Source organism: Desulfovibrio desulfuricans, assembly GCF_024460775.1.
In the GTDB taxonomy this organism is placed as follows: domain Bacteria; phylum Desulfobacterota; class Desulfovibrionia; order Desulfovibrionales; family Desulfovibrionaceae; genus Desulfovibrio; species Desulfovibrio desulfuricans_E.
In genome coordinates, this window is sequence record NZ_JANFYZ010000017.1 from 1 (window position 1) to 52,153 (window position 52,153).

A 52,153-nucleotide genomic window follows, 5' to 3' on the forward strand; every position below is an offset into this window, starting at 1 on the left:
AGGGGGCCTGTTAGGGGCTGCGCCCCTCCTCGGCCCCCTCTGCACTCCCCCCGGAGCACCCCCTGAGGTTATCAGCTTCCACAAAAATGCGAGGGCAACGCGGCCATAGCTGCGGGAGCTTCCTTCACTCGCTGCACTCGTTCAGGTGATCTCCCTCCGCGCCGCGTAAATGCCATAGCCCGCTTTTGCTTTGGATGATTTTCCGTTTCAGCCGGATACCATTAATACAGTTACTGGTTCAGATGCTGGCTTTGTATCATTTTTATTAACTTGTGGGCGTTCGGTGATCACGGAACTGTTAGGTCTATAACTTTTTGTCCACTGTTTTTTGAAATACGTAGACGAAAAAAAGCTCTTTGGATGACCATGCATAGTCCAGATAACAAAAGAAGCGCTTTCTTCACTTTTACTTTACTTTCGGTAAATCTGTGCCCCATTTAACCATAATCAGACGAACACCTCGCGAGTTGTAAAGATATTCCTCGTCATCAGAAGCTGGTCGTGAAGTCGCCTTCCTTAGACTCGCCGGAGCGTAGCGGAGGCGATGGTTAGTGTTGGGCGAATTTGCAAAATACGGTTTTTGCGGCCTGACAAGGAAAAATCCAGTTTCTAAGCGCAGCGTACTTGTGTACGTGAGCATTAAAAACTGGATTTTGACGCAGTCAGGTCAGAAAAGTCGGGTTTGCGTAAATCAGCCTGACAGGCTCCCCTATATCCCTAGGGTGCGGTTTTATATTCCTACGCCATCTCTTCAACCACTCCCGCAGCCAGCACGCGGCCTTCTTCGTCATAAACCGCTGCCACTTGTCCGGGAGCCGTAGGAAACTGCGGTTCAGCCAGCATAATGCGCAGACACGCATCCTCTACCTGCACACTCGCGGGGCAGGGGCGCTGCCGATGCCGCAGCCGTACAAGCAACCTGTCAGGCCAAAGATGCGGCGGCAATGCGATATTGGCTGGCCCTGTCACGCAGGTGCGTATGCCCAGCAAAGCACGCGGCCCAACCACAAGGCTGTTGGTCGCGCTATCCTTGGTCAGCACAAAAAGCGGCTCAGTATGGGCAATGCCAAGGCCCTTGCGCTGCCCCTCCGTATAGCGCCACAGCCCTTTGTGTCGGGCTATTTCGCGCCTGTTGCCCGCAGCGTCCTGCAATAGCACTGGCCCCGGCCCCGGTGCGATGGTGCCCGCCGCCTGCCAGTGCCGCTCCAGAAATGGACGGTAGGCCTCGGCGGCAGACACGCCAGCCTGCGCTACGGGCGGGGCAAAACAGATGTCCTGGCTCTCGGACGGCAGGGGAACTGCCAGCCCGGCTGCCGCCACAATGGCGCGGGTTTGCTCCTTGTTCTGCCCGTAAAGCGGAAACAGGGCGTGGCTCAGCCGTTGACGCGGCACAAGGCTGAGAAAATAGCTCTGATCCTTGGCGGCATCCGCAGCGGCGGCAAGCAGGGGATAGGTTTCGGAAGTTTCATCTTCGCCCGCAGTTGCTGGCGAACCCGGGCCGGGAACAAGGCGGGCATAATGTCCTGTGGCAAGTTTGTCCGCACCGAGAGCCAGGGCGGTGTCGAGCAGCACGCCAAACTTTATGGCTCGGTTGCAGTATGAGCAGGGGTTGGGTGTGCGCCCCTGCGCATAGGCTGCGGCAAAGGGGGTCAGCACTTCGCGTTGAAAGGCCTCGCGCAGGTCGGCCACATGCAGGGGAACCCCAAGAGTGGCGCAGGCTTCGGCCAGCCCTGCGGGGGCAACGGTTGGGCCGTCCGGCAAAAAAAGACCGTGCAGGGCCAAAACGCGAAAGCCCGCGTTGTGCAGCATAACCACTGCGCACAGGCTGTCCACGCCGCCGCTCACGGCAACGGCTACAGTAGGGCTATATATATGAGGGGCGTTCATGGGCTTGGTCACTCCCTTGTTGTTGTCGCCGTGGAGGGCGTAGCTGTTGACGCAGCACATAAGGGATGGCGGGAAAGAGGGAGTGGGGGAGGCATGACAGGAGGGAACCCTTGCGGGCAAAGGCCCCTCCTGCCCAAAAGCGTACTACAGAATCTGATTCAGGAACTGCCGCAGGCGCGGATGGCGGGGGGCAGTGAAAAGCATTTCAGGCTTGCCCATTTCCACAATCTGGCCCTGATCCATAAAGATGAGGCGGTCGGCGACCGTGCGCGCAAAGCCCATTTCGTGGGTTACGCAAACCATTGTCATGCCTTCTTCTGCCAGCTTCACCATAACGTCCAGCACTTCGCCCACCATTTCGGGGTCAAGAGCTGATGTGGGTTCATCAAAGAGCATGATGGAGGGCTGCATGGCCAGGGCGCGCGCAATGGCAACACGCTGCTGCTGCCCACCCGAAAGCATGGCAGGGTACACATTGGCCTTGTCGCTGATGCCGACCTTTTTGAGAAGACCCAGGGCGCGGGCGTCAGCCTCCTCGCGCGAGAGCTTGCGCAGGTGGCGCGGGGCAAGAGTGAGGTTTTCCAGTACCGTCTTGTGCGGGAAAAGATTGAACTGCTGAAAAACCATGCCCAGATTCTGGCGCATCTCGTTGATGTTGTTCTCATCGCTCTGGATATCCTGCCCCTGAACAATGATGCTGCCCTGGTCGATCTGTTCCAGCCTGTTGATGGAACGCAACAGGGTAGACTTGCCGGAGCCGGAAGGGCCGATAATAACCACACGTTCGCCGGGTGCGATATCCAGGCTCACATCCTGCAAGGCAGGCAGCGAACCAAAGTACTTCCAGACGTGATTGATGGAGATAATGGGGGCGGCGCTATTTTCCGTCATAGTAGTTCAGCCTGGATTCCATGATGCTCACAGCCTTGGAGAGCACAAGGGTGATAATGAGATAAATGATTGCCACCATGGTGTAGGTCTCAAAATACAGGTAGGTGGTGCCCACAAAGCTGCGCGCGCGTTGCATGATGTCCGGCACTGCCATGATGGATACAAGCGAGGTATCCTTGAGCATGGCGATGCATTCGTTGCCCACGGGGGGCAGAATGGTGCGCATGGCCTGGGGCAGCACCACAAGGCGCATGGTCTGATAGCGGTTGAAGCCCAGTGAACGCGCGGCTTCTGTCTGGCCCTTGTTGATGGCCGTGATGCCCGCACGGAACACTTCGCCCATGTAGGCGCCGTAGCAAAAACTGATGGCAACCACCGCAGAGGTGACGCCGCTCACCTGCACAAAGCGCGAGAGGGCGTAGTAGATGTAAAAAATCTGCACCAGCAGGGGGATGCCGCGTATCACTTCCACATAGGTGGAAGCGATGAGATTTATGAGGCGGTTGTCTGAAATGCGACCAAGACCTGTGAGCAAGCCAAGCGGCACTGCACAGCAGATGGAAAGCATGGTGATCTTGAATGTGATCAGTATGCCGTCCGGCAGGTAAAGCAGAATGCGCAGGTATGGCTCGGGCCAGAGCGTGCAGAGCGTGAACAGGGTGCCGAGCGCGCCCACAAGGGCGATAGACCATGCGTTTATCAGGCGCCATTCACGCGGGTCGGGGATGGACGCGCCATCCGTGACCATAATGATGTTGCCTTTGCTTCCATCTTTTTTATCGTGCATCGCAGTCCTTCATGACAAGGCGTTTGAGGCTGGCGGCAGGCAACGGCTGGGCCGTGCCGGGATGCCGCGGGTTATAACGGGCTGGCCCTGTGGTGTAAGGCATTGCCCTGGTTTATGCAATGGCTTCCGGACAAAAGTCCGGAAGCCACCAAAATATCACGAAAAAAGGCAAATTACTTGGAAGCGCCCATCCACTTCTGGAGCAACTGGGCTTCCACGCCGGAGGCTTTCACGTCCTTGATGCCCTTGTTCAGCTTTTCCACCAGGTCCTTGCGGCCCTTGCGCACGGTAAAGCCGTAGTATTCCTTTTCTTCTGTCTTGAAGGAAATGTTCAGCTTGCCGGCGGTGTCGGCCTTTTTGTTGACGTAGTAGAGCGCAACCGGATCATCGCAGATAACGGCGTCAAGGCGGCCGCCCAGCATGTCCTGAATGGCAAGGCCCACATCGTCGTATTCCTTGAGGTCAACAGTCACGCCAGCCTTGCGGATAACAAACACGCCGGTGGTGCCGATCTGGCCGCCGACCTTCTTGCCCTTGAGGTCAGCCAGGCTCTTGATGCTCTTGCCAGCGGGCAGCACTACGGCCTGGGCAACTTCATAATAAGGATCAGAGAAGTCAAACTGCTTCTGGCGTTCTTCGGTGATAGTGGTGGCGGCAGCCACGATGTCGTACTGTCCGGTGGCTACGCCGCCGAAAATGCCGTCCCAGGCGATGTTGCGCACATCAACCTCAAAACCGGCGGCCTTGCCAACGGCAGTGATGAAGTCCACATCAAAGCCAATGGGCTGCTTGTTGGCGTCCAGCATTTCCATGGGGGGCCAGGTGCAGTCGGTGGCCACAATGAATTTTTCAGCAGCCATGGCCTGGCCGCACAAAAGGGAAACGGCAACCAGGGCCAGCAACAGACGACGGATCATGTCCACTCCTTAAAATACGGCGGGGCGCCCAGGACAAGCCCGAACGCCCCGCGAAAACGGAACGTTAGTTGGATTTACCAAGCCACTTTTCAGCAATTTTGCGGTCTTCGCCAGAAGCCTTCACAGCGGCAATGCCCTTGTTCAGCTTTTCCACCAGGTCTTTGCGGCCCTTGCGGACGGTGAAGCCATAGTATTCCTTTTCGTCGGCCTTGAACGAAATGTTCAGCTTGCCGGCGGTGTCAGGCTTTTTGTTCACATAGTACATGGCAACCGGATCATCGCAGATAACGGCGTCAAGACGGCCGCCCACGAGATCCTGAATGGCCAGGCCCACATCGTCATATTCCTTGATATCCGCGTTGACATTGGCCTTGCGCATAACAAAGATGCCGGTGGTGCCGATCTGGCCGCCGACCTTCTTGCCCTTGAGGTCGGCCAGGGTCTTGATGCTCTTGCCAGCGGGCAGCACCACGGCCTGAACTACTTCATAGTAAGGAGCGGAGAAGTCAAACTGCTTTTCACGCTCGGGGGTAATGGTCACCGAGGAAGCCACGATGTCGTACTGTCCGGTGGCCACACCGCCAAAAATGCCGTCCCACGCGATGTTGCGCACTTCAACCTCAAAGCCTGCGGCTTTGCCCATGGCGCGGAGGTAGTCAGTGGAGAAGCCTTCAGGCTGCTTGTTGGCGTCCAGCATTTCCATGGGGGGCCATGTGCAGTCGCTGGCCACAATGAATTTTTCGGCGGCAGCCGCCGGCCCGCAGAGCAGGGCAAGGGTAATCAGGGCAAGAATAACACGGCGAAACATAGGACCTCCTAACCAGGTTTCATGATTCAGGCCCGCCGCTGTATGCGTCATGGGGGACGCCTGCGCCGTAATCATGTGGCCGTAATCACTGAAAACGGCTACAGGCTGCGGCGGTCCGTGGTTCGCCGGTAAGCGCGGGGTGCACCAGTAGAGCGGGCTACCAACCAGAAAAGAGCGTCTCACTTTTTAGCGTTGGCGGCTCCCGGCGTCAAGCGCTTCGGGCCGTTGGGGCGACAGTTTGCGGGTATTTACCACGCATTTCCGGGGGCTGGGCCTTCGTCTTCGTCGTCAGGGTTTTTTTCGGGGGCGGAAGGCGCTGCGTGCGCGGTGCGGGCAATGGGGGGTGTGGGCACTACAGCAATGGGCTGGTCGTCCACTTCATCGGCGCGCTCGTCGCGCAGGGCCTGCTGCAAAAACCAGTCTTCGCGGATGCGCCAGGATGCCGCAGCCGTGTACGCGGGTGAAGAATAGCCCACAGAAAGCACCAAGGTGCGGCGGGCATGTTCCTGCAAGCGGATGAGCAGGGGGGTAAAGTCCGCATCGCCGGAAAGAATGATGAATTCGTCAAAGTGGGTGGAGTGGGAGAGGTCGTCCATGCAGTCCATCACCAGATGGATATCGGTGCTGGTCTTGCCGCGGGTGGTCAGCGGCGGGCAGTCCACCACCTGAAATGCGCTGCGGATGAAGGGGTTACGGTATTCCTGATAGCGTTGGGGGTTCAGGTAGCACATGCGCTTGAGGATGCGGCGGCGCACGCCTTCGCCGTAAAGAATGCGCAGCGCATGGTTTTCAATCCAGCGCACCCACCGGTATGGAACAGAGCCAAAGGCCCTGGCCGCCTCGGGGTCAATTTCAAGAAAGCGGGTGTAAATATTGTCGAAGTCAACGTAAAGTGCACTGAATACTTCGTCAAAACCGGTAAATCTGGCCATATTATACCTCAATGGTGAAATAATTTATCGCAAAAGTATATTTTGCCTGTTTCCCTAATGCAAGGACTTTACTGCTACTTGAATTTATGCCCGCCAACGGATACATCTTGCGCCATAATCTGTATCCAAACAAAGGGCGCATGAGCTGTGCTGAATATATTTAATGAAGCAAAAAAACGGGGTTTGCACGTACGGGAGCGCCTGCTTTGCGCACTGCGCAATCCGTCTGATGTGCAGTGGAGCCGTTGCCTTTTCTGGTCGTTCTGGATTTCGCTGGCCTCCTTTCCCATAGGGTACGGCGCGCGTGAGGTCTTGCCAGTCATCTGCTTTATTTTTCTGTTGCTCTTTTATCGCTACAACTGGACAGAAAGCGTTTTGCACAGGCTTGATGCGCGCCCGCTTTTTTATTGCCTGTGGGGCATGATCGGCATTGGCGTGTTTTTTTCAGAGAACATATGGACTTCGCTTCTTCACGCGGGCACAGGCATTAACAAGGGTTTTATTCTGCCGTTCATCGGCATGGAATGCGTGCGGAGCGAAAAAGACCTGCGCCGCCTTGTGTGGGCCTGCGTGCTGGCCTGCTTCTGGGAAGGGCTGGATGGCCTGCATCAGGCGCTGACCGGCACGGATTTCATCATGGGCTACGCCCTTAATGCGGGCAGGCTCACGGGGAGCCTCGGCGATTATACTGTGGGCAACTACATAGCCCTGGCGCTCATTCCTGCCTTTTCCCTCTGGTTTATCCTGCGCCGTGCCCTCTCGCCTGCGGCTTCGGCCCTGCTGTGGTTTGCAACGCTCTGGCCCGCGTTTTTTTTGCTGATTGGCGCAAGCAGCCGTAGCGGCGCGCTGGCCGTGGCTGTTTCCTTTGGTTTGTGGGTTCTGCTGCGCGGAGGCCGTGGACGCTTCAAACTGGCCGTGGGCTCGCTGGGCATTCTGCTGGCTGTGCTCGTGCTACAGGGGCGGGCCGGGCTGGGTGCGGTGGAGAGCGATGGCCGCTGGAGCCTGTGGCATCTGGCATGGCAGGTGTTTTGCGAGCATCCCTGGCTGGGAGCCGGTGCGGGCCGTTATAATGAGGCCTTCCGCGCGCTCGGCCTTACGCCTGAAAAAGACGTTATCACCATCAGCCATCCGCACAACCTTTATCTGGATATGCTGTACGCGCATGGTATTGTTGGCTTTGTGCTGGGCATGATTTTTCTGCTGGGCTTCATATGGTGGGGCTACAAGCGTATACGCCCGCGCCTGCTGGCAGAGCTTGAAAGCAAAAGCCCCAGCAACTACTGGCGTATGACCGCCTGGTTCTGGATCGGTTTTGGCGGCTGGCTGGTCAACGGCATCTTTGGGCATGATTTTTACCGCATCTGGTGGCTGGGGCTTGCCATGAGCCACCTTGGGGTCATGATCGGGGCTGTGGTCAACGGGCAGGATGCCGCACCCGAAGACCTGGCCGAGCAGGCGCGTCAGGATGAAGCCGCAGCGGTGAGCAAAACATTTTTTTAAACAACCGCATACGAGCAAAAGATAATGCGGTTACGCGCACAGGATGCGCGTAACCGCAAAACTTTTTTACAATCCTTGTGGGGAAGCCTTACTGATCGGTAAAGTCTTCCGCGCTGGTCTGCTGCCCGCCATGAGAGCGCAGCATTTCGAGCGCCTGCTCCTTGGTGAGCACGCGGCCCACGCACCGGGCGTGCTGGCGCTTGTTTTCAGGACAATAGCCCATCTGCACGCAGCTTGGGCCTGCACCGGCAAAGAGGTCGGGCGCGGCCTTGCGGCAAAGGCGCAGCATCTGCCACGCCAGATGCCGTATTTCGTGCTGGGCATTGCGGCAGCAGCGGATGGCAAACCAGTCGAGCAGGGCGTGGGCATTCATGCCGATGATGGCCTTGAATTCCGTGGCCTGAGGCTTCAGGTAGCGCAAATCTTCTTCTGGCAGGCCCGCGTCAAGGCCAGCATCATACCACTGCCGTGAAATGTCAGCCAGATCGTGCCCGCTGAGGGTTGCCGTGTGCCCGTCGGGCAGGGTCACCTGCGCGGAAAATTCGGCCACGCTGCGCGGATACACCACGGAATAACGGCGTTTGCCGCCCAGTTCCGCCCGTCCGGATTTTATGAGGTACGAGGCCAGCCGCTTGCGCACAAGCTGGGTTTCGGTAACGCGCGAATAACCCTCAACGCCAAAGAGAAAAAAGTCGAATTCAAGCGCGGCCCGGTGGCCGGAATCGAGAATATTCTGCACGATCTGGCGCGAGTAGGGCGAGGCCACAATTTCTTCCAGATCGCGCTCGCTGCGCACAAATCGGGCGGCGATATCCGTGTAGATTTTTCCGCCGCCTGCCAGCAGCACAACCTTGCCGTTGCCAGTGTATTTTTCGTCAAGCATGGATCTCCGCCTCACATCTAGAGCATTTGACACTTGAAATGCCCGCTTACGGCAGGCAAAGCCTGCCTGCGTTCATTTCGTGGCAAGGATTTTCAGGAAAATCCTTGCAGAGCAGTTAACGCATTTCATGGGTTAGCTGCTCTCAGGTCTGTAAACAGAGGCAGACTATAGGGCAAAGCACCTCTGCGGGCAAGGTTGCGGGCCGCGCCGCGCAAAGCGCGGATAAACCGAAAAAGGCCCGCCCTGAGCGGGTATTTGGGGCGGCATCTTGACATGGCGCGGGCAACACGCCAGAGTGACGGAGTTTTTTGAGATGCCGCCGCCGGATGCCCTTTCATAGGCTGAAACCAGCGCAGGCCGCAGATATTTGCAGAAACCCAGCATGAAGAAGGAGATCGCATGAGCCAGCATTCCGCCCCTTACGGCATTCCTGACAGCAAGGGCTTTTTTGGGGCCTATGGCGGGCAGTTCGTACCCGAGCCTCTCAAGGCACGTCTGGACGAAGTGGCTGAAGCCATGAAGGCCGCCGAGGCGGATCGGTCCTTCCAGAAAGAGCTGGATTATCTTTGCTCCCACTACACGGGGCGGCCCAATCCGGTATTCCACTGCGCCAACCTGAGCCGTCACCTTGGCGGCGCGCAGATATGGCTCAAGCGCGAAGACCTCAACCATCTGGGCGCGCACAAGATCAACAATACTCTTGGGCAGTGCCTGCTGGCAAAGCGCATGGGCAAAAAGCGCGTTATTGCGGAAACCGGCGCAGGCCAGCACGGTGTCGCCACAGCGGCCACAGCGGCCCTGATGGGGCTGGAATGCACCATCTGCATGGGTGAAGTGGATATTGAACGCCAGCACCTCAATGTCATCCGCATGGAGATGCTCGGCTCGCGCGTGGTGGCTGCCAAGAGTGGTCAGCGCACCCTCAAGGAAGCCGTGGACGAAGCTCTGGGCATGTGGATTGAAGATCCGGAAATGTTCTATGTGCTCGGCTCTGCCGTTGGCCCCCATCCATACCCCTATATGGTGCGCGTTTTTCAGTCCGTGGTGGGGCGCGAGGCCCGAGCCCAGATGCTGGCCGAAACTGGCCGCCTGCCCGATGCCTGCCTTGGTTGCGTGGGCGGCGGTTCCAACGCCATTGGCCTGTTCGCGGGCTTTCTTGACGATGCGGACGTGCGCCTTTTGGGCGTGGAACCTGGCGGTCGCGGCAACAGCTACGGCGAACATGCCGCATCCCTCTGCCTGGGCGAACCCGGCGTCATGCACGGTTTCAACTCCTACATGATTAAGGATCCTGCGGGCGAGGCGGGCGAAGTGTATTCCATCTCTGCCGGGCTTGATTATCCCTCTGTGGGGCCGGAGCATGCCCTGCTCAAGGATATGGGCCGCGCCGAATACGTCAGCGTGACGGACAGGGAAGCCCTGGACGCATTTTTTGCCCTTTCGCGGCATGAAGGCATCATCCCGGCGCTGGAATCTTCCCACGCGCTGGCCCATGCCATGAAGATGGCCCCCGCCATGCCTGTGGACGGTATCTTGCTGGTGAACCTCTCTGGCCGTGGCGACAAGGACGTGGCCCAGGTGGCCGAAATGATGCAGAAGGGTCTGATTTAGGGCAATTCTTTAAATTGCTCTGGCGGCTGCGCGAGCAAGCGCCCGCCAGTTTTTCAGGAGGAGCGCGGGGGATGGAAGCCTTTTGGCTTTTTCCCCCGCACTTGCTTTTTTTCTTTAACTCACCATTCTTTTGTCATGCAGAAGCCCGAATCATCCAGCATTCCCCTTACTCCCGGCGTTTACCTATACAAGGACGCCAAGGGCCGCATTATCTATGTGGGCAAGGCGCGCGTGCTGCGCCGCCGGGTGCTCTCCTATTTTCGGCCAGAAGGCCTGCCCGCCAAAACGCGGGCCATGCTTTCGCATGCCGAGAGCATCGAGTACCTGACCACGACCACGGAAAAAGAGGCCCTGCTGCTGGAAGCCAGTTGCATCAAAAAGCACAGGCCGCACTACAACATCGTGCTGCGCGACGACAAGCAGTACGTGCTTTTTCGCATCAATCCCAAGCATCCCTTTCCCCGGCTGGAAATCGTGCGGCAGGCGCGGCGGGACGGCGCGCGCTATTTCGGCCCGTTCACGTCTGCTCTGGCGGCGCGCGAAACGTGGAAGCTCATCCACCGCGCCTTTGCCCTGCGGCGCTGCACCGACAAGGCCATGAAAAACCGTGTGCGCCCCTGCCTGTATCATTTTATGGGGCAATGCCCGGCGCCCTGCATGGGCATGGTGACATCGCAGGAATACAACGAAAACGTGCGCAAGGTGACGGATCTGCTCCAGGGGCGCTCTGCCGAGCTGCTTGGCGGGCTGCGCGCCGCCATGGAACAGGCCGCCGAAGAACTGGAATTTGAAAGGGCCGCCAGCCTGCGCGACCAGATCCGCGCTGTGGAAAGCACGGTTGAACGGCAGGCCGCCGTGCTGCCCGGCGGCGGCGACATGGACGTGGTGGGCCTGTTTTCTGCGGACAAGGGGCTGGCGCTGGGGCTTATCTTTGTGCGCAACGGGGCCGTGACGGACGGACGGGCTTTTTACTGGTCGGGCCTGACTTTTGAAGACGCGCCGGAGCTTTTGTGGTCGTTCATGGGGCAGTATTACAGCCAGGCCACGCCGCCCCCGCGCATCCTGCTGCCATGGATCCCCGCCGATCAGGAAGAGGAGCAGGGGGAAGAGGGCGAGAAGGCGGCAGCCGAAACCGGGCAGGCAGCCGAAAGCGGCGCATCAACCCGCGAGACTCTGGAGCAGACTCTTGCCGATCGCCGGGGCGGAGCCGTGCGCATTGTGCCGCCGCAAAATGCGGGCGACAACCAGCTCATAGACCTTGCGCAGTCCAACGCGCGGGAGGAAGCCCGCCGTCAGGAACAGAAAACTGATCAGAATATTCTGGAGCGTCTGGCAAAAGCTTTGCACCTGCCCGGCCCGCCCATGCGCATTGAATGCGTGGACGTGTCCCACACCGGCGGGCAACAGACCCGCGTGGGCATGGTTGTTTTTGAGGACGGCAAGCCCGAACGTTCGCAGTACCGGGCCTATGCCATGCCCGACAGCGGGGATGACTACGCCACCCTGTATGCCTGGGTGGCGCGCAGGCTTGAGAGCGGCCCGCCGTGGCCGGATTTGCTGCTCATAGACGGCGGGCGCGGGCAGCTCGGCTCCGTGCAGCGCGCCCTGCGCGAGGCAGGGCAGGAAGACCTTTTCGCCCTTGCGGCCATTGCCAAGGCCAGGGATGAAGAGGGGCATGCCGACCGTCGCGCTGGCAATGTGGCTGACAGAATTTTTGTGCCCAACCGCGCAAATCCGCTGCCCCTGCGCGAGGGCGGCCCGGAACTGCTGTTTTTGCAGAACGTGCGCGACAACACCCACCGTTTTGCCATTGGCCGACACCGCAGGGCGCGGCAGGGAGCAGCACTGTCTGGCGAGCTGATGCGCTTGCCGGGTATAGGCCCTGCCACGGCGCGTTTGTTGTGGGACAACTTTGGCAGCGTTGAGGCCATGCGGGCCGCAGGGGTGGAGGATTTGTGCAAGATTCCCGGCATCGGCCCCGCCAAGGCCGCTCTGCTGCGCGAAAAGCTGCGCGGTCTGGACTGATTGCCGCCGTGCGTCACTGACGACTGCTCACAAAAAAAGCCCCGAAAGGGGCTTTTTGCATATATGAGCGCGCTGCGGCGAGGGGCCTTATTTGCCCCAGAGCAGCATCAGGGGGTGCGCAGGCTGGAGTTCTTCAATGGGGATTTCCACCTTCTGCGCGCCAGCCATGCCGGGGGCCACCTGATAGGGCTGAAAGTTTATGCGTATGCCCGAGGGCGTCAGGGTCAGGCTGGCGAAGTTTTCCGGCACGGGATTAAGGCCTGTGCGCAGGTACTGCTCCTGACGCATGCCGCCGAGGCGCTGGAAAAGTTCCCTGCGCGACCATGCGGACATGATGGCAAGGGCCGCGTCCGGATCTTCAAAAATATCCACCAGCCCAAGGCGCTGGCCTGTCAGCAGGCTGTAGTTCAGGGTCATGATGTCCAGATTGCCCTGTGCGCCGCCCGTGTAGGTCCAGACTTCAAAGGTGATGCTCAGCGCCTTGTCTGAAGGATGGCTTAGAGAGTAGGAACACCACAGTTCGGGAACCGGGCGGTTTTCATCCGGGTACAGACCGGGCGAATTGAAGGTTTCTTCAAAGGCGTTGGCAATGCCCGTGGCCCATTCGCGGATATTGGCGTCCACTGCGCGAATACCCAGCGAGGGATAGCTGAGATTGATATCCGGCTTGTCTTCCCGGTTGGTGCGCACGATCTGGTGTTCAATGATGCCAGGGCGGCGAGAACCGGAAATAATGGCTGCCGCAGTCTTTTCGTCGGCTTTTTCCACGGCTTCCGGCGCTGGCGCGACATCTGCCGAGGCAGGGGGGGCTTTGTCCGCATTGGTCTGGTGCTGAGGGGGCTGGCCTGCGCCCGCATTGGGGTCGGCAGCGGCCAGCGAAGTGGGAGGCGCGCCCGCGGAATCCTTGCGGGCCGGTATTACTTTCATGCCCTGAGCTGGAGTTTCAGCTTTAAGTGATCCCGCTGCCTGCACTTCGGGCAGACGGGCGGCAAGGGCGGCTTGCGCGCATGCCAGCAGCGGCAAAAGCAGAAGCAGAAAAAAGACTAAGCGGGGCATATTCATCCATTGTAGCGGCCAGAAAAGTCTGGCCGACGGGGTTTTGCGGCAAAGCCCGCATGTGCTGGCAGAGGAACACATGCGGGCGGTAAATACAATAGCTTTAAACCTTGAATCCTTCACGCAGGCGCAGAAGGCCGCGCCAGTTTCTGAGCAGCAGCACTGCCGCCAGCACCAGATACACCTGCGCAAAGAAATAGTGCAGGCGTAAAGGATCGTGCGCAAGCCCCAGCAGGGCTTCAACCTGGGTGTCATAGAGCGGCGAGAGCAACTGGGCTGCAAACAGGATGAAAAGCCACAGGGCCTCGCGTACATGCAGGCGCAGATCCACCAGCAGGGCCACGGCAAAAAGGGACTGCCCGGCGGTCAGTAGTATTTCCTGAAACTGGTGAGTGTCAAGGTTTATGGAAGGCGAAAGCGAGCCGGATGACGCGGCGTAGACGCCGGGGATCATGCCCACAAGCAGGGTCCACTGGTTGAGCTTGGACGAAAGCAGGCTGCCCAGGGCCAGCGAAGCATTGCCCCGTGCGGCAAACATGAGGGCAATGATGAATTCGGGCGACTCCGAGGCAAGAGGCGCAAGCCACTGCACCAGCAAAAATTCGTTGATGCCCAGCAGTTTTCCGCTGGCAACCAGGCTTTCGCTGAAGGGTTCGGCATTGCACAGAATGACCAGCGCCGAAAAAAGGAAAATAAGAATAACGCTGCGCAGGCGTACCTTTTTGGCAAAGTGGGCCAGCAGGGCTGCGGGGCCTTCGGGTTCTTCCTCTTCCACGGGTCTGCGGGCGATAATGCAGATGTACCAGATGTAGATGCCCAGCAGCACTACGCCGTCAACCCAGGTCAGCGAACCCTTGAGCGGAATAAACAGGGCGTAAATGGTTGCCAGCCCGAGAAAGAGCACGTCTGTGCGTTTGTCGTCCGGCAGGGAAACTCCCGTATGAAACCGTCTGGCAAAAACAAGCACAATGGACGACCAGCCCACGCCGATGAGCAGCCTGTTGGCCCCGGTCATGTTGGCAATGGCGTAGTGGGAGTAGGCGCTCTCGGGGTGCTGGCCCGCCATCCAGGTAAAGTACATGTCCACGGCGTATTCGGGCAGCACGGCGATAAAAGCCACAACAGCCACGGCTACAGCCTGAGGAATGTCCATCTGGGCGACTTCGCACGCCCAGGTGAGCAGAAAGGATGCGCCCAGAATGGCCATGCCCGAGAGCAGGGCCACCAGAAGCGGCGAAACGTCAGGGTGCAGAAAACGCAGCCCAATGCCTGGCAGGGTCATACCCACGGCAATGATGTAGGGGCGCAGTGCGCGAATGGTCATGCTGTTCTCCTTAAAAATAAAAAAGACCTTGGCGATGTAACGCCAAGGTCTCACTAATCGGCTATACCGACGGCGACACCAGGCCATGAGGCCATGCTGTTGATGTCGCCAGGGTTTCAAGAACCCAGTTACTCCCCTTGAGCCGCCAAAGTAGACGTTGTTCATTGTGCTGTCAACAACATCGCCAGGCGCTCAGTGGCTCGCAGCGCTGCAAAATCAGGGGTACAGGCTTTGCGGCCCGAACCCTGCGCCGCAATGTTGCAAGAAGGCAGGCGGCACTTGCCAGTATGGGTGCCTGCGGCTAAAGTGACGGTGAATTATGTGCCGGTGTTACCGGTCAGCCTAGGAGCTTTTTGTGAATATTACTTGCCCGCGTTGCGGTTTCAGCCGTGAATTGCCCGCCGATCGCCTGCCTTCCAAGGCAGTTATAGCCACATGCCCGCACTGCGCCTGCCGGTTCCGTCTGGTTCCCGGCGTCGGGGTCATGGATGTTTTGTCCGAGCCGGAACACCCCGTTGAAAATCCTGCGCACAGCGGTGATTCCGAAGCCGCCGATGCGCGGCCCGAAAATTTGGGTGCGGAACAGCATGGGCGGGGAGCCTGGCAGTCGGGCGATGATGATCCATTGCCCCCTGGGGCCATCGTTCCCGGTCATTCCGTGCAGAAACCCTCATGTGCCGACGACGAGCGGGGCGAGAGCCGTGAACCCGCGCAAAAGCCGCAATCTGGCAGAAAATTTCCTCAGGCGGATACTGGGGAAGAAAGGCATATAGGTAATCTGTGGGGGCTGCTGGGCGGCAAAAATATTTTTGGTCAGCGTGACGATAAGGGCAGTGAAAAACGCGCTGGCGACCGGGATGACGACAATCAGCAGAAACGCAACTCGCAGCGCGGGCTTTTTGGCTCGGCTGACGATGATGCTGATGACAGCCGTAATGCCAGCGCCGCCTATGCGCGTGAATCCTCGCGTTTTGAAAACGACCGCGAAGACAATCAGGACGATGGGCAGCACGGCCCAGCAAATCCCTGGGATGCCGCGCCTGAGCCGGATGGCTGGATATCCGCCTTTTATCACACCTGCATGCGGGTCATGTTTGGCGCGCACAATTTCTTTGCCCATATGCGGGCGGAATCCTCGCAGGTGCGGCCGTTGGTGTTCTATCTGATCATCAGCGTCATTCAGGTTATTATTGAAAGGGTGTGGTCGGGCATCTTTCTTTCGCTCATGGCCCCCAGCGCCGCTTCTGACCCCGAGCTGGAAAAAATGCTCATCCTGCTTTCGCCCCAGCTCAGCCTGCCCATGACCATCCTGATCAAAACCGGCGTTTCTGTGGTGCAGCTCTACGTGCTGTCGGCGCTGATGCATTTTACCTATGGCTTCATAACGGGCAAAAGGCCCGAATTCTCGCTGGTGTTTCAGGTGGCGGCCTATGCGGCAGCACCCTCGCTTTTGTGCGTGGTGCCCCTGCTGGGCTCCATTGTGGGCTTTATCTGGATGATCGCCTGCGTCCTTGTTGGGTGCCGCACGGTTCTTAATCTTACGTGGCCGCAGACCTTCATGGGCTTTGCCCCTGTAGTGCTGCTGCTCGCGCCGCTGTTGCTGCAGGTGATGAAGGCTGCCCAATTCTGAGGATTGCCATGGCCCGCTTTTGGCGAAGAATTGCGCTATTCTGGCATGAATTTCGCAATTGTCGTAAATATGGCGCAAGCATCAGGCCAGACACCATTCGCGCCAAGGCCGAAGACCTTGGGCATCTGGCGGAACTGGCCGGAAGAAGCATTGCGCTGACGGAAGCGGAATCGCTCCATCTGGCGCAGCTGGAGCGGGAAATGCGCAGCCTTGTGCAGATGACCCGCCAGACCTCGTTTTGCACCATCCCGGCAGAAAAACGCCGCGATCTGCACGACAGCCTGGCGCAGGCCAGGGAAAAGCTGCTCGATTCCATGCAAAATGCATGTCTGGCCTCGGAGAAAACGCAATGAACCATCTGTATACCCGGTTTTGCGGCTTGGGCGGCGCGGTGTCGCGCCAGCGCGGGCCTCTTGCGCTGGTGCTGGTCACAGCTACGATTCTGGCAACGCTTTTGTTCACGCTCCTCGGCGGCTGTTCTTCGCCGCCAGACGACAGCCGCAGGTCGGTGAGCGTCACTGGCGACTTCGGTACGCCTTTTCAGTTTCAGATAAACAACTTTGTGCGCCGTCAGCCTCCTGCCATTTACGTGGCGCCGCAGATGGTTCTGGGGAGGCGACCCCGCGCCCTGTTCGTGCCCTTGCGTGCCACGCAGCAGATAGCCAATGCCGTGAGCTTCAGCGAGATGCTTTCGCGGCAGGTCTGGCAGGTCTGGCTTTCGCTCAATGCCTTTCAGGCTCTTGAGTATGCGCCGCAGGGCGCGCCGTACGAACCCTCCCGTGCCATAGCCCTGGCCCGCCAGCGCGGCGCGGAAATGGTGGTCGGGGGGTACATCAATCACTACATGGACGGCGGCAGCACTGGCTCCAGTTCGCTTTCGCTGGCTATGGAAGTCTATGACGCGCGCTCCGGCACCTTGCTCTGGTCCATGGCGCAGGGCGGGCTGATGGAAGCCCGGCAGGTGCATGATTTTTATCTTTTCTCCATCAGGGAGCGCAACCCCGGCGACCCATCGGGCTTTATCGCCCGCTCGCTGGCGTGGGATATGGGTCGCGAAGTTCTGGCCTGGGTTGATCCTTCGTCCAAGGAAAAGTCGTTCTGGGATACGGTATTTGGCTCCAAGGCCTTTTAGGCGTATACCAATCCGTTGCCGTCCCTCATATGACGCAGTGATTGTACTTTTTTGAACTTTCTGCGGAGTGGGCAACTGTAGCGTCAGGTTAGCTTTGTGGGTGTGTTTGCCGTGTAAAAAAGAATACTGCCAGCAATATCTGACAGATAAAGTTTGTGGTGCGGCTTTGCCATTCTGTCTTTTGATTTTTTCGGTAAGGCAGTTTTGCCGCCGCCGATATGTTACAGCCCGCCATGCGGGTTTTGCCGTCAAGCTGGAGCGGGGCAGTGATGCCCCGCTCCTAACTTTTTGAGTGGTAAGGAAAAAGCTCTGTTTGACGAAGCTATTGTCACAGGGTAAGTAATAAGAAATACTAGGGCTGTTCACTCCGTCACAAGCAGTTTGCGCGCTGCGTCACCGCGGCCGCATCCGTCTTGGCTCCGGCCTTTTGCCAGCAAAAGGCCGCATAGGTAGGCGGGAACAGTTCCTTGCCGATCATTCCCCCAATGGATTTGGCTGAATGGGAAGCGGCAGAAAGGAGATCCGCCGTGTGCGCGAAGATGCAAGGTATTTATTTTGACAAGCAGGACAGGGACATCCTGGCTCTGGTCAACCGTATTCTGGAATCCGATGGCAAACAGTCGGACACATTTCTTTTTGATCCCAGCCTGCACCCGCACGGCATCAAGGAACTGGTGGCATCGCCTGTTTCGCGCATGGCTTATGCCGTTATAAACCTGCTGCGGAACCTTCAGGCAGGCCGTACACAGGCTCGCGACCGCCTGCTTGCCCTCAAGACCCTGTATGATGAAGTGCTCAACAGCGCCCATTCGGCCCTGCGTCGCAACACCGCGCGCGCCCTCATGCAGATCATGAAGAGCATGGTGCGCGCCCACGGCAACCAGCTTGAGCAGCTCAAGCTGGCGCACGATTTTCGTCGCACCGTGCAGGGAACGCCGCGCGTGGTGCGCCGCATGCTTGCGCGCTATCATCTGCCTGAAATGCCCGAAAGCTGGAATCAGCTCGCTTTTGACGACCATGTGTATGACGCCAATACCAAGGGCCGCAAAACACCCACCCACCTGATCATGGACGCATGGATCAAGGGTATGCGTTCCCTTACTGTTGCCTATGAATACTGGGTGCAGCCCGAGGCAGCGCGCGAAATTCTGCGCGCAGCGGAAATCACCGGCATCGGCGTGCGTATTGGTCTGGAATTTCATCTGCCTTTTTACGGGCGCTTCATCAGTCTGTTCTGGATTCCTCGTGGTTTCAGCTCCAACGAGGATTTTCTGGAGTTTTTGCACAGCCCCAAGGTTGCCGAACTCATGAAGCGGGGCCGCGAGGTGCTGCGCTGGCGTCGTGAACGCGTGCTCGAAAGCCTTGCGCTCTGGAACGAGATCCAGCGCCCGCAGCTTGAAGCCCAGTGGGGAGTGCCTGTGCCGGAACTGACCGGCGAGGGTTTTTCGCGGCATGTGGGCCGGGGGCAGGCCTCTGGACTGCATCTTGCCGAGGCGCTGCATGCGCATGTGCAGCCCTCGCTGCGTGAACGCGCAGCCCTGTTGCTTGAGAGCGATAGTGAAGAGGCCAGGGCCGAACTGGTTTTTCTGGACAACCTGAGCGCTGAATACATCGCCGACCACTGGCTTTCGCCCCAGGAACACCCGGAAATGCCCGACCTCAACAAACCCTGCGCGCACGGCGACCTGCCGCCGCTCATGCAACTCTCTGTGGGCGACATTACCCGCGAGCTTTCGGAACTGAACCCCGGCTACCGCCTTGTGCTGACCACCAAGGGGCTGAGCGTGGAAGACGTGGCGGAACTTTTGTGGGACAGCCGGGGCAGCATCAGCCATCTGGAAATTTTCAACATGCGCGGCTGGATGGAAGGCAAGCACTCCTGCCTCAAGGCCATCAGCGAGTTGCAGCAGGCCCTCAATGAAGGGCTTGGCCCGCGTGTGAAACAGATGATCCGCACGATGGTGCGCCGTATGAGCACCCAGGATGAGGAGCGCGCGGCAAAGTTCCGCCATATTCTGCACAACGTGCCGAAATTGTGGGAGCACTATCGCAACAAGCCCCTTGGTTCACGCCTTGGTACAAGCTCGGTGAGCCGCGATTCCTATGGTATGGGGTTTGTGCTGCGCGAAACCCTGCCTGCCCGCAGCCGCAAATTTTATGCAAGGGATCAAAAACAGCCGGATATTCCCGTGTGCTCGCCGGTTGAAGAATGCGTGCGTTACAGCAAACCCCGCAATCCTTCGCCCTGGCAAAAGGCCTTGCGGCTGTTGCGTCATCTGCCGGGCTGCCGCCATCTGGGTATGGAACGCCAGTCTGTCTGGAAGACCGCCAGCGTGGACTTTCGCATCTGCACCAAGGGCAACGTGCTCAATCTTGGCGGTTTGAGCCTTGCCTGCGGCAACGGCCTTTTGGGCAAAGCCTGCGAAAAGGGCAGCAGCGAACCTCTGGGGCCAGCCTACTTTAACAGTTCTGTAAGCAATTGCCTCAAGGTGCTCATGGGCTTCTGCCCTGCGTTTTTTTCCTTTATGTATACGCAGAACTGGTGGTTCCTCGCCTGGTGCGGCACCTTTATCTGGTTTGGCATTACGGGATTCCGCAACGTGGTGCAGATGGTCATGGCTGCCAAGGGGGCAACGCGTTCCACGCTCATTCACTGGAAAGATCAGGTCAACGTGAGCCGCTTGTGCGATTCGCTCATGTTCACGGGTTTTTCAGTGCTGCTGCTTGAAATGCTGGTGCGTGTGCTGCTGCTCGACAAAACACTCGGCATTACAGCAGCCCAGAACCCCTGGATGGTCTTTGGCGTGCTCAGCCTTGTTAACGGCATCTATTTGTGCGCGCACAATGTGTTTCGCGGCTTTCCCAAAGAGGCATCCATCGGCAATCTGTTTCGCAGCCTTCTGGCCATCCCGGTGTCGTCGCTGTACAACTGGGTGCTGTATCAGGTGGCCTTTCTGCTGGGAGTGGATAATCCGGCCATGTATCTTGTGCCGAGCGCCGCGGTTATTTCCAAGATGGCCTCGGATTCGGTTGCCGCTCTCATTGAGGGTTATGCCGACAGCCAGGTGAACCTGCGCATGCGCAGATGGGATTATCGCAGCAAGCTTGCCAATGTTTTTGACTGCTACACGCGCCTGGAATTGCTGTTTCCTGACGAAGACGCTCTTATCAAACTGGCAAAATCCGGCGGCTTGCAGGGCAGCGGCGGGGTGATGGGCAAGGAGCTTGAACGGGCTTTCATCATTAACGCCCTTGACCTCATGTATATATGGTTCTATCAGCCCCGCGCGCAGGATGCCTTCCGGCAGATTGCCAGGGCCATGCCCGAGGCTGACCGCAACGTGCTTGCGCGGGCGCAGCTTGTGCTGACGCGTGAGCGCGAGGTCAGCCAGATGCTGGTGGACGGATTGCTTGGGCGTAATTTCTCCCGGCCACTGGCTTTTTATCTCGATAAGCGTAAAGAATATCTGAGGCGGCTAAGCCGTCTGTGTCGCCCCGGAAAAATGCGGGAACCGGGAACGTTCTAAGCCATTGCGGTTGCAGTTGGCGCCAGGAAGCCAGATATAGGCCAAACGGCAGCAAGAGAACAGATGATGCCTGCTGCGCAGGCATCATCTGAATAAATCATACAGCGGGCGCGGGCAGTTGCCTTTGCGCCGGGCACAAGGCGCTCCTGCCTGACAGGCAGCGCCAGCACACACCGGAAGTATGGGAACGACGCGGTTCCCGTCTTCAAACCACCGTTGCAGGTTCACCTGCTCCGGTGGTTTTTTTGTTGTTGCGGCAAAAGTACAATGCAAAACGGTTAGTCATCTGTTTTTTCACGGTTTTATTTTAAGCGGGTGCATTGTGTGGTCAATCAATCAAAGGTGTGCTTGTGCAAAAAATAATTTTACACTCTAGTTGCTTGTGCAAAAAAGAACTTTTGAATGTGAAACTAAAAGGAAAAAAAGAACTAACTAAATGCTTTGTTATGCTTGCATTGGCTTTTTATATGGTATATTTTTCCCCACAGGAGTCTTTCATACTTACGACAGAGCATTTCACACTGATATCGTTCTGTATAACAAAAGGAGTTACGAATGAGTACGGATCTTAAGAGCATGCATATGGGTCAGATCACCTCGTTCTTTATCCCCAACGTCACCCTGGTGGGCGAGGGATGTTCCAAAGAGATTCCTGCTCGATTGAAGAGCATCAATGGTGCGAAGCCGCTGGTTGTAACTGACCAGGGTATCGTTAATGCCGGTATCCTTAAAGTGATCACCGACATCCTTGATGCCGCCAAGATGAAGTATGCCATATACGATAAGACCATCCCGAACCCCACGGACAAAAACGTTGCAGAAGCTTTTGACCTGTACAAAAAGGAAAAGTGCGACAGCATCGTTACCCTTGGTGGCGGCAGCTCGCATGACTGCGGCAAGGGCGTAGGCTTTTTGGCTGGCAACGGTGGCAAAATTCATGACTATGAGGGCGTGGACAAGTCCAAAAAGCCCTTCCCTCCGTATGTTGCTGTTAATACCACCGCTGGCACCGCCTCTGAAATGACGCGTTTCTGCATCATCACCGATACCTCCCGCAAGGTGAAAATGGCCATTGTTGACTGGCGCTGTACCCCCAGCGTGGCCATTGACGATCCCGTTCTGATGATGGGCATGCCCCCGGCCCTGACCGCGGCCACCGGCATGGACGCCCTGACCCACGCTGTGGAAGCCTATGTTTCCACCGCTGCCACGCCCATGACCGATGCCTGCGCTGAAAAGGCCATGGAATACATCAACCGTTACCTGCGCCGCGCCGTTGCCAACGGCCGGGACAAGGAAGCCCGCGAAGGCATGTGCTATGCCCAGTATCTGGCTGGTATGGCTTTCAACAACGCCAGCCTCGGCCACGTGCACGCCATGGCTCACCAGCTTGGCGGTTTCTATGACCTGCCCCACGGCGAATGCAACGCCATCCTGTTGCCCCATGTGTGCGAATACAACCGTATCTCCAGCCGCCGCCGCTTTGGCCGCATTGCCCAGCTCCTGGGCGAACTCACCCAGGGCATCAGCGCTGACGAAGCCTCGCGCAAAGCCATCACCGCCATCAACATCCTGTCCAAGGACGTGGGTATCCCTGATGGCCTGATCGCCCTTGGCAAGAAGTACGGCAAGGAAGTACGCGAAGCCGATATCCCCACCATGACCGCCAACGCCCAGAAGGACGCCTGCGGCCTTACCAACCCCCGCTCCATGACGGATGCGGCTGTGGCGGCTATCTACAAGGCGGCCCTGTAATACAGTGTCCTCCAGAATGTAGGCCGTTTGCCTGATGCCCCCGGTGGGGCAGGCCATTGGCAGACATCGTGGTATGAAAAACGGCGCGGGCTTTCCGCGCCGTTTTTCTTGCTTTGCGTTGTGGTTTACGCCCCTCAGCACCCAGTGCCTGACAGCAGTATGAAATGAAAAAACGATGTGGCTTTGCTCCACGCAAAAAGCGGCATGGAAACCATGCCGCTTTTTGCGTGGTAAGGCAGCCCATGCCCGAGGGGCGGTGGCTCAGGGGCGGATGACTTTGTCCGCCAGATCAAGGCTGGTGACAATATCGAGCATATTTGAGGTATCGCCCACTTGCTTGGCTTCCAGCAGGCCAAAGTGCGCAAGGCAGGTGCCGCACACAAGCACAGAAACGCCATCGGCTGCCATCTTTTCCAGGGCATCCAGCGCAGGGCCAGGCTGGGATGCCAGCTTGACACCGCCGTTGATCAGCACAATGCGCCACAGGCGAGGGCCAAGTTCCGGCAGGGTTGCCACAAAATTGCCCATAAGTTTTGCGCCCAGCCCATCGTCGCCACGGCCAATGGTCTCAGTGGTGATGAGCACCAGCGTCTTGTTGGTTTCGCCCAGAGGGCGGGATGCTTCCGCAGCCTGCTGAGGGGCGGATGCCGCAGATTCACCAGCACTTGCCGTGATGCGCCAGCAGTCGGGGCCTTCCTGGCTGGCGGCAACAGTAAAGCCGCGACCCTCCAGAAAACGTCGCACGTTTTCCCGCGCGGGCTCATTATCTACCAGTACTTCAAGGGCATTTGTTCCTGCTGCCAGGGCATCGCGGGTGCGCATGACGGGCTGGGGGCAGGCCAGCCCTCTGCAATCTAATTGTTCCATGAATATTCTCCTGTTCATGATATACGAGATTTACAACTATTAGGGGTAAGGGTAGTTAGAAAAAAGCCGATAAGCAAGATAAACTAAGGTAGGCATATATGGGCATTGCGCTTCAGGTAGTAATCATTGCCGCTTTGGGCGGTTTGGCCGTTTTTGGCGGTATACAGGGTATGAGCTGGCTGGTAGTCGGCATTATTTTTGTCTGCGCCGGTGCAAACATCTGGCTCTGGCTGAGTGGGCGTTCCCGCGCTGCCCGTCTGGCGCAGTATCTCGACGCTCAGGCTTCAGCGCCTGCGGCTGATGGCGATGTGGAACAGCGGGCCATGCAGTGCATTGAAAGCCTGCGCGAAACGCTGAAGACCAAGGCGGACGCTCAGGTTGTGGAATCCTTGCAGGCGCAGAACAGCGAACTTGCCAAGCAGCTCAAGGAGTCTGAGGAACTTGTCGTAACTTTGCGCAAACGGCGTGAAAAGGGCATTATTGCCCTGCACAAGGCCCATTCGGTGTGCACCAGACTTTCTGGCGACATGCGCAAGCTTGCCAGCCTCATTACGGACGTAAATGGCGGCGTTGCCGTGCAGCGCGACAGACTTGTGGAAACAGGCGCGGCTATGGAGCGCGTGGCCGATTCTGCCAGTCAGGCCTCCCTGCGTGTGCGTGAACTCTCGGAAAACGCCCAGAATTCAAGCGCCAGCGCCGCCACGGGCGAACAGGAAGTGGAAGGCGCAGTTGGCTCCATTGACAGTGTGCGCGACACCATCGTGCAACTCAAGGAAGCCATGGCCGGGCTGGGCGAAAAAGCCAGCAATATCGGTCAGGTCATGAGCGTCATCAACGAAGTGGCAGATCAGACCAATCTGCTGGCCCTCAACGCCGCCATTGAAGCGGCGCGCGCTGGCGAGGCCGGGCGCGGATTTGCCGTGGTGGCCGACGAGGTGCGCAAGCTGGCTGAAAAAACCATGGGCGCCACCAAGGAAGTCGAGGAGGCCGTAAAGGCCATTCAGGATGAAACCCGGCGCAATGTGCTGACTGTGGACAAGGCCGCGCAACTGAGCGTGGACGCGGCAGACAAGGCCACCAATGCCGGTGATGTGATGCGTGCTATTCTGCAGAGCATGGCGGATACCGCCGGGCACCTCGCCAGCATCGCTGCCGGTGCCGCTGAGCAGTCCGAGCAGAGCACTGGAACCAGCGGCGCGCTGGAAGAAGTCCGAGAGGTGGCAGAAAGCACCTCCAAAAACATGGAGATGTTTACGGCCTCGCTGCTGACCTTCCAGAGCGGCATGGAAGAGCTGGATATGATCGTCAACGCGCTTGTTGCAGGCGATTTTGACCAGGCCCTCTCCGACAAGTTTGTGGAGTGGACGCCCAAGCTTGAGCTGCACGTCCCCCTGGTGGACAGAGAACACAAACTGCTGGTGGAGTATATCAACGAACTGCATCAGGCCATGACGCATAACAAGCCCGTGTCTGAAATGATCGGTGTGCTCAAAAAACTGCGCGATTACACGGCCACCCATTTTGGCGATGAAGAAAAACTGTTCAATGTCCCCGCCTACAAGGCCGCAGCGGAACACATGAAGATCCATAAAAAGTTTGTTGCCAAGCTGGATGAAGTGGAAGAGCAGTTGCGTATGGGCACCGCCACCGTGAGCATGGATTTGCTGACCTTTCTCAAGGATTGGCTGGTACAGCACATCATGGGCACTGACCCCACCTATCTGCCCTACCTCAAGCCCGAGGACAAGGAACCAGCGTAAAACCGTCAGTCATGAAAATCGAAGATGTTTTGTGCAAGCAAAGAAGCCCCTTTCGGGGCTTCTTTGCTTGTGTGCAGGGCTTGCAGAAAAAGGGGCCGTCACGCCCGGGCTTGCGTGATGGCCCCTGTGCGCAGATGGCGCGTCAGACTACTATCTGTTGTTGCCCAGTTTCACTGGGGCTTACTGCCATCGTTTGATGCTGGGATAAAATTTCAGGGCAGGACTGCGAAAGGGCCTTCCCTCATGAATATCCAGATGCTCGTCTGTCCTATGCGGGCCAGCTGCCCTCGCGCAGCCTGCGCATGCCTTCCTCTCCCACATAGCGGCGCAACTGTTTGTCGGGCGCGTTGAGCAGATCCACCACCAGCAGGGCATCAAGGGTGCCAAAGGTTCTGTCTTCGTGAAAGGCGGCAATGCGCCCGCCCAGTTGCAGGTAGTGTTTAAAAAGTATGGGCAGGGTGCGCCCCCCCTCCATCTGCCGCACCAGCGCGTTGACGGACTTGTAATCAAGGTGCTGGGCAAAGGGCAGTTCTTCGCGCAGTTTGCGGGGCTGTTTGCCACGTACCATGCTTGCCAGGGGGGTATCCCAATGGCGCAGGCGCAGGTGCCGCCAGAGCAGGTCTACCGATTGCGGGCGATAGTTGAGGCCAATGCTGGCAGGGCCAAAAAGAGTACGCACGCCATTGCGCAGGGCCATCTGCCCAATGCCCTTCCACAGCAGAAGCAGGGGCGTGTAATCGCGCTGGTATTCGGGGCAGACAAAGGCGCGCCCCAGTTCCAGTGCATTTCCGCACTGGCGGAAAAATTCCGGCTCGTATTCAAAGAGCGAGGCAGTATAGAGGCGCTTTTTGTCATACTGCCAGGTTCCTTCTGGTCGCACCACGCGTGCCCGGTATGAACCGGCAATGTTTTTGCCTTCTTCGTCCATGAGCAGAAGGTGTGAATACAGGGGGTCGTAGCGGTCGGTATCCCGCGCCTGTCCCGATCCTTCACCCAGCGCGCGGAAGGCTTCTTCGCGCCTTCTGGTCAGTTCGTCCAGCAGCAGGGGCGATTCGTCGCCCTCAAGCAGATAGACGCAGTAGCGGCCTTCGCGGGCCAGCATGCGGTTTTCCGGCAGGGCGGCAAGGCTGACCATTATATCCATCTTGGCCGCGGCAGGGGCCAGGGGCTGGCAGTTGGCTGCGTGCCCGGCTGCGCCGTGTTCAGAGCCTAGGGCAGAACGGCAAAGCCCCAGACAGTGGGTGCGCTGCTCATGGTTCAGCCCCGTCAGAATTTCTGCGGGGATGGCCTCGCCCACGATCATGCGGGCAGTGCTTCCCCGTTGTTTGAACAAGGTATTGGGCAACAGGGCCTCGCCCACGTTCTCCTTGAGCGCTGTTGCGGCGATAAAGAGGGGATTCTGCCGTACGGACATATGCAGGGGGACAAAATTCAGGCCGGGGATATCGGCATTGCGACCGCCAAGCCTGCTGAGCAGGCGTGACCATGGCTGTTCCGCAATGCCGCGTCCAAATTGCCAGCGGGCCACGCTCCCGGAAGGGAAAATACCCAGTGCTCCGCCCGATCGCAGGTGGGTCATGGCAGTGCGCAGCACCGCGGCGTTGGCGGCTGCGCCGCCAGAAAGATTCAGGGGCAGCAGCATGGGGGCAAGCTGCGCCAGTTGGGGAATGCGCAGCAAGGCATCGCTGGCAAGAATTTTGAGATCGGGACGTGCCTTGCCGCAGAGGGCTGCAAGCATCAACCCTTCAAGCGCGCCGGAGGGATGGTTGGCAAAAAGCACCACCGGCCCTCGGGCAGGGATGCGCTCCAGATCGCCGCGCAGGCATTCCGTATGCACATCCAGCGCGGTGAGGCAGGCGGTGGCAAAGGTTTGAGGATCGCCGCACTGGGGCAGTGTGTCGGCCATCTTTTCCAACCGGGCAAAACCCGAAAGCTGACGGGCCAGGGCGCGGGCCAGCCGCCCGACGCTTCTGACCAGCGGGCGGCCAGGTGCAAGGGGTAAAATATCAGCATTGCCGGGCATGGGGATTCTCCTGTGCTTGGGCTGGGCATGCGCGTGGGCGCATGCTCGGCTGGTTCCGTTTTCTGCGTCTTGTGGTGCGCCGGTCCGGGCGATGGTAAAATTCGGGAGCCTAGCAGTATTCGGCGCACACTTCCTGAGGAAGCGGCGTTGCCTTCATCTGGATCATGTTTGTGCGCAGGTCGTTTTCAATGTTCTGCTGGCATTCGCAGCAACGTGTCGCCCCTGGGGCGGCCATAAGGCGGGCAATGGGGATCTCCTCGCCGCATTCTTCGCAGCGGCGGGGGCCGCCGTGCCGCAGGAGCGCCACAAGGCTCTGGAGTTCACGGATGCGTTGGGAACTGCGGCGGGCGCTGCAATGGGCTATGTGGGCCGCCTCAAGATGGCTGGCCGCGTCCAGTTCGTCCGCGCAGTGCTGGGCCTGAAAAACATCGCGCAGCAGGGTGAGACGGTGCATTTCTTCGTTCAGTTCGCCCTGAAGACGCTGCAAAGTGTGCAAATTGTCCATGTCTGCCTCCTTCGGAGAATTTCCGATGGTTGAACTGTTGCTCTTTGGGCATCATGAGTGTGCTGGTTTGCGTTATGGTGACGCCCATGTGAATTTGTGCGTCATGTTAGCGGCAAAGTGGTGGAGGCGGAGTCTGTGCTTTCTGAACAGGCTTCACTCAGGGGAAGATTTGTTGACAGGGGGGTGTTTGTGCAATAATTTTCTCATGCGTATAATTTATCATCATGATGTAGCCAGGGAGGAAGTTGTGTCCGAATATAGAAAGCCCTCAACGTTAGAGCGGTTTATCCCTATTGTGGACTTTCTGGGCGCTTTTTTGGGTGCTGACTGTGAAGTCGTGCTGCACGATGCCACCAGGCCGGACAGCTCTGTACTTGCGATAGCCAACAGCCATATAAGCGGACGCCGCGTGGGATCGCCCATTACGGATATGGCGTTACGCCTTATCAAGGACGGCACCTGGATGACCGCGCCTTTTATTACGGGCTATAAAACGCAGAGCAAGGACGGTCGTCAGCTTCATTCGGCAACGTATTTTATCCGTGAAGACGATGGTTCATTGGCTGGGATGTTATGCCTCAACATGGATGCGGTCCCGCTGATTGAGGCGCGCGATCTGCTTGATCGCTTCATATCGCGGGCGCGAATGGAAAAGCCCAGGTCGGACGCTGAAAATGGACATCCTCTTGAAACATTTGCTGAATCGCTGGAAGACCTGACCAGCAGCATTATCCAGCAGGCGGTGAATGGCGCGGATATCCCGCCGGATCGCATGACGGCAGATGAAAAAATAGCTATTGTACGCACCCTTAACGAAAAGGGCGTGTTTTTGCTTAAAGGCGCTGTGGCGGTTGTGGCGCGCCATCTGGCAGCGTCAGAGGCCACCGTTTACAGGTATTTGCAGCGGGTTTCTTCCTGAGGGTGTTTTCTGCGGTATGATTTTTTTCTATCACATTGACAAAAAATTATTATCAAGATAATTTTATTTCACTGCGATAGCTGTGCTTGCAGGGCGTATGGTCTCCTTAACGGGGCAGCGCAAAACATCTTGTTTTAACAACTTGTTAAGGAGAATCCGTCAAATGTCTCAGCGTATTGCAACGGAAAAGGCCCCAGCAGCCATTGGCCCGTACTCTCAGGGGATGGTCTGCGGCACCCTTCTTTTTACATCCGGCCAGATACCCGTTGAGCCTTCCACCAAGGCTGTGCCCGATGATGTGGCTGCCCAGGCCCGTCAGTCGCTGGAAAACGTCAAGGCTGTTGTAGAAGCTGGCGGCAGCAGCATGGACCGCGTGGTAAAAACTACGGTGTTTCTGGCTGACATGGGTGATTTCGCCGCTGTAAACCAGGTGTACTCCACCTATTTTGCAGAGCCTTTTCCTGCCCGGAGTTGCGTACAGGTAGCGGCCTTGCCTCTTGGAGTAAAGGTCGAGATTGAAGCAGTCGCCGTCCTGTAGACGTAAGTGGGCTTAGCTGTCTGAGCATCGGCGGCATGGGGCCGCTGAACGGTACTTCATCGTCAGGAGACACCACATGTCCAAGAGCAAGAACGAATTCGGCCTTATCCTCAAGCTGCTGGCAGGCATTGTCATTGGCGCACTGATCGGTTTTGCGGCCAATGAAAATGTCATGCAGGTTGTAATGTCTCTCAAGTATGTTCTGGGCCAGATAATCTTTTACACCGTGCCGCTCGTTATCATTGCGTTTATTGCGCCTGCCATTACCCGGCTTGGACAGAACGCCAGCCGCATGTTGATTGCGGCGCTGGTCATTGCTTACATTTCTTCAGTAGGCGCGGCCACCATGTCTTGCCTCGCCGGATACGCCATCATCCCCCATCTGTCCGTTCCCACGGCGGTGGCTGCCCTGCATCCTCTGCCTGATGTGCTCTTCAAGCTGGATATCCCCCCGGTCATGCCGGTCATGACAGCCTTGGTAACGGCTGTTCTTATTGGCATAGCGTCGCTGTGGACGCGAGCTGAAATCATGGTGCGCCTGCTGGACGAGCTGGAAGCTATCATGCTCAAGATCGTGAGCAACGTGGTTATTCCCCTGTTGCCGCTCTTTATTGCCGCCACCTTTGCCGGGCTTGCCTACGAAGGCAGCCTCACGCGGCAGCTTCCCGTATTCTTGAAAGTTATCATTCTCGTGTTGCTCGGGCACTACATCTGGCTTGCCGTGCTGTACTCCATTGCCGGTATTGTGTCTGGTCGCAATCCCCTTGAGGTGCTGCGCCACTATGGCCCTGCCTACCTTACTGCTGTTGGCACCATGTCCAGCGCGGCCACGCTGCCGGTTTCCCTTTCCTGCGCATCGCGATCTTCCGTGCTTTCCAAAGAAATGGTGGAGTTCGCCGTGCCCCTTGGGGCGACAATCCATCTCTGCGGCTCTGTGTTGACGGAAACTTTTTTTGCCATGACCATTTCCATGTTGCTGTATGGCTATTTGCCCAGCCCGGCGACAATGGCGGTATTCATTGCCCTGTTTGGGGTGTTTGCCATCGGCGCTCCGGGCGTGCCTGGCGGTACAGTAATGGCTTCTCTTGGCATTGTGGTGAGCGTGCTTGGTTTTGATCCTGCCGGGGTGGCCTTGCTGCTGGCCATATTTGCCCTGCAGGACAGCTTTGGCACAGCCTGCAACGTTACCGGCGATGGCGCAATGGCCCTGATGCTGGAAGGTCTTTTCAACCGGTCAAAAGGCAAGGTCAGCCAAGCCTGAAAATTATGAATATAACAACCCCCTGCAATAAATGCGAGGAAGTATACATGCCCAATTCCCAGTGGCCCAGTTTTATTGAACTGCTGCATAAGGAAGTAGTGCCCGCTCTAGGCTGCACTGAGCCAGTAGCTGTGGCGCTGGCGGCTGCCCATGCCGTTGAGGCTCTGGGTTGCCAGCCCGAGAACATAAAGGTGCTCGTTAGCGGTAATTTGCTGAAAAACGGCATGGGCGTTGGCGTGCCGGGCACAGGCTCTACGGGCATGAATATTGCCGCTGCTGTTGGGGCGATTGGCGGAAAGGCAGCGCGCGGGCTTGAAGTGCTGGCGGAGCTTACGCCCGAACAGGCCGAAGCTGGCCGCAATATGGTCGAAGCCGGCCGCGTCCATGTGGGCATTGCCGAAGGCTCGCCCCTGCTGTACGCGGAAGTTCTCGTGGAAGGCGGGGGGCATACAGGCCGGGCTGTGCTTGAGCATGAGCACACCAACATTGTGCGTATTGAGCGCGATGGAAAGGTGCTGTTCAGCCGCGAGCAGCCAGATGACGCAACCACTGCAAAAAGTGAAGAATGGCCGCTGTCCATTGCCGCCATTCATGAGTTTGCCACGCAGGCGCCTTTTGAAGACATCAGCTTTATTCTTGAAGCCGCGAGGCTCAACGAAGCGGTGGCTCTGGAAGGCCTGGCCCGGGAATACGGCCTGCAGGTAGGACGCACCATTGATGGCAATATCCGCAAACGTCTTATGTCCGACGATGTGACCACCCTGGCGGTCAAACTGACGGCTGCCGCTTCCGATGCGCGCATGGACGGCGTGATGATGCCTGTGATGAGCAATTCCGGCAGCGGGAATCAGGGCATAACCTGCACCATGCCGGTGGTGGCCTTTGCCATGCGGCTGGAAGCAGGGGACGAGGCCCTGGCAAGGGCACTGATCATGAGCCACCTTACCTCAATTCACGTCAAGCATCGTCTGGGGCGGCTATCGGCTTTATGCGGCGCTACGGTTGCCAGCATGGCCTCCGCCTGCGGTATTGTAATGCTGCTTGGCGGCGGGATAGAGCAGATTGACCGTACCATCCGCAATATGGTGGGCAACGTGGCGGGCATGATCTGCGATGGCGCCAAGACCGGTTGCGCCATGAAGGTCGCTTCGGCGGTGGGCGCGGGCGTGCAATCTGCCATGCTGGCTATGGATGGCATGGGCGTAACCCGCAATGAAGGCATTGTTGAAGACGATATTGAACAATGCATTGCCAATCTGGCCCGGCTGGGCTGCGACGGTATGGCTCAGGCCGACCGCGTGGTGCTGGACATCATGGTGGCGAAAAGCTGAGTTTGCTGTAGCGGCATTCCCTCAGTAGCAAAAGGCCAGAACTGAGCTGCAAGGGTCCCTTCCTGTCGTTGCCTTTACCAGTAATGGATAGGGTGCGTGGAAGGGGCCTTTTTTGTGATGCGGCAAATCCGCAATCTGTTCAATGAGTTCTGTCTGCGTTGCCTACTTCAGTACGCAAAAGCCCGCCCCGCAATGCGGGACGGGCTTTATATCAGGCTTTATCGGCGGATTGCCGCAGCGGCCTACTTGCCGCAGAAGGACAGAAAGTAGCTGTGCATGCGCGTGTCTGGCGTAAGCTCGGGGTGGAAGGACGTGGCCAGAATATTGTTCTGGCGCACGGCTACCGCCTGACCGTTAACCTCCGCCAGCACCTTTACGCCCGCGCCCACGCCGGTAATGACAGGAGCGCGAATGAAAACCGCCGGGAGGGGGTCTGCCCCGATCTCGGGTATGCTCAGATTGGTTTCAAAGCTGTCCACCTGCCTGCCAAAGGCGTTGCGGCGCACGGTGGCGTCAAGCACGCCGAGGCGTGGCTGGTCTGAGTTTTCAATGTCGCGGCACAGCAGTATAAGCCCGGCGCAACTGCCGTAAACGGGCATGCCGTCGAGTATGCGCTGGCGCAGGGGCTCAAGCATGTTCCATTCGTTAAGCAGTTTGCCGATGGTGGTGCTTTCGCCGCCGGGAATGATCAGGGCATCAATGCCCTCGATATCCTTGAGCTGGCGCACCTCGCGGGCCGTCGCGCCAAGGCTGGCAACAGCGGCCACATGCTCGCGAAAGGCTCCCTGAAGAGCCAGAACGCCTACGCAAAGCTGCGACATTACCAACCCCGTTCCTGCATGCGTTCGGCAGAAGGAATGGTGGAAATTTCAATGCCCACCATGGGTTCGCCCAGATCGCGGGAGATTTCGGCCAGCATGGCGAAATCGTTGTAGTTGGTCACGGCCTGCACAATGGCCTTGGCGCGCTTGGCCGGGTCGCCGGATTTGAAGATGCCGGAGCCAACGAACACGCCGTCGCAGCCGAGGTGCATCATCATGGCGGCGTCAGCGGGGGTGGCGATGCCGCCAGCGGCAAAGTTCACCACGGGCAGGCGGCCTTCCTTGCGAACGGCGTAGCACACTTCAAGAGGAGCGCCGATTTCTTTGGCGTAGTTGGCAACTTCGGCTTCGGGCAGGCTGCACAGCTTGCGCACGTCGTCCATAACCTGACGGCAGTGGCGCACGGCTTCAACCACGTTGCCGGTGCCGGGTTCGCCCTTGGTGCGGATCATGGCTGCACCTTCGGCGATGCGGCGCAGGGCTTCGCCCAGATTGCGGCAGCCGCACACGAAAGGCACGGTAAAATCGCGCTTGTCGATATGGTACTTGTCGTCAGCGGGGGTGAGCACTTCACTTTCGTCAATGTAGTCGGCGCCCATGGCCTCAAGGATGCGGGCTTCAACAAAATGGCCGATGCGGGCCTTGGCCATGACGGGAATGCTCACCACTTCCATGATGCGCTTGACGATGGTGGGATCGGCCATACGGGCCACGCCGCCTGCGGCGCGAATATCGGCAGGTACGCGTTCCAGGGCCATGACTGCGCAGGCTCCCGCTGCTTCGGCGATTTTAGCCTGTTCGGGAGTGGTGACGTCCATGATCACGCCGCCTTTGAGCATTTCAGCAAGGCCTGTCTTCAGGCGGATGGTGCCCTGTTCCATATCTTTCTACTCCTTCTGAGCCGGAGGCCGGCTGGTGATGATGTCTGCATGCCGCACATGCGGCGGCTTTGCTGGCGTGTATATATGTCAATAAGCCGCACCTGACAATATGATACCTGACATGCTCCGCAGCAGGACATCCCGCCGCAAAAAACTTCCGTCATCGGCCCATGCGGCTTGCGCTTCGGGCGTCCTCTGGCTATGCTTAAGGACTCAAAAGGAAGTATGATGACAGAAAGTTTCCCCATTCTTTTGCCATTGCTTCGCGGCCCACTGCCTTTGCACGCTTTTGAAGCGTCCGCTCAGTCCGGCCAGGCCTCTGCCGCCGGAAAAGGATCAGACCCACACTGGGCTGGCGCTTTGCGCCTGTGGCCCGGTCTGCCTGATGCGCCTGCCGAAGGTTTTTTTTGCCCGGATACCTATCCCTTTTCACCCCGCGAGGCCGTGGCCTGCCTTGGCGATCTGCAACAGATGGGCGATGCGGCCCTTTCTGGCCTGCCAGTAGGCGCTGCCGCCGCTGGCAATGTGCGCGCCGCGCGCCGCAGTTCAGAAATGGCCATGCTCTCCGGCCTTGAAAAATCTGATGGCGATGCCGCAGCCGCTCTGGCGGCAGAGGCGGCCCGCAAGTATCTGATTGCGCGCACTCAGGCGCAGAAGACCCTGCTCTGGGTCTGGCAGCAGGAGGAAAGCCTGGCTGATCTGGCGGATCTGACCGCGAGTTTTGCCCAAAATGCAGGCAGCCTGACAGCTTCTCTGGGTGTTGACCCAGATGACGACTTGGCCGGGCTGACGCCGGATGCGCTTACGGGCGATCTGGTGCGCCTTGGTTCGCCCATTGCTCTTGATACTGGTCTTGTGCCGCCGTGGCGGCTGGTAACGGCCAACGCGCTCTATTTTGTGCCGCCTCATGCGCCTATTATTATTGAAGGGGCCATGCGCGAGGACATGTTGGATATGCTGGATTTTGCCCCGGCTCCAGAGCATCAGGGCCTGCTGGGCGCGCCGGAATCGGCCCCCGCAGGCGTACCGCTGCCCGTGGTGGTAGAAGCCCGCGCCCCGGGCTGGAAACTGCTTGGGCATACCCGCCCCACAGGGCAGCCGCCGCTTGATGCCGAGCGGGTGTGGATCACCTGGAGGGCCGGATCATGAGCGGTCAGCAGGCGCAGCAGCTCACCGCGCAAGGTTTGTTCCCGCACGGCATTGCTGGCGTGATCTTTGACTGCGACGGCGTGATGATTGATTCGCGCACGGCAAACAACATCTATTACAACCGGGTGCTGGCCTGGTTTGGGCTGCCGCCCATGACGCCAGAACAGGAACACTACAGTTTTATGGCCACATCAGAGCAGGCGCTGCTGCATATTGTGCCGCCGCACCTGCACCACGAGATCGATTACGTCATAAGAAACGAGGTTGTTTACCGACGCGATATTACGCCCTTGCTGCGCTTACAGCCCGGTTTTATGAACTTTATCGGCAATCTGCGGAGCAGGGGGGTGCGCATGGCCGTGCACACCAACCGAAAGCTCGATGGAATACAAACGGTTCTGGACATTTTTTCCCTGCCCTCCTATTTTAATCCTGTGGTCGCGGCGGATACAGCCGCACCCAAGCCTTCGCCCGAGGGTACGCGGCACATATGCGCCGCGTGGCAATGCCCTCCGCAGCAGGTGCTTTTTGTTGGCGACAGCGAGCACGACAAGGAGGCAGCCCGGGGGGCGGGCGTGATATTTGCCGCATTTAATGGCGGCCCGTTACGGGGAGAGATTACGGCGGCGGATTATCCCGGTCTGCACACTGCGCTGGCCGCAGTGCTGCCGCCTGTTTCCGGCCTGTAAGGCTTGACCCCGTTGCGAATACAAAAGAAAGCCACGCTGGAGGGCGCATGATTGTTGTTGCCAATACCATGAGCGCTATTGCCCTGGTGCTCGGGTCTCTGCTTAGTCTTTATTTCTGGATTGTCATTATCGCGGCTGTGCTCACCTGGGTGCGCCCCGATCCGTATAATCCCATTGTGCGCACCCTGCGCGCACTTACCGAGCCGGTGTTTTACCGTGTGCGCAAGTGGTTGCCGTTTACCTATTCAAGCGGCATGGATTTTTCGCCCGTGGTGGTGCTGCTGGCCATTGAGCTGTTTAACCGGATTGTCATCACCTCGCTGGCCCAGTACGCGATGACGCTCCATTAAAAGAACTGGTGCCGCCGGAGGACTGATTTTTTACGCTGCTCCATGCGGATATCTGAGAATCCGCGCCAGGAGAATAAGCCCATACGACTTGCAGCCGCACTGCACAAAGCCACATCGGCGCAGCGGCACAGGCGGGCCGATCCCCTTGAGCAAAAGCCTCAGTTGATGCGCAGGCAACAGCCTATGAACATCTAACAATGGAGATTTCTTATGGATCAGCAAGAACTGGAACTGCTGGAAAAGTACGCTACCACTGATCCGGAGCTGAAATCCCTTTGGGAAGATCACGTGCTCTACGAAAAACAGGTGGAAAAGCTCGAAGGCAAGGCCTTCCGTTCGCCCACTGAAGAGCAGACGCTCAAGCAATTGAAAAAGCAGAAGCTCGAAGGAAAAACCCAGCTCATGGCCGTTCTTGATCGTCTGAAGAAACAAGGATAGCCGGGCTTTTTTTAAGGAGTCGGACATGGAATGTACTGGTGCGCAGATTCTCCTTGAGTCCATGAAGCGAGAGGGCGTGGATGTGCTGTTCGGTTATCCGGGCGGTGCGGTCATTGATATTTATGATGAACTACCGCGACATCCCGAGCTACGCCATGTGCTGGTACGGCACGAGCAAGGAGCTGTGCACGCGGCTGACGGCTATGCCCGTGCCTCGGGCAAGACCGGCGTATGCCTGGTCACCTCGGGGCCAGGAGCTACCAATACGGTCACGGGCATAGCCACAGCCTACTCCGATTCCATTCCTCTGGTGGTGTTTACCGGGCAGGTGCCCACCCAGCTGATCGGCAACGATGCCTTTCAGGAAGTGGACATCGTGGGTATTACCCGGCCCTGCACCAAACATAATTTTTTGGTCAAGGACATCACAAAACTGGCGTTGACCATCCGTCAGGCCTTTTACCTTGCACGTTCGGGCCGTCCCGGCCCGGTGCTGGTGGATCTGCCCAAGGACGTCATGCAGAAGCGGGCGGAATTTGTCTGGCCTGAAGACGTCTACATGCGCAGCTACAACCCCACCTACAAGCCCAACCTGAACCAGTTGCGCCGCTCGGTGGAAGAACTGGCAAAGGCAGAGCGCCCGGTGATTCTTGCGGGCGGCGGGGTTATTCTGTCTGATGGGGCAGAGGCCCTCACCGGCCTTGCGCGCAAGCTGAACATTCCCGTTACCTGCACCCTCATGGGGCTTGGGGCTTTTCCGGCCACCGACCCCCTGTGGCTGGGCATGGTGGGCATGCACGGCACCTATGCGGCCAACCTTGCCATCAACAACTGCGATGTGCTGATGTGCGTGGGCGCGCGCTTTGACGACCGCGTTACAGGCAGGCTGGCGGCCTTTGCGCCCAAGGCCCGCATTGTGCACATCGACATTGACCCCACGTCCATTCGCAAGAATGTGGAAGTGCATGTTCCTGTGGTTGGCGATTGCCGCCTGGCGCTGGAGGGTATTGCAGAAATCTGCGAGGCCAAGCTGGAAAACAAGGACTGGGCTGGCGAACATGCCGCCTGGATTGCCGCCGTGGCCGAATGGAAGGCGAGCAAACCCCTGTGTTACCAGTGCAACGGCAATATCAAGCCGCAGTCGGTCATTGAGGCCCTTTACGACATCACCGGCGGCGATGCCATCATCGCCACCGAGGTGGGCCAGCACCAGATGTGGGTGGCCCAGTTCTATTCGTTCACCAAGCCGCGCACCCTGCTGACCAGCGGGGGCCTCGGCACCATGGGCTACGGCTTTCCCGCTTCGGTGGGGGCGCAGTTTGCCTTTCCGGATAAAAAGGTCATTGCCGTGGCAGGCGACGCCTCGCTGCAGATGAATATTCAGGAGCTGGCAACCGTGGTGGCCAACAGGCTGCCCATCAAGGTCGTCATTCTGAACAACCGCTATCTGGGCATGGTGCGGCAGTGGCAGGAGCTCTTTTACAACAACAACTACAGTTCCACCAACATGGAAGCCCAGCCCGACTTTGTGAAGCTGGCCGAGGCCTACGGGGCCGAAGGCTATCGCATTGAAAAGGCTGAAGACATGCGGGCCGTGCTTGAAAAGGCCCTTGCTTCGCCCAACCCTGCCTTCATTGACGTGGTGGTAGAGCGCGAAGAAAACGTGTACCCCATCGTGCCCGCCGGTGCGGCGCTTGATGAAATGTTGCTGGTGTAAGGGAGATGGCTATGCAACGACATGTGCTTTCCGTGCTGGTGGAAAACGAACCCGGCGTGCTTTCCCGCGTGGCTGGCCTGTTCAGCGGGCGCGGCTTCAATATTCATTCGCTCAATGTGGCCCCGGCCCTGGAAGAGGGCGTTTCGCACATGACCATCACCACCGATGGCGACAGTCTTATTCTGGAGCAGATCATGAAGCAGCTCCACAAGATTGTTTCGGTCATCAAGGTGGTGGATTTTGCGGATATTCCCGCTGTGGCGCGTGAAATGATCTTTGTCAAAGTGCAGGCAGAAGGCCCCATGCGGGGCGAAATTCTGCGGACTGTTGAAATATTCCGCTGCAAGGTGGTTGATGTAAGCCCCAATGAGATGACCATTGAGGCCACTGGCGATCAGAACAAGCTGGACGCCATCATCAGCCTGCTGCAACGGTTTGGAATCAAGGAACTGGCGCGCACAGGCGCAGTTGCCATGCGTCGTTCCAAGAAAACGGATTAGGGTTCCGGGACGCGAAGTGCGGCCTTTTGCCGGGGTGTTTGGCACAAAGCACCCCGCAAGGCATGGCTGCCACACGCGTGAAGAATCCGGTCGCGCGGCATTGCGCCGCGAGATTACAGGAGCGTTAGCCCGTGAGCGTGTCAATGGCCCACAAGGTCTCCTTGACAACGCGCATGAGGTCGGGGTGGTGAGTATATCCATACAAACCAGCCCGGGTCATTGGCAAAGCGTCCCACAGGCGGCCTTGCCCGCCGTATCCAGTCGGCCCCCCTCTGTCCTTGCCGCAAGGGCGGCAAGGGATGTATTTTTTTGTCTAACCGTGAGTGATCTCAGAGGATGTTCAGATGAAAGTTTATTACGATCAGGATGCAGACCTTAATTGTTTGAAAAACAAGACCGTGGCCATCATCGGTTATGGCAGTCAGGGCCATGCCCATGCCCAGAATCTGCGTGATTCCGGCGTCAAGGTTGTGGTGGGTCAGCGCCCCGGCGGCGCCAACTACGAGTTGGCCAAGGAGCACGGCTTTACCCCCGTGTCTGCTGCCGAGGCCGCCGCTCAGGCCGACCTGATCATGATTCTGCTGCCTGACGAAGTGCAGGCCGCCGTGTACGAAAATGACGTGAAGCCCCACCTGACCAAGGGCAAGGCCCTGTTGTTCGCCCACGGCTTCAACATCCACTTCAGCCAGATCCAGCCGCCCAAGGATGTGGACGTGTTCCTCATCGCTCCCAAGGGCCCCGGCCATCTGGTGCGCCGCACCTTCACCGAAGGCGGCGGCGTGCCCTGCCTCGTGGCCATTCATCAGGACGCCACCGGCGAAGCCCTCAAGATTGCTCTGGCCTATGCCAAGGGCATCGGCGGCGCCCGCTCCGGCGTTATTGAAACCTCCTTCCGTGAAGAAACCGAAACCGACCTCTTCGGCGAACAGGCCGTTCTTTGCGGCGGCGTTTCCGCCCTCATCAAGGCCGGGTTTGAAACCCTGGTGGAAGCCGGTTATCAGCCCGAAATGGCTTACTTTGAATGCATGCACGAAATGAAGCTCATCGTTGACCTTATGTACGAGGGCGGCCTTTCCCGCATGCGTTACTCCATCAGCAATACCGCTGAATACGGCGATTACGTCACCGGCCCCCGCCTGATCACCGAAACGGTGAAAAAGGAAATGAAGGGCGTGCTCAAGGACATCCAGAGCGGCGTGTTTGCGCGTAACTTCATTCTTGAAGCCCGCGCCAAGTACCCCATGTTCCTCACCACCCGCCGCAACGAATCTGAACATCAGATCGAAAAGGTGGGCAAGGAACTGCGCGGCATGATGTCCTGGCTCAAGAAGGACAAGAAAGACTAGTTCCGCTGTTTCAAGCGCTGGCTGAAAGCGCTTTGTTGGGGCTTTTCGCGGTATTTCCGTGAGAGGCCCCAATTTTTATACCTGCTGAAAATCATAAAGCCGATTCCTTTCAAAGGGCCAGCCCGTAGAGGATTGGGACGCAGCCGACATTATTTCAGACAGGCAGGGGATGTTGTCATACTAAATTGATCAATTTTATCGACTTCTGCATGTTGCAAAAATAATTACTGTTTGCCACAATCAGGCCATACAGCTTGTATATAAAGTTGTTGTCTTCCATGCGCCGGAGCATCCTGCGGGCTGCATCGGTGTGCCGTATTTTACGGGCATGGCCTTTCCGCTTTTGGTTTTATCATGTGTGCATTGCTTCCCGCCTTTGCCTTGCGACCGCCCATTTATGCAGCCAGTTACGCTGGTATGACTTGCCCTGGCAATGTGCCCGCGCGGTACTTTTTTGCGCCCCGCGCCCGCTGCAACAGCGCGCGCCTGCGCAGGAGAGTTGACGCGGCTTTTCGGCGTGTCGGTTTGCACCTTGATTTTTCAGGAGATTAAGACGTGCTCAGAAATTTCAGCATCAGTCAGCGGATTATCTTTTTTGTCATCATCATGATCGCCCTGATTATTTCCATCGCGGGCCTGTCCGTGCGCATGACGGAAGGCGTCATTGCTGACGGCACGGCACTTGCCAAGGAAATGCTGCTCGACTCCCAAAGGGCGCGCATCAAGGATATCACTCATTCCCAGGCGCTTGGTCTGGCGGGCATGACGCAAGGCCAGCCCGAGGCCGAGCAGTTGCGCACCATCGCGCAGTATGTGGACAGCGCCCGGTTTGAGGATGACAGCTCCGGGTATTTTTATGTGTACAAGGGCACGGTCAGTGCTGCCCACCCCTTGCAGAAGCAACTGATCGGCAAGGATCTGGCTTCAACCGCCGACAGCAGGGGCGTTCACTATGTCAGTGAACTGTACAGGGCCGCGCAGCGCGGCGGCGGTTTTGTGGATTTTGTGTTTCCCAAGCCCGGCTCTGGCGACGTGTTCAAGCTGGGTTATGCGGAAGCTATCGCGGGCACGCCCTTCTGGATTGGCACGGGCGTGTATATCGACAATGTGGACAAGGCCGAAAGCCACCTCATCACCACCATGCGCTCCATCCTGCACAGCCAGCTGGCGATCTATGGCGGTGGTTTTCTGGCTATACTGCTTCTGGTGGTCTGCCCGCTTTCCTATGTCATGGTCGTGTCCATAACCCGACCGCTGGCGGGTATAACCCGGCATGCCCGCGCCGTGGCGCAGGGCAACCTTGATGAAGAATTTGAAACAACCGGGCGTGATGAAGTGGCGACCCTGCAACAGGCCTTGAGCGCAATGGTTGTGAAGCTCAAGGAATTTATCGGTCAGGCCGAGGAACAGAGCCGTCTTGCCGGCAAGGCCGCCAGTGAAGCCCAACAGGCGCAGGCGGAAGCTCTTGAAGCCGAACTCAAGGCAAAGGACAAAACCGCTGCCATGCTTCAGGCTGCGGAAAGGCTGGAGCAGGTTGCCCAGGCTGTAAGCACTGCCTCTACCCAGCTTTCGGCCCAGATAGAGCAGTCGGACAAAGGGGCCGTGCATTCTGCCCAGATGCTTGCAGAGGCCGCAACAGCCATGAACCAGATGAACGCCAGCGTACAGGAGGTGGCGCTCAGCGCCGCAACGGCATCCGATGCGGCCGGTCAGACGCGTGAGCGCGCCCTGAGCGGAGCGGGCATTGTGGAAAAGGCCGTGCAGAGCATTGGTCATGTTCACGAAGTCTCGTTGCGGCTCAGGGATGGCATGGCCGAACTTAACGACCATTCACAGGCCATTACGCGCATCATGGGTGTTATTTCCGATATCGCGGACCAAACCAACCTGCTTGCGCTCAATGCCGCCATTGAAGCTGCCCGCGCGGGCGACGCCGGGCGCGGTTTTGCCGTGGTGGCTGATGAAGTGCGCAAACTGGCGGAAAAAACCCTTGCCTCAACCCAGGATGTGGGCAACGCCATCAAGGCCATTCAGGAAAGTACGGCCAAGAACGTTTCGGATATGGACAGTGCTGTGGGACAGGTGGAGCAGGCCACGGATTTTGCCAATCAGTCGGGCAAGGCTCTGGAAGAAATTGTGGCTACCGTTGAGGCAACCGCCAGCCAGGTGAACGCCATTGCCGAGGCCAGCGGGCAGCAGTCTGCCGCCAGCGAAGAAATCAATCATTCAATTGACGACGCCACCCAGGTTGCCCACCAGACGGCTGAAGCCATGGACGAAGCCCAAAAGGCCGTGGCTGATCTGGCAGTTCAGGCCAGGGGGCTGGCCGAGTTGATTGTGGACATGAAAAATTAGGGGCGGTCTTTTTGCAACACTGCGGGGCCTCTGTGCGGTGCAAAGCCGTGCAGAGGCCCTTTTGCATTCAGGATGCAGAAGTATTCAGAATGGTTGTCCTCTCTGGTCACTCGGCGCTGGCGGCTATCTGCCCCTCTCAATGCAGCCATTCCGCCCAGGCGACCTTAAGCCGCGTCACGCAACCTGGTATGTCTTCAAGGCGAATTTTGCCAAATCCCAGAAACAGCGTGTCCGGCGGGCATTCGGCCTTGTCCTGCCAGAACTGCATGGTGGGGTAGACACGCACCCCCTGCTCCAGGGCTTTTTTTATAAGCAGATTCTGGTCTGTTCCGGCAGAAAAGCGCAAAAGAAAATACTGGCCGGTACCGTTGCCTGTAATGCGCAGGCCAGATCCCAGGCGGGAAAATTCCTGGATGAACAGCTCAAGGCGGTTTTTGAACACATGGCTCAGACGGCGGATGTGTCTGTCGTACTGGCCGGTTTCGAGCAGGCGGCCAATGATGTACTGGTTCAGTACGGGGACGGTGCTGTTGTATTCGTCAAACATTTCGTGGAAGGCGGCGGCAAGCTGCGGCGGCAAAATCATGTAACCCATACGGATGGAAGGGGATATGCCCTTGGAAAAAGTGCCAAGGTAGATGACCCGTGCTTCCGTATCTATGGATTGCAGCGAAGGAATGGGCTTGGAATAGTAGCGCATCTCGCTGTCAAAGTCGTCTTCAAGCACGTAGACGTTGTTGCTCTGCGCCCATCGCAGCAGGGCATGCCTGCGCCCGATGGGGAGCGTGACCCCTGTGGGGAACTGGTGGGACGGCGTGGTATAGATGGCAAAGGCCTGCGGCCTGTGGGGCAGGTCGGCCACTTTCAGGCCGCTATCGTCCACGGGTACGGTCTCAATGGGCAGGTGATTGTTGCGGAACACGGCGGCTGCCTTGTTGAAGCCGGGTTCTTCCATCAGGATTTTCTGCCCGCGCTGGGCTGCTATTTTGCACAGATATTCCAGAGACTGCTGCAAACCGCAGGTTATGACGATCTGGCCTTCCGTGCAGTTCACGCCGCGAATGCGCTTGAGGTAGGCCAGCAGGTTTCTGCGCAGGTAGGGTTCGCCCTGCATGACCTGCAAGGCAGAGATTTTTTCTTCTCTCTCCAGCATATCAAGGCATTCAAAGGTGTATTTTTTCCAGAGGCTTTTAGGAAAAAGATCAACCGTGTGGCTGCTGTTTGTCAGGTCGTAAATCAGAGGCTGCCCGTGCGCCAGCGTCTGTCTTTGCGCACATGTTTCAGGCTGCACGGGGTGCCCGGGTACTGCGGCTGTCACGCCAATGCTGGGAACATGCTGCACCACAAAGCCCACACCCCTTCGGGCGGCTATGTACCCCTCAGCCACCAGTTGACTATAGGCATTGTCCACAGTATTGCGGCTGACCCCCAGCATGGATGCCAGCATCCTGCTGCCGGTCAGAACCGTGCCTTCTGCAAGCGCGCCGCAGGCAATATCCTGCTTTAACTGGCTGTATATCTGCAAATACAGCGGCCCGGAGCCTTCCTTGCCCGTGCTGATCATGTCTGCCTCCAGGTGGCACCATAAAATATGTGTCATGTGGCACTTTTGATGGTGCCATGTCCACTGTATCAAAGGGGGCAGCAAACACAACAAAAGGATGGGAGGCTCCATGTCCACGCAAGGCGATACTGCGCCGCAGGGCGGAATGCGGCGGGGGAACGGCACAAGATACGTTCTGCTGGCGGTGCTGGCCGTGGCCTTTTTGGCCACCGGAGGCATATTTGTGCGGCAGAGCGGCCTGTCGCCCATAAATACGGGGATGTACCGCATGCTGTTTTCCATCCCGCTGCTCTGGCCCCTGGCCTACGGCAGACTTGGGCGGCTCAGCGGCAGGGATGTTGTCCTGCTGCTGTTATCCGGCCTGTTTCTGGCGGGCGACGTGGCCTTGTGGAACTCGGCATTCAGCTACACAACAGTTGCCAATGCCAACCTGCTCACCAACCTGACGCCGTTCACGGTCATTCCGGTTTCGTACTTCCTGTTTCACGAGCGGCTGCCAAGGCTGTTCATTCCCGGCGCGGCTGTTACCCTTGCCGGGGTGGTGCTATTGGTGGGGGGCAAGGCCAGCCCTGTGCCGGGCAACTATTTTGGCGATTTTCTGGCACTGGCTGCGGCCTTTTTTTACGCGGGATTTCTGCTCATTGCCTACCGCCTGCGCGACAGGATGGAGAGTAGCGTCATAATGCTTGGCAGTGCCGTTGGCGGACTCGTGGGCCTGTTTTTTGCCTCGTGGGCTGTGGAGGGTTTGCAGATTCCGCGAAGCTGGGACGATTTGTGGCCCATACTGGCTCTTACGCTCTGTGTACAGGTGATAGGGCACAACATGCTCACGCATTGTCAGGGCAAGCTCAGCGTCAACCTTTCTGCGGTGATCTGTCTTTGCCAGCCTGCCATTGCGGCTGTGTATTCGTGGACCATATTTTCAGAGAAATTGTCGGGTCTGGAAGTTCTGGGCATAGCGGTGGTGCTGGCGGGCGTCTATATTGTCAAAAGGCAGTACACGCCAAGCAGGGATAAAGCTGCCGGGGCAGGGCAAAAGGGCGCTGGCTGGCTGCCCCCTGTGATCGCCCGCTGGCTGGGCAGACGGTGCAAGCCTGCCGTGGCGGAAGAGCCGTAGACAAAAAATATTTCGGGCCGATGGGGCTGTTCCGGCAGAGATGCGCATTGCGCTGCTGGAACAGCCCCTTTCTTTGTGCTACTGCTGCATGCTGGACATAAGCTCCATGAGGTTTTGAGTTTGCCCCGCCAGTTCGGCCACGGCATCCGCAGCTTCGCGCATGGCGGCTGAGGTCTGGCGCGACATTTCGCTTATCTGCGTTATGGCTCGGCTTACTTCATCGCTGGCGGCAGACTGCTGCTCGCTGGCGGCGGCAATGGCATTGACCTGATCCGCCGTGCCCTCGACCGTGGCCACAATATCGCTCAGGGCCGCACCAGACTGGCTGGCATAGGTGTTGGCTTCTTCAATCTGCCGTGCGGCCTTGTCCACAGAATCCATGCTCTGGGTGGCGCTGGACTGGATGGCCTTGATGGCGTTGGCAACGTCATGGGTGGAGGCCATGGTTTTTTCCGCCAGTTTGCGCACTTCATCCGCCACCACGGCAAAGCCCCGCCCGGCATCGCCCGCGCGGGCAGCCTCAATGGCGGCATTAAGCGCCAGCAGGTTGGTCTGGTCGGCTATGTCTGAAATAACGCCCATGATGCGGTTGATGTTTTGCGTATGCTCGTGCAGTTGGGCCATGTCGCCCTTGAGCGTCATGGATGCCTGATGCACCTGATCAATGCTGCGCAGCGATCGCTTGACGATTTCTGAGCCGTTTTCCGCCTTGGCGCGGGTTTCTGTGGAGGCCTGAGAGGCAACGGACGCGTTGCGCGCCACTTCCTGCACTGTGGCATTCATCTGCTGCATGGCAGAAGCCGCCTCTCCCAGTCTGCCCGAGGTCTCTCGCGCGCCTTTATCTGACTGTTCGATCTGCGCGGCCAGGCGCGCTGTGGCCGCGCTCACTACCCGGGCCACCTCCTGAAGTCTGGCGGCGGCCATCCGCAGGGCTTCGCTTTTGTTTTGGGCTTCTATATTGGCGGCTTCCGTCTGGCGTAGGGCTTCTGTTGCCTTGGCTGACTGCTCTTGTGCCGCCAGCGATTCGCGCTGGGCTCTTTCAATGTGGGTTTTCAGCGCCTGCACCATGGAGACTATGGAAGCGTACACGCCAACACTGTCGCTATTCGCGTCGTGAATGTCGTAGTCTCCGGCAGCAACACGGCTGGCCACAGCCTGGAGTTCGCCGGGGTCTTTGCCAAGTTGATGCTTTATGGAACGCGAAAGTACAAGAGAAACGATGATGCTGAAAAATACGGCGGCAGCACTGAGCGCATATGCGCCTTTAACTGCGTTTTCGCCTGTGGCGACGGCCTCGGCAGACACCTGTTTACTGTCTGACTTGGTAAGTTCCATCAGCTCTTCATAGAGTGGCTCAAGGCTGTTAAATAGCGGTGTGTATTTTTTTTCAAATATACTTATTGCCTCGCCACGTTCTTCGCATTGCACAAATGCAAGAATTTCTTTGCGCACTGTGTTGAGCTTGCGTGAAATTGCATCAATTTTTTCTATCAGTTCCTTTGCCGCAACATGGTGCTGGTCTTCTGATTCACCCACAATGGTAAAATATCTGTCATGGTTTTCCCTGATTGAATCCATCGTGCTGGTGATGTTGGAGGAATAGCGTTCGATCTCTGTGGGCGATGTTTGTGAAATAAGCGCCAATACGTCAGAGCGGATAATCCAGAATTTCAGATGCATTTCCTGAAGTTCTATGAGAGATGGGAGCAAAGATGTATCTATTTCAATGAATCTTTTATTCATTGCAGAAATGTTTTTAATCGACATGCCACTCATCGCAAGCAGAACAAGTGTAATGAAAAAGAATGATAGTCCAAGTTTTACAATCAGTCGCATAGGTTTTCACCTCCTGGGTTTGTGCTACAGGCACTTGCGATGAATGTATAACTTATGCAAAGAACGTGCTAAATTTTTTCAGTAATATGAAGGACAAAATATACAACAAAGCGGTGGTTTTTCTGAACCACCGCTTTGTACGTGCCATGCAGTATATGGGGGACGCCGTAGCGGGTCGGGATCAATCGTGATTCATGGCTTCTGCCAATTGCATGAGGTTGCTGGCCTGGGCGGAAAGGTTGGTTATGGCCTCTGCCGCCTCGCTCATGGCTTTGGACGTTTGGCGCGCCATCTCGCTGATTTGCGTGATGGCGCCGCTAACTTCATCACTGGCGGCAGACTGCTGCTCGCTGGCGGCTGCAATGGCATTAACCTGATCGGCAGTGCTCTCGACCGTAGCAACAATGTCGGCCAGCGCCGCACCAGACTGGCTGGCATAGGTGTTGGCTTCTTCAATCTGTTTTGCCGCTCTGTCCACAGAATCCATGCTCTGGGCGGCGCTGGACTGGATAGCCTCAATGGCGCTGGCAACGTCATGGGTGGAGGCCATGGTTTTTTCCGCCAGCTTGCGCACTTCATCAGCAACCACGGCAAATCCCCGCCCGGCCTCTCCCGCGCGGGCGGCCTCAATGGCGGCATTGAGCGCCAGCAGGTTGGTCTGGTCGGCTATATCTGAAATAACACCCATGATGCGGTTGATGTTCTGCGTGTGCTCCCGCAGTAGAGCCATGTCGTCCTTGAGCGTCATGGACGCTTCATGCACCTGATCAATACTGTGCAGCGAACGCTTGACGATCTCTGCGCCATTTTCGGCTTTGGCGCGGGTTTCTGTGGAGGCCTGCGAGGCAATGGACGCGTTGCGCGCCACTTCCTGCACCGTTGCGTTCATCTGCTGCATGGCAGAAGCCGCCTCGCTCAGCCTGCCCGTTGTTTCTTGCGAACCTTTGTCCGACTGCTCGATTTGCGTGGCCAGGCGCGCGGTGGCTGTGCTTACTACATGCGTCACTTCCTGAAGTTTGGCGGCTGCTGCACGTAGAGTCTCACTCTTGTTTTGGGCTTCTATATTGGCGGCTTCCGTCTGGCGCAGGGCTTCTGTTGCCTTGGCTGACTGCTCTTGTGCCGCCAGAGATTCGCGCTGGGCTCTTTCAATGTGGGTTTTGAGCGCCTGCACCATGGCAATTATTGAGGCGTAGACGCCGCGCTTTGCAGTATCGTCGTCAAGGGCATAGTCCCCCTGGGCCACGCGCCTGGCTATGTTGTCCAGTTCTCCCGGGTCTTTGCCAAGCTGCCTATGGACCACCCTGAGCAGAAGCAGAATGACCGCCGTGCCAATAAGTACAGCAACCAGAGATAATCCTGATGAAAAAATAATTGATTGTTCGCTGACGCCGCTGGCGTTTGTAATGGCAATGTTTGCGCCTTCGTTGCTCAGGCTGACAATCTGTTCATAGAGGTCAGCCAGCCTGAGGAAGGGGCCTCGGCTGCTGGCAAGCAACTGGGCGGCTTCTTCATTTTTTCCGGCTCTGATAAAAGCAAGCAGGTCTTTGCGCATGGTTACAAATTGCCCTGATTGCGCTTCTATCTGGGCTGTTATGTCCATAATGGCCTGTTTACGGTCTGACGGCGGCATATTTTCAAGGGCGGCAGCAAAAGCCTTTTTACTGTCGCCTATGCGTCGCAGCAGCCCAGTCATATGCGCGCTGTAGTTCTCTATCTCCTTGGGGTCGTGCAGCGTTGTAATGGCTGAAAGATCCCCTCTGGAAGAAAACAGCAGGGCATAGGTGCTCTGGATGGATGTAGCCACAGGAATCCATGTGCTGCCTATGGATGCGATCTCGGCATTCATGCGGGTGAGATTCCTGATGGTCAGGCCGGACGTGATTAACATTATGATAATTATACTTCCGAAAGACAGAATCAGACGTGCTCTCAGGCTCATGGCAGACGATCTCCCAACAGGTGGTGTTGCATGCTATGCACAATGGCGGCTGGTCAAGTTCAAAAAATGATATGGGGCTTTTGTGGCAATGCATGTTGCATTGGGAACATCTCTGGCAGGTTTTATTGTTAAATTGATATTATCATCCTTGTTCATAAACAAAAAAGCCGACCCGGAGGTCGGCGTTTTTGCAACGAATGTTGCAGACATACAGGGATGCCCTGAAAAAACTACTGGGCGCGCATCTGCGCAATAAGGCCCGAAAGTCCGTTGGCCTGGGCCGCCAGATCTTCCACAGCCTCTGTGGCTGCACGCATGGCAGAGGCTGTTTGCCGGGACATGCCGTTGATCTGGTCAATGACGCTTGTCACCTGATCGCTGGCGGCAGACTGCTCCTCGCTGGCAGAAGAGATGGCGGTAACCTGATCAGAGGTGGACTCCACCATCACAACGATATCTGTCAGCGCCTGCCCGGATTGCTGGGCAAAATCATTGGCCTGCTCAATCTGAAGGGCAACGTTATCCACTGAATCCATGCTTTTTGCGGCACTTTCCTGAATGGCCGTGATGGCGTTGGCCACGTCATGTGTGGAAGCCATTGTTTTTTCCGCCAGCTTGCGCACCTCATCTGCTACCACGGCAAAACCGCGCCCGGCATCGCCCGCGCGGGCAGCTTCAATGGCGGCGTTGAGGGCAAGCAGGTTGGTTTGGTCGGCAATATCCGAAATAACATTCATGATGCGGTTGATGTTTTGCGTATGTTCCCGAAGCTGCGCCATATCGTTCTTGGTCGCCAGCGAAACATGGTGCACCTCGCTGATGCTGTGCAGGGAGCGCTTGACGATTTCAGCGCCTTGCTCGGCTTTCTGGCGCGTTTCCAGCGATGCGGCATTGGCGGCTGCGGCGTTCTGCGCCACCTGATGCACGGTTTTGTTCATCTGCTGAATGGCGTTGGCGGCTTCCGTCAGATGGAGCGATGTTTCGCATGCGCCCTTGTCAGACTGCTCAATGTGCGCGGCCAGTCGCGTTGAAGCATCGCTCACCACCTGCGCAACCTGTTGAAGACCCGCAGAAGCGACGCTCATTGCTTCGGCCTTGCGCTGCGCTTCAACTCCAGCCGCTTCCGCCTGCCGCAGTGCTTCTTCGGCTCGCTGGGCGCTTTGCCTTGCGTTTTCCGATTCCTGATGTGCCCTTGCCATATTTTCCTTAAGCGTCTGCGCCATGGAAACCATGTCCGCATACACGCCGGTTTTGGTGCCTCCATCGTCAATATCGTAATCGCCGTTGGCAACCCGGCGGGCTATGACGGCCAGTTCGCCGGGGTCCTTGCCCAGTTGCCGCCCCACAGAACGCGTGAGCATCCAGGTAATGCAGATGCTGATGACAACGGCTGCCAGAGTGATGGCAATGGACATGTTGCGGGTTTTTTGCCCTGCGTCGGTGGCGCTTTGGGCTGCAGCCTTGCTGCCCGTGACGTTCATGCGCACAACTTCGCCATAGGTTTCGCCAAGCTCCTGAAAAACAGGGCGGTATTTTTTGTCAAAGGCCACGTTTGCCACGCCGCGCCGACCGTCCAGCACCCCCTTGATGATGCCTTCGCGCGCCTTGCTTTCCTGCTGGGAAAGATCGGCAATGCGCGCCATAAGGGCCTTGCCTTGTTCGTTGTCCATGCCGGGGGTGGCGTTGCGCAGTTGCAGGTAGGCGGCCTGATCGCGCTGGATGGAGTCCATGGAATCCTGAAGATTCTTTTCGTATTTGCGAATTTCGTCGGCGTAGGTTTGCGACATTATTGACGCAAGATCGGCGCGGAGCGAATTGAGCTGCACATTCATGGACTGGATGGCAGTGACGGAAGGCAGCCATGCCTCGTCAATCTCGCGTACCTTGCCGTTCATTTCGCCCACGTTGTGCATGGTGACGGCAGAAGACACCAGGATGACTGCGATGAGACTGCCGAAAGAGAGCACAAGTTTTGCGCCTAGTTTCATGTGAGGCATCCTCCACGTTCAGCTGAAACTGCCCGTTTGCCTTGGGCAGCGCTGTTGACAGCATAGAGCAGATGAACTTGAACAAGTTTGTCTGGTTCGCGCGGATTCTACAAACCGCGCCACGAAATGCTCTGGTGGACCGCGGGGGGGCGGCCCAGAAACTGACAGTCTGGCGGAATGCTTGGATACGCCGTAATTCAAAAGTCCGATTGCCAAGCGTTGCCAGTAGGGGGGATGCAACGCCAAAGGGGGGAGCAATCAGATGCGGCATTGCGCGGCCTCAGGAACGAGCCGGGCAGAACCACTGTCTGAATTTACGGAGAACTGGAAAATAAGTTTATAGCAGAGGCAATATATCTGCGCAAGGTGGTCTGCTGCAATGGCTGGGCGTGATGCTTGCCCGCGCGGGCGCTCGACTATGGCTGGCTGACCAGCCAGCAGGCCGTGCTGTGCGCGCCGCTGGCGACTGCGGGCGGCATTTCTGCGGCGCAACGCGCAAGAGCTGACTTGCAGCGGGGGTGGAAGGGACAACCCGCAGGCATGTTGGCAAGGGATGGAACCGAGCCCGGTATGGTTGGCAGGCGTTCAAGGCCGCGTGAACGGGCGCTGGGCGCGGCGTGCAGCAATCCCTGCGTGTAAGGGTGGCGCGGGTCGGCGAACAGCTCCTGGGCCGGGGCGCATTCTACCAGACGCCCGGCGTACATAACGCCCACCGTATCCGCCATCTGGGCGGCTACACCGAGATCGTGGGTAATCAGCAGCACGGCCATGCGGCGCTCTCGGCATCGGGCAGCCAGCAGGCGCAGAATCTGGCCCTGAATCGTGGCGTCCAGAGCCGTTGTGGGTTCGTCAGCCAACAGCAGGGCTGGTCTGCACGACAAGGCCATGGCAATCATGACGCGCTGGCGCATGCCGCCCGAGAGCTGGTGCGGGTAATCGTCATAGCGGCTTTGCGGCGCGGGAATGCCCACTTCTGTCAGCAGCTCTATGGCAGCCTCGCGAGCCTCGGATCGGCCCATGCCCTGATGCAGCTTCAAGGGTTCCGCCACCTGATCGCCAATTTTGAGCACCGGGTTGAGGGAGGTCATGGGCTCCTGAAAGATCATGCCCACCTGGCGGCCGCGTACGGAGCGCATTTCTTTTTCTGAAAGCTCAAGCAGATTCTGACCGTGCAGCAGAATGCGCCCTTCAATCACCGCGTTGGGCGGGGTGAGTTGCAAAATGGCTTTGGCCGTGAGGCTTTTACCGCAGCCGGATTCACCAACGAGGCAAACTGTTTCACCCTCATGCAGGCAGAGGTTTACGCTGCGCACGGCGGGCAGCGGGCCGTCTGCGGTTGCAAAGGTCACAGAGAGGTTTTCCAGTTGCAGCAGGGGGCTGGAGGCTTGGGTAGAAGGCTTGTTCATGGGCAGAGCCTACCAGAAGGTGCTGACAAAAAAAAGCCTTGTGGGCTGGGGTGCTGAGGCAGAGGGGGAAAGGCAGAAATGCAGGAAAAGCAGAAAGGCAGGGAAAAAGGCAAAAGCAGGGGAGATGTTTTACGGCGGGGTGGGTGAGCCTGTCAGGCTGATTTACGCAAACCCGACTTTTACGCCCT

41 protein-coding genes are annotated in these 52,153 nt (G+C 57.9%); 22 read left to right on the plus strand and 19 right to left on the minus strand.

Features of this window, described 5'->3' with window-relative positions; translation table 11 throughout:
• Positions 1–738: 738 nt before the first annotated feature.
• The 6 genes from NE637_RS13815 to NE637_RS13840 all read right to left on the minus strand — a co-directional run bounded on the left by NE637_RS13815 (position 739) and on the right by NE637_RS13840 (position 6,222).
• A complete protein-coding gene (locus tag NE637_RS13815; RefSeq protein ID WP_306666376.1) occupies positions 739–2,007 on the minus strand; it encodes an MnmA/TRMU family protein in 1,269 nt (422 codons plus the stop codon).
• Between the two features lie 24 nt (positions 2,008–2,031).
• On the minus strand, positions 2,032–2,778 hold the full coding sequence (locus NE637_RS13820) for an amino acid ABC transporter ATP-binding protein (RefSeq protein WP_022659603.1): 747 nt from the start codon (positions 2,776–2,778) through the stop codon (positions 2,032–2,034).
• Entirely contained in the window at positions 2,765–3,565 is an 801-nt protein-coding gene (locus NE637_RS13825) for an amino acid ABC transporter permease (protein WP_192113380.1), read from the minus strand. Before NE637_RS13825 ends, NE637_RS13820 begins: the two co-directional genes overlap by 14 nt.
• Before the next feature lie 173 nt (positions 3,566–3,738).
• A complete protein-coding gene (locus NE637_RS13830) occupies positions 3,739–4,482 on the minus strand; it encodes a basic amino acid ABC transporter substrate-binding protein (RefSeq protein ID WP_227119241.1) in 744 nt (247 codons plus the stop codon).
• Positions 4,483–4,546: 64 nt separating this feature from the next.
• Complete coding sequence (locus NE637_RS13835) at positions 4,547–5,290, minus strand: basic amino acid ABC transporter substrate-binding protein (RefSeq protein WP_215648050.1); 744 nt, start codon at positions 5,288–5,290, stop codon at positions 4,547–4,549.
• 248 nt (positions 5,291–5,538) lie between these two features.
• On the minus strand, positions 5,539–6,222 hold the full coding sequence (locus NE637_RS13840) for an NYN domain-containing protein (RefSeq protein ID WP_192113383.1): 684 nt from the start codon (positions 6,220–6,222) through the stop codon (positions 5,539–5,541).
• Between the two features lie 183 nt (positions 6,223–6,405).
• Between NE637_RS13840 and NE637_RS13845 the strand changes: the two genes are divergently transcribed.
• Positions 6,406–7,722, plus strand: coding sequence for an O-antigen ligase family protein (locus NE637_RS13845; RefSeq protein ID WP_227119242.1), 1,317 nt, complete (start codon positions 6,406–6,408; stop codon positions 7,720–7,722).
• An 88-nt stretch (positions 7,723–7,810) separates the two neighbouring features.
• On the opposite strand, the gene thyX is transcribed toward NE637_RS13845, so the two are convergent.
• A complete protein-coding gene (thyX, locus tag NE637_RS13850) occupies positions 7,811–8,605 on the minus strand; it encodes an FAD-dependent thymidylate synthase (RefSeq protein WP_192113385.1) in 795 nt (264 codons plus the stop codon).
• Between the two features lie 399 nt (positions 8,606–9,004).
• Between thyX and trpB the strand changes: the two genes are divergently transcribed.
• Complete coding sequence (gene trpB / locus NE637_RS13855; RefSeq protein WP_227119243.1) at positions 9,005–10,216, plus strand: tryptophan synthase subunit beta; 1,212 nt, start codon at positions 9,005–9,007, stop codon at positions 10,214–10,216.
• Positions 10,217–10,351: 135 nt separating this feature from the next.
• Positions 10,352–12,241, plus strand: a complete 1,890-nt coding sequence (gene uvrC, locus NE637_RS13860; RefSeq protein ID WP_192113387.1) for an excinuclease ABC subunit UvrC — start codon at positions 10,352–10,354, stop codon at positions 12,239–12,241.
• 87 nt (positions 12,242–12,328) lie between these two features.
• On the opposite strand, the gene NE637_RS13865 is transcribed toward uvrC, so the two are convergent.
• Both NE637_RS13865 and NE637_RS13870 read right to left on the minus strand, forming a co-directional pair.
• A complete protein-coding gene (locus NE637_RS13865) occupies positions 12,329–13,297 on the minus strand; it encodes a DUF3298 and DUF4163 domain-containing protein (RefSeq protein ID WP_227119244.1) in 969 nt (322 codons plus the stop codon).
• Positions 13,298–13,400: 103 nt separating this feature from the next.
• Positions 13,401–14,621 (minus strand): calcium:cation antiporter family protein, encoded by a 1,221-nt coding sequence (locus tag NE637_RS13870; RefSeq protein WP_192113389.1) that lies wholly within the window; start codon positions 14,619–14,621, stop codon positions 13,401–13,403.
• A gap of 355 nt (positions 14,622–14,976) precedes the next feature.
• Between NE637_RS13870 and NE637_RS13875 the strand changes: the two genes are divergently transcribed.
• The 5 genes from NE637_RS13875 (at position 14,977) to NE637_RS13895 (ending at position 22,665) form a co-directional block, all read left to right on the plus strand.
• Positions 14,977–16,251, plus strand: a complete 1,275-nt coding sequence (locus tag NE637_RS13875) for a YIP1 family protein (protein ID WP_192113390.1) — start codon at positions 14,977–14,979, stop codon at positions 16,249–16,251.
• A gap of 8 nt (positions 16,252–16,259) precedes the next feature.
• On the plus strand, positions 16,260–16,604 hold the full coding sequence (locus NE637_RS13880; RefSeq protein WP_192113391.1) for a hypothetical protein: 345 nt from the start codon (positions 16,260–16,262) through the stop codon (positions 16,602–16,604).
• Positions 16,601–17,383, plus strand: a complete 783-nt coding sequence (locus tag NE637_RS13885) for a hypothetical protein (RefSeq protein ID WP_225530047.1) — start codon at positions 16,601–16,603, stop codon at positions 17,381–17,383. The genes NE637_RS13880 and NE637_RS13885 overlap by 4 nt, the downstream gene beginning before the upstream one ends.
• Positions 17,384–17,910: 527 nt before the next feature.
• Entirely contained in the window at positions 17,911–20,910 is a 3,000-nt protein-coding gene (locus NE637_RS13890) for a hypothetical protein (RefSeq protein WP_227119245.1), read from the plus strand.
• Between the two features lie 555 nt (positions 20,911–21,465).
• Positions 21,466–22,665, plus strand: a complete 1,200-nt coding sequence (locus NE637_RS13895) for an iron-containing alcohol dehydrogenase (RefSeq protein ID WP_192113392.1) — start codon at positions 21,466–21,468, stop codon at positions 22,663–22,665.
• A 261-nt stretch (positions 22,666–22,926) separates the two neighbouring features.
• Here the strand turns inward: NE637_RS13895 and yedF are convergent, their stop codons facing one another.
• Entirely contained in the window at positions 22,927–23,532 is a 606-nt protein-coding gene (gene yedF / locus NE637_RS13900) for a sulfurtransferase-like selenium metabolism protein YedF (protein WP_227119246.1), read from the minus strand.
• 98 nt (positions 23,533–23,630) lie between these two features.
• Between yedF and NE637_RS13905 the strand changes: the two genes are divergently transcribed.
• Complete coding sequence (locus tag NE637_RS13905; RefSeq protein ID WP_192113394.1) at positions 23,631–25,292, plus strand: bacteriohemerythrin; 1,662 nt, start codon at positions 23,631–23,633, stop codon at positions 25,290–25,292.
• Positions 25,293–25,560: 268 nt separating this feature from the next.
• Here NE637_RS13905 and NE637_RS13910 read toward each other — a convergent pair whose 3' ends face one another.
• Together NE637_RS13910 and NE637_RS13915 are read right to left on the minus strand one after the other, a co-directional pair.
• On the minus strand, positions 25,561–27,315 hold the full coding sequence (locus NE637_RS13910) for a bifunctional lysophospholipid acyltransferase family protein/GNAT family N-acetyltransferase (protein ID WP_192113395.1): 1,755 nt from the start codon (positions 27,313–27,315) through the stop codon (positions 25,561–25,563).
• A 109-nt stretch (positions 27,316–27,424) separates the two neighbouring features.
• Positions 27,425–27,820, minus strand: coding sequence for a TraR/DksA family transcriptional regulator (locus NE637_RS13915; protein ID WP_192113396.1), 396 nt, complete (start codon positions 27,818–27,820; stop codon positions 27,425–27,427).
• A gap of 25 nt (positions 27,821–27,845) precedes the next feature.
• Between NE637_RS13915 and NE637_RS13920 the strand changes: the two genes are divergently transcribed.
• The 4 genes from NE637_RS13920 (at position 27,846) to NE637_RS13935 (ending at position 31,869) form a co-directional block, all read left to right on the plus strand.
• Positions 27,846–28,739, plus strand: coding sequence for a helix-turn-helix transcriptional regulator (locus NE637_RS13920; protein WP_256267766.1), 894 nt, complete (start codon positions 27,846–27,848; stop codon positions 28,737–28,739).
• Between the two features lie 163 nt (positions 28,740–28,902).
• Positions 28,903–29,277 carry a RidA family protein gene (locus NE637_RS13925; protein ID WP_215648043.1) on the plus strand — a complete coding sequence of 125 codons (375 nt, stop codon included), beginning with the start codon at positions 28,903–28,905 and terminating at the stop codon, positions 29,275–29,277.
• A gap of 76 nt (positions 29,278–29,353) precedes the next feature.
• Positions 29,354–30,538, plus strand: a complete 1,185-nt coding sequence (locus NE637_RS13930) for a dicarboxylate/amino acid:cation symporter (protein WP_215648042.1) — start codon at positions 29,354–29,356, stop codon at positions 30,536–30,538.
• Between the two features lie 47 nt (positions 30,539–30,585).
• The gene (locus NE637_RS13935) at positions 30,586–31,869 is read left to right on the plus strand and encodes an L-cysteine desulfidase family protein (protein ID WP_227119248.1); all 1,284 of its coding nucleotides are present in this window, start codon (positions 30,586–30,588) and stop codon (positions 31,867–31,869) included.
• 242 nt (positions 31,870–32,111) lie between these two features.
• On the opposite strand, the gene pdxT is transcribed toward NE637_RS13935, so the two are convergent.
• Both pdxT and pdxS read right to left on the minus strand, forming a co-directional pair.
• Positions 32,112–32,690, minus strand: coding sequence for a pyridoxal 5'-phosphate synthase glutaminase subunit PdxT (gene pdxT, locus NE637_RS13940; protein WP_192113959.1), 579 nt, complete (start codon positions 32,688–32,690; stop codon positions 32,112–32,114).
• The gene (pdxS, locus tag NE637_RS13945) at positions 32,690–33,571 is read right to left on the minus strand and encodes a pyridoxal 5'-phosphate synthase lyase subunit PdxS (RefSeq protein ID WP_192113958.1); all 882 of its coding nucleotides are present in this window, start codon (positions 33,569–33,571) and stop codon (positions 32,690–32,692) included. Before pdxS ends, pdxT begins: the two co-directional genes overlap by 1 nt.
• A 228-nt stretch (positions 33,572–33,799) precedes the next feature.
• Between pdxS and NE637_RS13950 the strand changes: the two genes are divergently transcribed.
• The 8 genes from NE637_RS13950 (at position 33,800) to NE637_RS13985 (ending at position 42,115) form a co-directional block, all read left to right on the plus strand.
• The gene (locus tag NE637_RS13950) at positions 33,800–34,720 is read left to right on the plus strand and encodes a hypothetical protein (RefSeq protein ID WP_227119249.1); all 921 of its coding nucleotides are present in this window, start codon (positions 33,800–33,802) and stop codon (positions 34,718–34,720) included.
• The gene (locus NE637_RS13955; RefSeq protein WP_192113956.1) at positions 34,717–35,409 is read left to right on the plus strand and encodes an HAD family hydrolase; all 693 of its coding nucleotides are present in this window, start codon (positions 34,717–34,719) and stop codon (positions 35,407–35,409) included. Before NE637_RS13950 ends, NE637_RS13955 begins: the two co-directional genes overlap by 4 nt.
• Positions 35,410–35,456: 47 nt before the next feature.
• Positions 35,457–35,759 carry a YggT family protein gene (locus tag NE637_RS13960; RefSeq protein ID WP_192113955.1) on the plus strand — a complete coding sequence of 101 codons (303 nt, stop codon included), beginning with the start codon at positions 35,457–35,459 and terminating at the stop codon, positions 35,757–35,759.
• 210 nt (positions 35,760–35,969) lie between these two features.
• The gene (locus NE637_RS13965) at positions 35,970–36,197 is read left to right on the plus strand and encodes a DUF465 domain-containing protein (protein ID WP_022659632.1); all 228 of its coding nucleotides are present in this window, start codon (positions 35,970–35,972) and stop codon (positions 36,195–36,197) included.
• A 25-nt stretch (positions 36,198–36,222) separates the two neighbouring features.
• Positions 36,223–37,914, plus strand: coding sequence for a biosynthetic-type acetolactate synthase large subunit (gene ilvB, locus NE637_RS13970; RefSeq protein ID WP_192113954.1), 1,692 nt, complete (start codon positions 36,223–36,225; stop codon positions 37,912–37,914).
• 11 nt (positions 37,915–37,925) lie between these two features.
• A complete protein-coding gene (gene ilvN, locus NE637_RS13975; protein WP_022659634.1) occupies positions 37,926–38,414 on the plus strand; it encodes an acetolactate synthase small subunit in 489 nt (162 codons plus the stop codon).
• A gap of 344 nt (positions 38,415–38,758) precedes the next feature.
• The gene (gene ilvC / locus NE637_RS13980; RefSeq protein WP_022659635.1) at positions 38,759–39,760 is read left to right on the plus strand and encodes a ketol-acid reductoisomerase; all 1,002 of its coding nucleotides are present in this window, start codon (positions 38,759–38,761) and stop codon (positions 39,758–39,760) included.
• 555 nt (positions 39,761–40,315) lie between these two features.
• Positions 40,316–42,115, plus strand: coding sequence for a methyl-accepting chemotaxis protein (locus NE637_RS13985; protein ID WP_227119250.1), 1,800 nt, complete (start codon positions 40,316–40,318; stop codon positions 42,113–42,115).
• A 136-nt stretch (positions 42,116–42,251) separates the two neighbouring features.
• On the opposite strand, the gene pdxR is transcribed toward NE637_RS13985, so the two are convergent.
• Positions 42,252–43,679, minus strand: coding sequence for a MocR-like pyridoxine biosynthesis transcription factor PdxR (gene pdxR / locus NE637_RS13990; protein WP_227119251.1), 1,428 nt, complete (start codon positions 43,677–43,679; stop codon positions 42,252–42,254).
• Between the two features lie 109 nt (positions 43,680–43,788).
• On the opposite strand from pdxR, the gene NE637_RS13995 reads away from it, so the two are divergent.
• Positions 43,789–44,796 carry a DMT family transporter gene (locus tag NE637_RS13995; RefSeq protein WP_227119252.1) on the plus strand — a complete coding sequence of 336 codons (1,008 nt, stop codon included), beginning with the start codon at positions 43,789–43,791 and terminating at the stop codon, positions 44,794–44,796.
• A 78-nt stretch (positions 44,797–44,874) separates the two neighbouring features.
• Here NE637_RS13995 and NE637_RS14000 read toward each other — a convergent pair whose 3' ends face one another.
• The 4 genes from NE637_RS14000 to NE637_RS14015 form a co-directional block, all read right to left on the minus strand.
• On the minus strand, positions 44,875–46,632 hold the full coding sequence (locus tag NE637_RS14000; protein WP_227119253.1) for a HAMP domain-containing methyl-accepting chemotaxis protein: 1,758 nt from the start codon (positions 46,630–46,632) through the stop codon (positions 44,875–44,877).
• A 181-nt stretch (positions 46,633–46,813) separates the two neighbouring features.
• Positions 46,814–48,571 (minus strand): methyl-accepting chemotaxis protein, encoded by a 1,758-nt coding sequence (locus NE637_RS14005; RefSeq protein WP_227119254.1) that lies wholly within the window; start codon positions 48,569–48,571, stop codon positions 46,814–46,816.
• Positions 48,572–48,801: 230 nt separating this feature from the next.
• Entirely contained in the window at positions 48,802–50,559 is a 1,758-nt protein-coding gene (locus NE637_RS14010; protein WP_227123244.1) for a methyl-accepting chemotaxis protein, read from the minus strand.
• A 416-nt stretch (positions 50,560–50,975) separates the two neighbouring features.
• The gene (locus tag NE637_RS14015) at positions 50,976–51,965 is read right to left on the minus strand and encodes an ABC transporter ATP-binding protein (protein ID WP_215648034.1); all 990 of its coding nucleotides are present in this window, start codon (positions 51,963–51,965) and stop codon (positions 50,976–50,978) included.
• Positions 51,966–52,153: the final 188 nt, after the last annotated feature.

Coding starts and splice junctions, on each gene's coding strand:
- NE637_RS13865 (WP_227119244.1), bottom strand. CDS start 13,297: ATGCCCCGCTTAGTCTTTTTTCTGCTTCTGCTTTTGCCGCTGCTGGCA.
- NE637_RS14000 (WP_227119253.1), bottom strand. CDS start 46,632: ATGCGACTGATTGTAAAACTTGGACTATCATTCTTTTTCATTACACTT.
- NE637_RS13905 (WP_192113394.1), top strand. CDS start 23,631: ATGGGCATTGCGCTTCAGGTAGTAATCATTGCCGCTTTGGGCGGTTTG.
- NE637_RS14005 (WP_227119254.1), bottom strand. CDS start 48,571: ATGAGCCTGAGAGCACGTCTGATTCTGTCTTTCGGAAGTATAATTATC.
- NE637_RS13870 (WP_192113389.1), bottom strand. CDS start 14,621: ATGACCATTCGCGCACTGCGCCCCTACATCATTGCCGTGGGTATGACC.
- yedF (WP_227119246.1), bottom strand. CDS start 23,532: ATGGAACAATTAGATTGCAGAGGGCTGGCCTGCCCCCAGCCCGTCATG.
- ilvN (WP_022659634.1), top strand. CDS start 37,926: ATGCAACGACATGTGCTTTCCGTGCTGGTGGAAAACGAACCCGGCGTG.
- NE637_RS13950 (WP_227119249.1), top strand. CDS start 33,800: ATGACAGAAAGTTTCCCCATTCTTTTGCCATTGCTTCGCGGCCCACTG.
- pdxT (WP_192113959.1), bottom strand. CDS start 32,690: ATGTCGCAGCTTTGCGTAGGCGTTCTGGCTCTTCAGGGAGCCTTTCGC.
- NE637_RS14010 (WP_227123244.1), bottom strand. CDS start 50,559: ATGAAACTAGGCGCAAAACTTGTGCTCTCTTTCGGCAGTCTCATCGCA.
- NE637_RS13915 (WP_192113396.1), bottom strand. CDS start 27,820: ATGGACAATTTGCACACTTTGCAGCGTCTTCAGGGCGAACTGAACGAA.
- NE637_RS13995 (WP_227119252.1), top strand. CDS start 43,789: ATGTCCACGCAAGGCGATACTGCGCCGCAGGGCGGAATGCGGCGGGGG.
- ilvC (WP_022659635.1), top strand. CDS start 38,759: ATGAAAGTTTATTACGATCAGGATGCAGACCTTAATTGTTTGAAAAAC.
- NE637_RS13820 (WP_022659603.1), bottom strand. CDS start 2,778: ATGACGGAAAATAGCGCCGCCCCCATTATCTCCATCAATCACGTCTGG.
- NE637_RS13880 (WP_192113391.1), top strand. CDS start 16,260: ATGGCCCGCTTTTGGCGAAGAATTGCGCTATTCTGGCATGAATTTCGC.
- NE637_RS13835 (WP_215648050.1), bottom strand. CDS start 5,290: ATGTTTCGCCGTGTTATTCTTGCCCTGATTACCCTTGCCCTGCTCTGC.
- thyX (WP_192113385.1), bottom strand. CDS start 8,605: ATGCTTGACGAAAAATACACTGGCAACGGCAAGGTTGTGCTGCTGGCA.
- NE637_RS13965 (WP_022659632.1), top strand. CDS start 35,970: ATGGATCAGCAAGAACTGGAACTGCTGGAAAAGTACGCTACCACTGAT.
- uvrC (WP_192113387.1), top strand. CDS start 10,352: ATGCAGAAGCCCGAATCATCCAGCATTCCCCTTACTCCCGGCGTTTAC.
- NE637_RS13960 (WP_192113955.1), top strand. CDS start 35,457: ATGATTGTTGTTGCCAATACCATGAGCGCTATTGCCCTGGTGCTCGGG.
- NE637_RS13930 (WP_215648042.1), top strand. CDS start 29,354: ATGTCCAAGAGCAAGAACGAATTCGGCCTTATCCTCAAGCTGCTGGCA.
- NE637_RS13935 (WP_227119248.1), top strand. CDS start 30,586: ATGCCCAATTCCCAGTGGCCCAGTTTTATTGAACTGCTGCATAAGGAA.
- pdxS (WP_192113958.1), bottom strand. CDS start 33,571: ATGGAACAGGGCACCATCCGCCTGAAGACAGGCCTTGCTGAAATGCTC.
- ilvB (WP_192113954.1), top strand. CDS start 36,223: ATGGAATGTACTGGTGCGCAGATTCTCCTTGAGTCCATGAAGCGAGAG.
- pdxR (WP_227119251.1), bottom strand. CDS start 43,679: ATGATCAGCACGGGCAAGGAAGGCTCCGGGCCGCTGTATTTGCAGATA.
- NE637_RS14015 (WP_215648034.1), bottom strand. CDS start 51,965: ATGAACAAGCCTTCTACCCAAGCCTCCAGCCCCCTGCTGCAACTGGAA.
- NE637_RS13925 (WP_215648043.1), top strand. CDS start 28,903: ATGTCTCAGCGTATTGCAACGGAAAAGGCCCCAGCAGCCATTGGCCCG.
- NE637_RS13920 (WP_256267766.1), top strand. CDS start 27,846: ATGGTTGAACTGTTGCTCTTTGGGCATCATGAGTGTGCTGGTTTGCGT.
- NE637_RS13885 (WP_225530047.1), top strand. CDS start 16,601: ATGAACCATCTGTATACCCGGTTTTGCGGCTTGGGCGGCGCGGTGTCG.
- NE637_RS13840 (WP_192113383.1), bottom strand. CDS start 6,222: ATGGCCAGATTTACCGGTTTTGACGAAGTATTCAGTGCACTTTACGTT.
- NE637_RS13825 (WP_192113380.1), bottom strand. CDS start 3,565: ATGCACGATAAAAAAGATGGAAGCAAAGGCAACATCATTATGGTCACG.
- trpB (WP_227119243.1), top strand. CDS start 9,005: ATGAGCCAGCATTCCGCCCCTTACGGCATTCCTGACAGCAAGGGCTTT.
- NE637_RS13910 (WP_192113395.1), bottom strand. CDS start 27,315: ATGCCCGGCAATGCTGATATTTTACCCCTTGCACCTGGCCGCCCGCTG.
- NE637_RS13830 (WP_227119241.1), bottom strand. CDS start 4,482: ATGATCCGTCGTCTGTTGCTGGCCCTGGTTGCCGTTTCCCTTTTGTGC.
- NE637_RS13895 (WP_192113392.1), top strand. CDS start 21,466: ATGAGTACGGATCTTAAGAGCATGCATATGGGTCAGATCACCTCGTTC.
- NE637_RS13955 (WP_192113956.1), top strand. CDS start 34,717: ATGAGCGGTCAGCAGGCGCAGCAGCTCACCGCGCAAGGTTTGTTCCCG.